This is a genomic window from Marinobacter denitrificans (assembly GCF_008795955.1).
Lineage (GTDB): Bacteria > Pseudomonadota > Gammaproteobacteria > Pseudomonadales > Oleiphilaceae > Marinobacter > Marinobacter denitrificans.
On the sequence record NZ_VMHN01000009.1, the window covers coordinates 1 to 57,671 of the forward strand.

At 58.3% G+C, this 57,671-nt stretch carries 51 protein-coding genes and 1 pseudogene (1 of these 52 running past the window's edge); 20 read left to right on the forward strand and 32 right to left on the reverse strand.

Annotated features, from left to right (window positions below; genetic code table 11):
* Positions 1-141: 141 nt before the first annotated feature.
* From FO268_RS18575 to FO268_RS23355, 3 genes are all read right to left on the reverse strand, one after another.
* Positions 142-369: a hypothetical protein gene (locus FO268_RS18575; protein ID WP_150994715.1), complete on the reverse strand. Its 228-nt coding sequence runs from the start codon at positions 367-369 to the stop codon at positions 142-144.
* Positions 370-484: 115 nt separating this feature from the next.
* Positions 485-856: a hypothetical protein gene (locus FO268_RS18580; RefSeq protein WP_150994716.1), complete on the reverse strand. Its 372-nt coding sequence runs from the start codon at positions 854-856 to the stop codon at positions 485-487.
* A gap of 411 nt (positions 857-1,267) precedes the next feature.
* The gene (locus FO268_RS23355) at positions 1,268-1,684 is read right to left on the reverse strand and encodes a GNAT family N-acetyltransferase (RefSeq protein WP_150994717.1); all 417 of its coding nucleotides are present in this window, start codon (positions 1,682-1,684) and stop codon (positions 1,268-1,270) included.
* Positions 1,685-2,374: 690 nt separating this feature from the next.
* Between FO268_RS23355 and FO268_RS18590 the strand changes: the two genes are divergently transcribed.
* A complete protein-coding gene (locus FO268_RS18590) occupies positions 2,375-3,436 on the forward strand; it encodes an integron integrase (protein WP_150994718.1) in 1,062 nt (353 codons plus the stop codon).
* A gap of 21 nt (positions 3,437-3,457) precedes the next feature.
* On the forward strand, positions 3,458-4,222 hold the full coding sequence (gene cobS / locus FO268_RS18595; protein ID WP_150994719.1) for an adenosylcobinamide-GDP ribazoletransferase: 765 nt from the start codon (positions 3,458-3,460) through the stop codon (positions 4,220-4,222).
* Here the strand turns inward: cobS and FO268_RS23295 are convergent.
* A complete protein-coding gene (locus FO268_RS23295; protein WP_150994720.1) occupies positions 4,219-5,169 on the reverse strand; it encodes a diguanylate cyclase domain-containing protein in 951 nt (316 codons plus the stop codon). The two genes, cobS and FO268_RS23295, sit on opposite strands and share 4 nt — an antisense overlap.
* 55 nt (positions 5,170-5,224) lie before the next feature.
* Complete coding sequence (gene cbiB, locus FO268_RS18605; RefSeq protein ID WP_404802934.1) at positions 5,225-6,175, reverse strand: adenosylcobinamide-phosphate synthase CbiB; 951 nt, start codon at positions 6,173-6,175, stop codon at positions 5,225-5,227.
* Between the two features lie 146 nt (positions 6,176-6,321).
* On the opposite strand from cbiB, the gene cobT reads away from it, so the two are divergent.
* Positions 6,322-7,398: a nicotinate-nucleotide--dimethylbenzimidazole phosphoribosyltransferase gene (cobT, locus tag FO268_RS18610; protein ID WP_150994722.1), complete on the forward strand. Its 1,077-nt coding sequence runs from the start codon at positions 6,322-6,324 to the stop codon at positions 7,396-7,398.
* Positions 7,398-8,021, forward strand: a complete 624-nt coding sequence (locus FO268_RS18615) for a histidine phosphatase family protein (protein WP_150994723.1) — start codon at positions 7,398-7,400, stop codon at positions 8,019-8,021. Before cobT ends, FO268_RS18615 begins: the two co-directional genes overlap by 1 nt.
* Here FO268_RS18615 and cobU read toward each other — a convergent pair.
* The gene (cobU, locus tag FO268_RS18620; protein ID WP_150994886.1) at positions 8,010-8,525 is read right to left on the reverse strand and encodes a bifunctional adenosylcobinamide kinase/adenosylcobinamide-phosphate guanylyltransferase; all 516 of its coding nucleotides are present in this window, start codon (positions 8,523-8,525) and stop codon (positions 8,010-8,012) included. The genes FO268_RS18615 and cobU overlap by 12 nt on opposite strands.
* 129 nt (positions 8,526-8,654) lie before the next feature.
* On the opposite strand from cobU, the gene FO268_RS18625 reads away from it, so the two are divergent.
* Together FO268_RS18625 and FO268_RS18630 are read left to right on the forward strand one after the other, a co-directional pair.
* Positions 8,655-10,529 carry a putative nucleotidyltransferase substrate binding domain-containing protein gene (locus tag FO268_RS18625; protein ID WP_150994724.1) on the forward strand — a complete coding sequence of 625 codons (1,875 nt, stop codon included), beginning with the start codon at positions 8,655-8,657 and terminating at the stop codon, positions 10,527-10,529.
* Positions 10,522-11,259, forward strand: a complete 738-nt coding sequence (locus FO268_RS18630) for a 3'-5' exonuclease (protein ID WP_150994725.1) — start codon at positions 10,522-10,524, stop codon at positions 11,257-11,259. The genes FO268_RS18625 and FO268_RS18630 overlap by 8 nt, the downstream gene beginning before the upstream one ends.
* 9 nt (positions 11,260-11,268) lie before the next feature.
* Here the strand turns inward: FO268_RS18630 and msrB are convergent, their stop codons facing one another.
* The 3 genes from msrB to FO268_RS18645 form a co-directional block, all read right to left on the reverse strand.
* The gene (gene msrB / locus FO268_RS18635) at positions 11,269-12,477 is read right to left on the reverse strand and encodes a peptide-methionine (R)-S-oxide reductase MsrB (RefSeq protein ID WP_150994726.1); all 1,209 of its coding nucleotides are present in this window, start codon (positions 12,475-12,477) and stop codon (positions 11,269-11,271) included.
* 127 nt (positions 12,478-12,604) lie between these two features.
* Complete coding sequence (locus FO268_RS18640) at positions 12,605-14,077, reverse strand: sensor histidine kinase (RefSeq protein ID WP_150994727.1); 1,473 nt, start codon at positions 14,075-14,077, stop codon at positions 12,605-12,607.
* A gap of 3 nt (positions 14,078-14,080) precedes the next feature.
* Positions 14,081-14,785 (reverse strand): response regulator transcription factor, encoded by a 705-nt coding sequence (locus tag FO268_RS18645; protein ID WP_150994728.1) that lies wholly within the window; start codon positions 14,783-14,785, stop codon positions 14,081-14,083.
* Positions 14,786-15,027: 242 nt separating this feature from the next.
* Here FO268_RS18645 and FO268_RS18650 point away from each other — a divergent pair, with 242 nt between their 5' ends.
* The gene (locus tag FO268_RS18650; RefSeq protein ID WP_150994729.1) at positions 15,028-15,606 is read left to right on the forward strand and encodes a QsdR family transcriptional regulator; all 579 of its coding nucleotides are present in this window, start codon (positions 15,028-15,030) and stop codon (positions 15,604-15,606) included.
* A 138-nt stretch (positions 15,607-15,744) separates the two neighbouring features.
* Here the strand turns inward: FO268_RS18650 and FO268_RS18655 are convergent, their stop codons facing one another.
* The 6 genes from FO268_RS18655 to FO268_RS18680 all read right to left on the reverse strand — a co-directional run bounded on the left by FO268_RS18655 (position 15,745) and on the right by FO268_RS18680 (position 24,905).
* The gene (locus FO268_RS18655; protein WP_150994730.1) at positions 15,745-17,160 is read right to left on the reverse strand and encodes an aldehyde dehydrogenase family protein; all 1,416 of its coding nucleotides are present in this window, start codon (positions 17,158-17,160) and stop codon (positions 15,745-15,747) included.
* Between the two features lie 15 nt (positions 17,161-17,175).
* Positions 17,176-18,282, reverse strand: a complete 1,107-nt coding sequence (locus FO268_RS18660) for a zinc-binding dehydrogenase (protein WP_150994731.1) — start codon at positions 18,280-18,282, stop codon at positions 17,176-17,178.
* A 12-nt stretch (positions 18,283-18,294) separates the two neighbouring features.
* Positions 18,295-20,097, reverse strand: a complete 1,803-nt coding sequence (locus tag FO268_RS18665) for an acyl-CoA dehydrogenase (RefSeq protein WP_150994732.1) — start codon at positions 20,095-20,097, stop codon at positions 18,295-18,297.
* 173 nt (positions 20,098-20,270) lie between these two features.
* Entirely contained in the window at positions 20,271-21,455 is a 1,185-nt protein-coding gene (locus FO268_RS18670) for an acetyl-CoA C-acyltransferase (protein ID WP_150994733.1), read from the reverse strand.
* Between the two features lie 254 nt (positions 21,456-21,709).
* Complete coding sequence (locus FO268_RS18675) at positions 21,710-23,803, reverse strand: 3-hydroxyacyl-CoA dehydrogenase NAD-binding domain-containing protein (protein ID WP_150994735.1); 2,094 nt, start codon at positions 23,801-23,803, stop codon at positions 21,710-21,712.
* A gap of 277 nt (positions 23,804-24,080) precedes the next feature.
* Positions 24,081-24,905, reverse strand: coding sequence for an IclR family transcriptional regulator (locus FO268_RS18680; protein ID WP_150994737.1), 825 nt, complete (start codon positions 24,903-24,905; stop codon positions 24,081-24,083).
* 635 nt (positions 24,906-25,540) lie between these two features.
* Here FO268_RS18680 and FO268_RS23080 point away from each other — a divergent pair.
* A pseudogene (locus FO268_RS23080) lies at positions 25,541-25,972 on the forward strand (NAD(P)-dependent oxidoreductase); the annotation flags it as partial.
* Here the strand turns inward: FO268_RS23080 and FO268_RS18690 are convergent.
* A complete protein-coding gene (locus tag FO268_RS18690) occupies positions 25,973-27,484 on the reverse strand; it encodes a hypothetical protein (RefSeq protein ID WP_225316857.1) in 1,512 nt (503 codons plus the stop codon).
* A 198-nt stretch (positions 27,485-27,682) separates the two neighbouring features.
* On the opposite strand from FO268_RS18690, the gene FO268_RS18695 reads away from it, so the two are divergent.
* Together FO268_RS18695 and FO268_RS18700 are read left to right on the forward strand one after the other, a co-directional pair.
* The gene (locus FO268_RS18695) at positions 27,683-28,888 is read left to right on the forward strand and encodes a 3-oxoadipyl-CoA thiolase (RefSeq protein ID WP_150994741.1); all 1,206 of its coding nucleotides are present in this window, start codon (positions 27,683-27,685) and stop codon (positions 28,886-28,888) included.
* A gap of 35 nt (positions 28,889-28,923) precedes the next feature.
* The gene (locus FO268_RS18700; protein ID WP_150994743.1) at positions 28,924-30,093 is read left to right on the forward strand and encodes an acyl-CoA dehydrogenase; all 1,170 of its coding nucleotides are present in this window, start codon (positions 28,924-28,926) and stop codon (positions 30,091-30,093) included.
* Between the two features lie 57 nt (positions 30,094-30,150).
* Here the strand turns inward: FO268_RS18700 and FO268_RS18705 are convergent, their stop codons facing one another.
* A complete protein-coding gene (locus FO268_RS18705; RefSeq protein ID WP_150994744.1) occupies positions 30,151-31,473 on the reverse strand; it encodes a DcaP family trimeric outer membrane transporter in 1,323 nt (440 codons plus the stop codon).
* A 328-nt stretch (positions 31,474-31,801) separates the two neighbouring features.
* Here FO268_RS18705 and FO268_RS18710 point away from each other — a divergent pair, with 328 nt between their 5' ends.
* Genes FO268_RS18710 through FO268_RS18725 form a run of 4 tightly spaced genes read left to right on the forward strand, consistent with a single transcriptional unit; the run spans position 31,802 to position 35,426 of the window.
* Positions 31,802-32,998: an acyl-CoA dehydrogenase family protein gene (locus tag FO268_RS18710; RefSeq protein WP_150994746.1), complete on the forward strand. Its 1,197-nt coding sequence runs from the start codon at positions 31,802-31,804 to the stop codon at positions 32,996-32,998.
* Between the two features lie 10 nt (positions 32,999-33,008).
* Positions 33,009-34,151 carry an acyl-CoA dehydrogenase family protein gene (locus tag FO268_RS18715; protein WP_150994748.1) on the forward strand — a complete coding sequence of 381 codons (1,143 nt, stop codon included), beginning with the start codon at positions 33,009-33,011 and terminating at the stop codon, positions 34,149-34,151.
* Between the two features lie 18 nt (positions 34,152-34,169).
* Complete coding sequence (locus FO268_RS18720; protein ID WP_150994749.1) at positions 34,170-34,931, forward strand: class II aldolase/adducin family protein; 762 nt, start codon at positions 34,170-34,172, stop codon at positions 34,929-34,931.
* Positions 34,932-34,970: 39 nt separating this feature from the next.
* On the forward strand, positions 34,971-35,426 hold the full coding sequence (locus FO268_RS18725; protein WP_150994751.1) for a MaoC family dehydratase: 456 nt from the start codon (positions 34,971-34,973) through the stop codon (positions 35,424-35,426).
* A gap of 74 nt (positions 35,427-35,500) precedes the next feature.
* On the opposite strand, the gene FO268_RS18730 is transcribed toward FO268_RS18725, so the two are convergent.
* The 12 genes from FO268_RS18730 to FO268_RS18785 form a co-directional block, all read right to left on the reverse strand.
* Positions 35,501-36,649 carry an ABC transporter substrate-binding protein gene (locus tag FO268_RS18730; RefSeq protein ID WP_150994753.1) on the reverse strand — a complete coding sequence of 383 codons (1,149 nt, stop codon included), beginning with the start codon at positions 36,647-36,649 and terminating at the stop codon, positions 35,501-35,503.
* Between the two features lie 54 nt (positions 36,650-36,703).
* On the reverse strand, positions 36,704-37,411 hold the full coding sequence (locus FO268_RS18735) for an ABC transporter ATP-binding protein (RefSeq protein WP_150994755.1): 708 nt from the start codon (positions 37,409-37,411) through the stop codon (positions 36,704-36,706).
* The gene (locus FO268_RS18740) at positions 37,398-38,168 is read right to left on the reverse strand and encodes an ABC transporter ATP-binding protein (RefSeq protein WP_150994757.1); all 771 of its coding nucleotides are present in this window, start codon (positions 38,166-38,168) and stop codon (positions 37,398-37,400) included. Before FO268_RS18740 ends, FO268_RS18735 begins: the two co-directional genes overlap by 14 nt.
* On the reverse strand, positions 38,161-39,192 hold the full coding sequence (locus FO268_RS18745; protein ID WP_150994759.1) for a branched-chain amino acid ABC transporter permease: 1,032 nt from the start codon (positions 39,190-39,192) through the stop codon (positions 38,161-38,163). Before FO268_RS18745 ends, FO268_RS18740 begins: the two co-directional genes overlap by 8 nt.
* Positions 39,193-39,194: 2 nt before the next feature.
* Positions 39,195-40,058 (reverse strand): branched-chain amino acid ABC transporter permease, encoded by an 864-nt coding sequence (locus tag FO268_RS18750; RefSeq protein WP_150994761.1) that lies wholly within the window; start codon positions 40,056-40,058, stop codon positions 39,195-39,197.
* Positions 40,059-40,219: 161 nt separating this feature from the next.
* Positions 40,220-41,887: a long-chain fatty acid--CoA ligase gene (locus tag FO268_RS18755; RefSeq protein ID WP_150994763.1), complete on the reverse strand. Its 1,668-nt coding sequence runs from the start codon at positions 41,885-41,887 to the stop codon at positions 40,220-40,222.
* A gap of 22 nt (positions 41,888-41,909) precedes the next feature.
* Entirely contained in the window at positions 41,910-42,689 is a 780-nt protein-coding gene (gene surE, locus FO268_RS18760; RefSeq protein ID WP_150994765.1) for a 5'/3'-nucleotidase SurE, read from the reverse strand.
* Positions 42,686-43,750: a phosphotransferase gene (locus FO268_RS18765; protein WP_150994767.1), complete on the reverse strand. Its 1,065-nt coding sequence runs from the start codon at positions 43,748-43,750 to the stop codon at positions 42,686-42,688. Before FO268_RS18765 ends, surE begins: the two co-directional genes overlap by 4 nt.
* Positions 43,751-43,917: 167 nt before the next feature.
* On the reverse strand, positions 43,918-44,685 hold the full coding sequence (locus FO268_RS18770) for an SDR family NAD(P)-dependent oxidoreductase (RefSeq protein ID WP_150994769.1): 768 nt from the start codon (positions 44,683-44,685) through the stop codon (positions 43,918-43,920).
* A 162-nt stretch (positions 44,686-44,847) separates the two neighbouring features.
* Complete coding sequence (locus FO268_RS18775) at positions 44,848-46,050, reverse strand: acyl-CoA dehydrogenase family protein (protein ID WP_150994771.1); 1,203 nt, start codon at positions 46,048-46,050, stop codon at positions 44,848-44,850.
* A gap of 44 nt (positions 46,051-46,094) precedes the next feature.
* On the reverse strand, positions 46,095-46,535 hold the full coding sequence (locus FO268_RS18780; protein ID WP_150994773.1) for a PaaI family thioesterase: 441 nt from the start codon (positions 46,533-46,535) through the stop codon (positions 46,095-46,097).
* Complete coding sequence (locus tag FO268_RS18785; RefSeq protein WP_150994775.1) at positions 46,535-47,329, reverse strand: SDR family NAD(P)-dependent oxidoreductase; 795 nt, start codon at positions 47,327-47,329, stop codon at positions 46,535-46,537. The genes FO268_RS18780 and FO268_RS18785 overlap by 1 nt, the downstream gene beginning before the upstream one ends.
* A gap of 152 nt (positions 47,330-47,481) precedes the next feature.
* Between FO268_RS18785 and FO268_RS18790 the strand changes: the two genes are divergently transcribed.
* The 5 genes from FO268_RS18790 to FO268_RS18810 all read left to right on the forward strand — a co-directional run bounded on the left by FO268_RS18790 (position 47,482) and on the right by FO268_RS18810 (position 52,976).
* The gene (locus tag FO268_RS18790) at positions 47,482-49,065 is read left to right on the forward strand and encodes a class I adenylate-forming enzyme family protein (RefSeq protein ID WP_225316859.1); all 1,584 of its coding nucleotides are present in this window, start codon (positions 47,482-47,484) and stop codon (positions 49,063-49,065) included.
* 223 nt (positions 49,066-49,288) lie between these two features.
* Entirely contained in the window at positions 49,289-50,335 is a 1,047-nt protein-coding gene (gene dctP, locus FO268_RS18795; protein WP_150994779.1) for a TRAP transporter substrate-binding protein DctP, read from the forward strand.
* A 91-nt stretch (positions 50,336-50,426) separates the two neighbouring features.
* Positions 50,427-50,978 (forward strand): TRAP transporter small permease subunit, encoded by a 552-nt coding sequence (locus FO268_RS18800; protein ID WP_150994781.1) that lies wholly within the window; start codon positions 50,427-50,429, stop codon positions 50,976-50,978.
* Positions 50,975-52,285, forward strand: coding sequence for a TRAP transporter large permease (locus FO268_RS18805; protein WP_150994782.1), 1,311 nt, complete (start codon positions 50,975-50,977; stop codon positions 52,283-52,285). Before FO268_RS18800 ends, FO268_RS18805 begins: the two co-directional genes overlap by 4 nt.
* 115 nt (positions 52,286-52,400) lie before the next feature.
* Positions 52,401-52,976, forward strand: coding sequence for a hypothetical protein (locus FO268_RS18810; protein ID WP_150994783.1), 576 nt, complete (start codon positions 52,401-52,403; stop codon positions 52,974-52,976).
* Between the two features lie 69 nt (positions 52,977-53,045).
* Here the strand turns inward: FO268_RS18810 and FO268_RS18815 are convergent, their stop codons facing one another.
* The 3 genes from FO268_RS18815 to FO268_RS18825 form a co-directional block, all read right to left on the reverse strand.
* Complete coding sequence (locus tag FO268_RS18815) at positions 53,046-54,428, reverse strand: sodium-dependent transporter (RefSeq protein WP_150994785.1); 1,383 nt, start codon at positions 54,426-54,428, stop codon at positions 53,046-53,048.
* A 155-nt stretch (positions 54,429-54,583) separates the two neighbouring features.
* The gene (locus FO268_RS18820; RefSeq protein ID WP_150994786.1) at positions 54,584-56,161 is read right to left on the reverse strand and encodes a methyl-accepting chemotaxis protein; all 1,578 of its coding nucleotides are present in this window, start codon (positions 56,159-56,161) and stop codon (positions 54,584-54,586) included.
* Between the two features lie 149 nt (positions 56,162-56,310).
* A complete protein-coding gene (locus tag FO268_RS18825; protein ID WP_150994788.1) occupies positions 56,311-57,183 on the reverse strand; it encodes a DMT family transporter in 873 nt (290 codons plus the stop codon).
* A gap of 163 nt (positions 57,184-57,346) precedes the next feature.
* On the opposite strand from FO268_RS18825, the gene FO268_RS18830 reads away from it, so the two are divergent.
* Positions 57,347-57,671, forward strand: the 5' end (the start) of a protein-coding gene (locus FO268_RS18830; RefSeq protein ID WP_150994790.1) for an MATE family efflux transporter. 1,067 nt of this gene lie beyond the right edge of the window; only the first 325 of its 1,392 coding nucleotides appear in the window; it begins with the start codon at positions 57,347-57,349; the stop codon falls past the right edge of the window.

The following is a 57,671-nucleotide window of genomic DNA, read 5'->3' on the forward strand; positions in this document are numbered from 1 at the left end:
GTGAGTGCCTGACAGCCCCACGAGACTAGCGAAGCAGGCGTTCTCGCTCATGGGTTTAAGTTGGCCGCTGGCGCGGCCAAAAAAATGACTATTGCCTATTGATCCCGAGAAGGCTCATATGGGTTATGTGCACACTCAGAGTCAATGCCATTTCACCACCCAGCCTGACTCCCTGAAATATTCTTGCAGCGCTCCTTCGTCTTCTACCCAATCATCAAAGGCTTCAGCATGTGGGTCTGTAAAGTCGCGAGAAGTAAGAACCAAGTAGCCACCAGTATTTACAGAGTCATCCTCAACCCTTATCTGCCAGCCAATATTCTCTCCGGCGAGGACTACGCCGATTTTTCCCACTCGGATATCAGGGACCATAACTCACATAACGCCGTTGTTCAGCGGCAGCCTTGGCAGAGCGAAGCGGTGACAAGGCTGTCCGGTGGAGGGCCGCCAGGGCCGGAACGAACTGGAACACTTGGTTAGGCATTTTTCAGTTCCTCGCACCGCACGGAACTGCTGGTAATTTGTCTGCCAGAGCTCGCTGCCATGCCGTTGCAACTTCCTGGGAACTGAATGTCCCCTTTAAGTTTCCACCAGAAATTGGCGCCCACATTGTCGCCTTCAAAAACTCGCGACCACCGACAACAATGCGGCTCATTCTACCGCTGTTTTCTGCCGTGAACGTCTCAAATCTCGAGGCACCAATTTCTGTCAACTTGACGAAAACAGGCCAGCCAAAATCTGTCTGTTCCCCTAATGCTGATTTCTCCACATAGGGCGAACACAGGTGAAACTCCAGCTCAGTCTCTGCTAATGCAATGGTAGGAGTAGACAGCAAAAGAGCAGCGATCCATTTCATCATGACGTTTGCCTAACGCCGATGATAAGCGGCGCCCGACTAGGGCGTCCGGTGGAGGCTGCCATAGAGCCTTGCCCCGTAAACGATGTGCACGTAGAAGAGAAGCGGCACAAAAATGAGAAATGCCAAACCAACTATCCCCTGGTGCTCAAGGGAGTCTCGATAGGTCGGTTTGATGACTCCAAGGGAAGCCACGTAGAAAACAAGTCTCGACACTGTGATGAAGGGCCAAGCCACAATCAGAAAAAGTATCCACAACACTGAAGCTACAACGAAAGCTTGAGCAAGCGACTCCATCGTGCTGACGAACCCCGAACCAGTGTCTTGCATAGGCTCCCCCGAATTTAACGCGGAGCACAGCGGCGCCCTGTCAAGGGCGTCCGGCGGCCGCAGGCCGCGTACTGGTGCGAATTGTTAATTGCCAATGGTTACTCCCGGCTCCAAGACCCAGCAACGGTCATTGTGCGTGTACCCAATTGGACCATAGTACGAATTGGCTGCGGGTGCTGAGATGAGTATCAGCTTGCACCGGGGGCCGAGTTGTTCCTGAGTGATGGACTGCATCCGTTTACCGAGGCCGGACTTTTGGTAATTCTTATGAACAGCCAAATCCGATAGATAACACGCATAGTGAAAGTCAGTGACGCTACGGGCGATGCCGACAAGCGCAGACCCGTCCCAAGCGCTTACGATTAGGTTGGAGTTGGCAACCATCCCTTCCATGCAAGCACGATCCTGAATCGGCCGACGTTCTCCAAGAGTGGAACTTTCCAGTAAGCCAATAAATTGGTCTGTACTGACAGGTTCGTTTACTTTGAAGTCGATACCCATACCACTCCTTGGCAAATTAACGCTGAGCTCAGCGGCGGCCTTGGAATGAAGGCGAAGCCGCAATGGAAAGGCCGTCCGGCGGCCATCGGCCGCGTACTGCAGCGACTGGTTAAATGCCGGTTACCCGGTTATTTATTTTGGCACCCAATGCAGAATGCCGACTCCCGATACCTTGTACCAACTTGACCTATGGCGCCAGGAACCAGAGCACCGAATGAGAGAACTGCCCCAGCGAATGCGCCGGATGGCCCCGCGACCTGAACACTAAATTAGCCGCCAAAACCGTTGCCAGACTGAGGGCTGCTTTTTGTCCGCCTGCCACCACTGAAACCGCGCCCCAACACCAAGCCAAAGAACACCGGAGTAAGGCCTTTAACATTTGTATATGAGTCACCACGACCACTTTCCCAGTGTCTCATATCTAAATTTGAACGTTCACCAAAACTAGGCAAAAAATCCCGGCAGGTCAATAAGTTCCGATTATTGCTCCGAACTTCTCTCCAAGTAAAAACGGTCTCGACGACAACTATCCCATTTTTGCAGAATTTTCCAACCAAATGATTTATCGTCAAAAATAGTAACCTGTCCACCTCCTACCCAGATCATGGTCGCTACGACCATTTTTCCAGTTGCCGAAGGGCAACTCACCAAATAAACTGTATGCATATACAGCATCAAGGTTTTGTACTCATGGACGATATACCAAGCCCACTTCCCTCCAACCCTACCCGTTTTATGGATCGTTTCCGTGCATTTATTCGCACCAGGCACCTGGCATACCGCACGGAGAAAACCTACTGCCTGTGGGTACGGGAATTTATCCGCTTTCATAATAAACGCCATCCGGAATCCATGGGGTCGGTGGAAGTGAATCAGTGGCTGAGTCATCTGGCGAACAATCGTAATGTTGCAGTGAACACGCAGAAAACTGCATTGAATGCGGTGGTGTTTATGTACCACCAGTTTCTGGGCAAGGAGTTAGGCGAGCTGCAATTCGCCCAGACATCCCGGGGTCGCAAACTGCCCACCGTTTTCACCCATGACGAAGCAATGTCGGTATTGGGCCACATGCGCGGTACGCATCGGTTGGTTGCCAGTCTTATGTATGGCTCCGGTTTACGAGTGATGGAGGCCGCCCGGCTTCGTGTTCAGGATGTGGAATTTTCCGAGCCCTGTCTGTTTGTGCGGGAAACCAAAGGCGATAAGTGGCGGCGTACGATTCTTCCTTCTTCGGTCTGCGACGCACTGAAAACCCAGATTGAGTTTGCGCTGGCTCTCCACCAGCAGGATCTGCAGGATGGCTTCGGAGAAGTCTATTTACCCAATGCGCTGTCAAAGAAGTTCCCTGGCGCCGCCCGCAGCCCCGGGTGGCAGTATGTATTTCCCGCCCAGCGCCTGGCCATCGATCCCCGTTCGGGTGTTCGTCGCCGGCATCATATTGGTGAACAGCAGGTCAGGCGCTCGGTTCAGGCTGCAATCAGTGAAGCGGGCATTCACAAGAAGGCCAGTTGCCACACCTTTCGTCACAGTTTTGCCACCAACTTGCTACGGCGTGGGACGGATATTCGCAGTATTCAGGAGTTAATGGGCCACAACGACATAAGCACCACGCAGATATACACCCATGTCATTGGCACCCATGAGCGCGGCATCAGGAGTCCACTGGACGACCATCCACCTGGCTCCCGCCTCTGGCGGCCACGAACACCTATAATGCTAGACTGGCCGGGCAACCAACGTGATCCTCAATAACAGGGCAAGCCATTGGACAATATGAAACCTATCATCCGCAGAGAGTGGCAGGCTCTCTGGCTGGCCATCGGGTTCCTCACCCGCATTCCCATGCTGGTACGGATAGACTACTCGCCGCGGCTGATGAACCAGTGCAGTGTTTATTTTCCGCTTGTGGGGCTGATACTCGGGACCATCTATGCGGCGTTGTATGTCACGCTCACGAATTTCTGGAGCCCTCTGGTGTGCCTTGTACTGGTCACCGGGTTCCATCTCTGGATTACCGGGGCGTTTCACGAAGATGGACTGGCAGACAGTCTGGATGCGCTGGGGGGTGGGTATTCCGTGGAAGCCAGGCTGCGGATCATGAAGGACAGCCGTATCGGCACCTACGGCACGGTGGCACTGTTGGTGGCGCTGGGGCTGAAGGTCGCTTTGCTGGCAGAAGCGCAACCGGTGTGGCTCGCGCTACTTCTGGCCCCCATGGTGGCCCGCCTTGCGCCACTGCTGATCATGGGCCACCTGCCCTATGTGACGGACCCGGATAAAAGCAAGAGCAAGCCGGTGGCAGATGATTTCTCGAATGCCCGGCTGGCCATCGCGGCAGTTTTCACCCTCGTGGCAACGCTGTTACTGACAGGTTTTCAGGGCGGGATCCTGCTGTGGAGTATAGTAGCTACACTGGGCACGGCTCTGGTGTGGGGGCTATATCTGCGCCAGCAACTGGGTGGCTACACCGGCGACACGCTGGGGGCCAGCGTGGTATTTGCCGAACTGATACTGTTGCTGGGCCTGGCTGGCAGCTAGTGCATGGGCTCAAAGAACTGGTAACTGTTTTTGCCGTTACCCTTGGTGGTGTACATGGCGGTGTCTGCGTTATGCATCAGGGTTTCGGCATCCGCTCCGTTTTCAGGGTACACGCTGATACCAATGCTCAGATTAACCTGGAGTTCGTAACCATCGATCATGCGTGGCAATGCAAATTGTGCCAGTAATTTGTCGGCGACACGGATGGCATCCTGTCGCTCTTCGATTTCGGTCAACAGGATAACGAACTCATCACCCCCATGGCGGCTTACGGTGTCGGTGCCACGCACACAAGCCTCAACCTCCGCGGCCACTTCCTGCAACAAATGATCGCCCACGCCATGGCCATAGGAATCGTTGATCTGTTTGAAATAATCCAGGTCCAGGAATAGCAGGGCAAGCTGTTTGCCATGACGTTTGGCCATACCGATGGCCTGGGTCAGCCGTTCCATCAGCAGCATCCGGTTGGGCAGACCGGTCAGGAAATCGTGCTGGGCCAGGTGGTGCATCTTTTCCAGCGCGGCACCGGATTGTCTGGCGTCGTGGAAGACAATCACCGCGCCGGCTATCTCCCCCAGACTGTTCCGGATGGGGGCTGCTGAATCCTCAATCGCCATATCGGAACCGTCACGCCGAACGAGTACGCTACCCAGAGCAAGTTCAACTGTTCGCCCTTCCCTGATAGCCCGCTGTGCCGGGCTCTTTGCACGCTCCCGGGTAATACCGTCGAATATGAAAAAGATCTGCTCCACCGGCCGCCCTAGCGCCTCTTCACGGCACCAGCCCGTCAGCTTTTCAGCCACCCTGTTGAGATAGATCAGGCGTCCCTTCGGATCAACCACCAATACGGCATCACCAATGGCATCAAGGGTAATCTTCGCCATGTCTTCGAATGAAAAGTCAGCGAAAACAGTGGCGCTGTTAGCGGGGGGCAACGTCTCGGGCATGTGTGGCTGTACGCCTCCTATGGATTCTGCGCTCTATCAGAATAGGCCAGCCGTCTCAGGCGGTCTGTACGGCAGCGCACACGAAGATACCCACAGCGGCCACCAGCCCCATTGCGCCCAGCCAGAGCCATACTCCTCGACGCACCAGGCCAATGGCTTCATCGACAGTCTCGGCACAGGCTGCCGGGCCGGACCCAAGCACCGGCCGCCGCCGGATACCGGAGGCATAGGGTGCCGGGCCACCCAACGACACTCCCAGGGCGCCGGCGCCAGCCGCCATCACGGGCCCGGCATTGGGGCTGTCCCAATGCGGCGCCTGAGTTCGCCAGCAACGCCAGGCCAGGCGTGTATTTCCCAGTAAGGCATAGGTAAGCGCCGTCAGCCGGGCCGGCAGCCAGTTCATGATGTCGTCCAGCCTTGCGGCAACCCGCCCGAAATACAGGTAGCGTTCGTTGCGATAGCCCCACATGGCATCAAGGGTATTCACCATCCGGTGCAGCAACACCCCGGGGACACCCGCCACAAGAAACCAGAACAGACTGGCAAACACAGCGTCAGCACCGTTCTCCAGCATTGATTCCGTTGCCGCCGTTGCCACGCCATGTTCATCCAGCTCTCCTGCCCTGCGGCTGACAATCTGGCCCACCTGCTCTCGCGCGCCTGCCAGGTCACCCCGGTGCAACGCATCCGAGACCGCACGCCCATGTTCTGTCAGCCCGCGAATTGACAGGGTGAGGTACAGCACAATGATCTCAAGCAGAAGAAAAACCCAGCCAGCCAACACCGATCGCAGCAGTTCTGCAGCCACCAGTACGGGTAGAACCAGGACCAAAAGCCCCAGCAGTCCGGATGCTATGGATCGCCCGCTGTGCGCCGGCGAGCGATTCAACCGCTTCTCCACGACGGCCGCCATACGCCCGAACCCCACAAGCGGGTGCCAACGACGCGGCTCGCCCAGCCAGCGGTCCATTAATACGGCAGCGAGACATACGAACACGGAGCAAATGAAAACGTTCAAATCAGAAGTATCTCTTGGACCAGGCGGAATCAGAGTGGCGAAAAGGTCTGGCAGTCTAACCGAGTGGTCGTCATTCTTGACACTGTTTCGGACCGGGTAGACCATTCCATGTTTTCACCGGCCAGGAATCCACCATGCCATCTTTGCCCCCAAGCTGGAACCAATCACTTCCCACACCCGATTCACAAGCTGCCTCGCGGGCCACAGAACGCCAGCAGGTACTGACCAAGCCACCGGGTTCCTTGGGTCAGCTGGAACAAATCGCCATTCGACTGGCCGGCTTGCAAGGGACGGAACATCCGACAATAGATCCGGTGCGGATTACCGTCTTCGCAGGTGACCACGGCGTATGTGAAGAGGGCATATCCGCGTTTCCACAGGAAGTCACGGCGCAGATGATCGCCAATTTCGCCAGCGGCGGCGCGGCCATCAGTGTGATGGCCAGATATCTGGAGGCGTCACTGGAAGTGGTCAACCTGGGCACGGTCGGCGAGGTGCCGGTTCTCCCGGGTGTGCGGAATGAACCGATTGCACCGGCTACCGCCAACCTGGCAGTGACGGAGGCAATGACGGAAGCCCAGGCCTGTGCCGCACTGACCAGTGGCGATGCGGCGGCGGAGCGGGCGGCGACCTCGGGATGTCGGCTGTTCATCGGCGGCGACATGGGTATCGGCAACACCACCAGCGCCGCTGCCCTGGCCTGCGCCCTGCTCAACCTCCCCCCGGAACAGCTGGTTGGCCCCGGCACCGGCCTCGACGCCGCCGGTGTTTCCCATAAAAGCGCGGTGGTGAGCCGCGCGCTGAAACGTCACGGCAGTAACACCGACCCTTTTGCAACGCTGACCTCCCTTGGCGGGTTTGAGATTGCTGCGCTGACCGGGGCAATACTGGGCTGCGCTTCCCGCGGCATTCCTGTGCTGGTGGACGGGTTTATTGTTTCGGTCGCCGCCCTGGTGGCCGTTCGCCAGCAGCCGGAAGTCTGGCACTGGCTTGTATTCGCCCATCAGTCCGCTGAACCGGGGCACCAGTCCGTACTGCAGGCGCTCGACGCCAGACCCTTGCTGGACCTAGGTATGCGGCTGGGTGAAGGCAGCGGCGCCGCGGTAGCGGTCCCCCTGCTTCGGGCGGCCTGCGAACTCCACAACCGGATGGCCAGCTTCGCGGATGCGGGTGTGACCGACAGGGATGAGGCCGAGCGCCGGGAACCATAATGGTGGACCACAACATCACTACCGTCTTCGATCTGCTACGCCACGGAGAACCCACGGGCGGGCCCATGTTCCGGGGCAGCCTGGACGACCCGCTGAGCGATACCGGCTGGCAGCAGCTCAATGCTGCGATAATAGAAGGTGACCACTGGGACCTTATCGTCACCTCGCCACTTATGCGCTGCCAGGCCTTTGCCCGGCAACTGGCCGAGCAGCGGCAATTGCCGGTCCATGAAGAACCACAGTTACGGGAAATTGGTTTTGGCGACTGGGAAGGCAGAACCTCTGCTGACATCATGGCTCACACTCCGGACGCACTTAACCGTTTCTGGAATGACCCGTTGAACAATCCGCCCCCCGGAGGCGAGGCCATCACCGAATTCAGCCGACGGGTCACCGCGGCCTGGCAACACTGGCAAAGGGAAGCCGCTGGCAAACGGGTACTGGTGGTGTGTCACGGAGGAGTGATACGCATGATTCTGGCAGAGGTGATGGGCATCCCCCTGGAACGCTCCTTCTCCGCCATCGCTGTGCCTTACGCCTGCCGCAGCCGCATCCGGATAGACGAATCCGGGCACGGGGTGCTCAGCTGCCTGCAGAGTCACGGCAGTCACTCAGCCTTTTAACGTCTGCGGCAGCCCGGCCACGCTCATCAGCACCCGGTCGCAGCTTGCGGCAAGGTCCTGGTTGAGCCAGCCCAGTTCGTCACAGAAGCGGCGGGTGAGCGGGTCCATCCCGATGGTGCCCAGGCCCACTTCATTGCTGACAACCACCACCTGGCCAGGATAATCCCTCAAAGCCTGCAGGAAGGCAGCCCGTTCGCGGGTGAATGCGTCATCACCGGCAAACAGCAGGTTGCTGACCCACAGGCTCATGCAGTCGATCAGCATTAAGGGCGGTTGCGGCCTGCTGCAATGCTCATCCAGCACAGCAGCGAGTTTTACCGGTGCTTCCACCAGGCCCCATTCCGATGGCCGGCTTCGCTGGTGGCGCGCCACCCGCAGGGCCATTTCGTCATCGCCAACCGTTGCGGTGGCCAGGTACACCACCGGCTCCCCTGAATCGCGGGCGACCCGTTCAGCCAGTGCGGTTTTACCGGAGCGGATACCCCCCAGAACAAGCGTACAAATACCAGCCACAAACAATCCTTCTTCCCGTACAGCTAACGTCTTACCTCTCATCATGGCCGTAAAACAGCGCCACTGCTATATTGCGTGTTGAATTCTCCCCGCCGGAGCGGCGCGAAAAGGAAGCGAGTAATGCAGGCAGAGCTCATCGAAATACGCAACCATCTGGCCCAGCACGCGCCGTTTGATGATATGCCCGAGGAGACTCTCGACAAAATCGTCTCAGGAATCGAGATTGCGTATTTCCGCGCAGGTTCCGACATCCTCAAGTTCGGCGAGCGCAACGGCTACCTGCATTACATACGCAGTGGCGCTGTCGAGATGTACCGCCGCACCGGCGAACTCTACAACCGCCTGGGTGAAGGCGAGATTTTCGGCCAGTATGGCCTGCTGATGAGCAAAACGGTGCGCTTCCCGGTGAAGGCTATTGAAGACTCCCTGATCTACCTGATCCCGGACGAGATTTTCCAATATTTGTGGAAAACCGACGACAACTTCACCGATTTCGTGGAAGTTGAAGACCGCTCCCGCCTGCGCTCTGCGCTGTCCCGTCGACGTAGATCCAGTCAGCCCATGACCGCCCGGGTAACCCGACTGATTTCCCGGGAGCCGGTGACTGCCCCGATCAGCGTTCGCTTGCAGGAAGCGGCCCGAATCATGACCGAGGAGGGGGTTTCAGCGTTGCTTCTCATGGACGAGAGCGGTGACGGGTCCAAGCTTTCCGGCATCATAACGGACCGCGACCTCCGTACCCGTGCACTCAGTGAGGCCCTGCCGTCGGAAACACCGATCAGTGACATCATGACCGACAGCCTGATCACCACCAACTCCAATGCCTTCATTTTCGAAGCCATGCTGACCATGCTCCACAACAATGTGCACCATCTGCCGGTGATGGAGGGCGACACCATCCGCGGAGTCATCGCGCTGTCCGATATCGTCAAGCACGAGTCCCAGAGCAGCCTCTACCTGGTCAGTAACATCTATCAGCAACAGGATGTAGAAGGCCTGAAACGCCTTAGTAAAGAAGTGCCCAGCACCTTTGTCCGTATGGTCCATGAAGATGCCAACTCCCATATGATCGGCAGTGCCATGGCCGGTATTGGCCGCAGTTTCAGTCAGCGACTGTTGGAGCTGGGCGAGGAGAAACTGGGACCGCCACCGGTGCCCTACTGCTTCATGGCTCTGGGGTCCATGGCCCGGGACGAACAACTGGTGGTGACCGACCAGGATAACGCCATGGTTCTGGACGACAGCTTCGACCCCACGCAACACGATGAATACTTTCTGGCCCTGGCGAAGTTTGTCAGTGACGGCCTGGCGGAATGTGGTTACAGCTACTGCACCGGGGATATCATGGCCACCAATCAGAAATGGCGCCAGCCCCTGCGGGTGTGGAAAGAGTATTTTGCGGACTGGACCGAGAATCCCAAGGCCGAAGCATTGCTCAACAGCAATATTTTCTTCGATCTGGACGGCATCCACGGCCAGATCGAGTTCACTGAAGAGCTCAAAACCTTCATCGCCCAGAAGGCCAGCAACAGCCAGCGGTTTCTGGCGATGCTTGCGCGTAATGCCCTTAACCGCACGCCACCACTGGGTTTTTTCCGTACCTTTGTAATGGAGGAGAGTGGCAAGCAGGCCAAGACGTTCAATCTGAAGCGTCGGGGTACGGCGCCTGTCTCCGACCTGATCCGGGTGCATTCCCTGGCTTGTGGCTCCAAGGCGCAGAATACCTTCAACCGACTCAAGGCCATCGCGGGAACCAAGCTGATTCCCGAAGACGGGGTGGACAACCTGCGGGACGCCTTCGAATTCATCGCTATTGTGCGGATTCGCCACCAGGCCCTCGCCATCGAAGCCGGGCGCGAGCCGGACAACAACGTTCGGCCGGAGGATTTGTCACCCTTCGAGCGCAGTCACCTCAAAGACGCCTTCCAGGTGGTCAGTCAGGCCCAGAAGTTCCTCAAATTCCGATATAACGCCCAGGTGGCCCGGAATGTCTGAGGAACACGACTCAAAGGCTACCGACACTCCTGTTGAGGAACTGCCATGGCCTGAGCGATTTCGTGAGCTTGCCAGACAGGCCACGGATAAGCGGCTGAAGGCGTTCTACGAAGCGGGTTGTGTTGCTCCGGACACACCCCTGAAAGAGGTCCCATTCGTGGGTCTGGACTTTGAAACCACCGGGCTGGATCCCAACAAGCATTCGATTGTCAGCATCGGTGTGGTGCCATTCACCATTGACCGGGTGCACCTTGGGGGCTCCCGCCACTGGCTGGTGAAACCGCAACTGCCGCTGCACCAGACATCCATTACGATACACGGCATCACCCATACCGATATCAACAAGGCTCCGGACCTGTCCGAGGTACTTGATGAGGTTCTTGAAAGCCTGGCCGGACGCATTCCGGTGGTCCACTACCGCAGTATTGAGAGGCCGTTTCTGAATGTCGCCCTGAAGTGGCGGATTGGGCAGGAAATACGTTTTCCGGTGGTTGATACCATGGCCATCGAGTCCTATCTGCATCCACGCAGGCAACCCAACTGGTGGCAGAGACTAAAGGGGCAACAGCCCATCTCCATTCGCCTGCCGGATAGCCGGCTCAGGTATGGCCTGCCGCACTACCCTCCCCACAATGCCCTGGTAGACGCCCTGGCCAGCGCAGAATTACTGATGGCCCAGGTTCAGCATCACTTTTCGCCAGAGACCCCCATCGGGGATCTCTGGTTGTAACCGGAAGCTTTACTGGTTCGAGGCGGTACGGCTGTTTTCTTCCACTTCACTGATCAATGCGCCGTAGCCCCGGGCTTTCATTTCCTCCAGCGGAATGAACTCCAGCGCCGCGGAATTCATGCAGTAGCGCAGGCCGGTCGGGGCCGGACCGTCGTTGAACACATGCCCGAGGTGAGAGTCCGCGTATTTGCTGCGGATCTCGGTTCGTTTCATGAAGAAAGAGTTGTCTTCTTTCTCGACCACCATGTCCGGGCTGATCGGTTTGGTGAAGCTGGGCCAGCCGGTATTGGATTTATACTTGTCTCTGGATGAGAACAGCGGCTCACCGGAGACAACATCCACATAAAGGCCTGGCCGTTTCTCATCGTAGTACTCGTTCTTGAAGGCGGGCTCTGTGCCGTCTTCCTGGGTAACGTAGTACTGCTCCTCTGTCAGCCTTGCCTTCAGCGTTTTGTCATCCGGTTTTTCAAACGTCTCCGGATTGAAGCCCTCAACCTGGTTCTGGCTCATGCCGGATTCGCTGCCATCGGCCTCGCCGGATTGATTACGTCCTTCCGGACGATACTGGGCATAATCCACTTTTTCATCCTCGCCCCAGACCTTTTCGATAAACTGGTAGCGCCCGGAGTTGAAGGTGTAGATCTTATACCGCACCGGATTCTTGCTGTAGTAATCCTGGTGGTATTCCTCGGCGTCGTAAAACGCTTCGAAGGGGACGATTTCAATCTTCACCGGATGGTCATAGCGGCCCGACTCTTCCAGTGCCTTCACCGAAGCTTCGGCCGCGCGTTTCTGCTCTTCGTTGTGATAGAAGATGGCCGGCCGATACTGTTTGCCCCGGTCAACGTACTGGCCGTTAACATCGGTGGGATTCGCGGTACGCCACAGGGCCTGTAGCAGCCCTTCGTAGGTGATCACATCAGGATCGTAGTAGACCTGTACCGCCTCGGTATGCCCGGTACGTCCTCCGGCAACCTGTTGATAGGAAGGATCTTCTTCATCACCCCCGCTGTAACCGGAGACCGCCTCTACCACCCCCGGCACTTTTTCTTCATAAGCTTCTTCCACGCACCAGAAACACCCGCCAGCGAAGGTAGCAACCGCCAGATCGGGGTTGTCGGGAGCGTATTTTGAATCGGTCTCCCCGGAGGCACCAACCTGGAACCCGGCCAGTGCGATGGTAACCGCCATCGAGATCAGTAACAGATACCGTTTCATAACCTTAACCTCTTGCCCTTTGGATACTGTGACCAGTTTGCGCTGGATTCGTCACAGCACCTTCTCCAGTTTATTACGTTTGTATAACGCCGGAGAGATCATTATGGATGCGATCGGTACAGGTTAATCACCTGACCGGAAGCCTTATACAGAAGCATGCGCCCCCGGCGGCTCCGTTCTCAACACGGATATCGCCGCCCTGCATTGTCATGATCCGGCGGGCAATGGCTAACCCGAGACCGGCGTGGCCGCCCGACCCGTCTGAGGATTCGCCACGGTAGAACGGATCAAAAATATGGGGCAGGTCCCGCTCCGGAATTCCCGGGCCGCTATCCCGCACGCAGACTTCCGGCAGCCCAGCCCCTTGCCGGAGAACCACCTCGATGCGTCCCCCGGCGGGGCTATAGGCAATGGCGTTGCCAATCAGGTTATCCAGTACCCGCTCGGTCATGGCCAGGTCGGCATAGGCCAACGGCTGTTCGGGATTGCCGCCCACTGCAAGTTCAAGCTGCCGGTTGCGGGCCTCCGGCCCATGCTTCTGGACCACATCGTGCACCAGTTCCGCCAGCGGAAATGGCTCGGGCACGGGTTGTTTTTCCCGGGCTTCCAGGGCTGCAAGTTCAAACAGCTCGTCTACCAGGCGGCTCAGGCGTCGGCCCTCCTTGAGGGCGATGTCGAGAAACCGGTCCTGCTCCTCCGGGCTGAGCCGATCCCGCCGCAGTTTCAGGCTTTCAATGTAGCCCTGCATAGAAGCGAGGGGGGTGCGCAGGTCATGGGATACCTGGGCCACCAGTTGGCGACGCTGGGCATCCTTTTCTGTCAGTTGTTCAATCTGGGAAGCAATCCGGGCGGCCATGTCATCAAAGGTGGCGCCGAGGTAGTCGATTTCGTCCCGCACCACCGGGCGCCTGTCTCGCCAGGTGGTCGCAGGTTGATGACGCATGTCGCTATGCTCGAAGTTCTCCACCAGTCGGGTTAGCCAAGTCAGCCTGCGGGTCAGCAGCCGAAACACCGCCAGCCCGGCGAGCATCACCACCGCAAGGCTGACCAGCAGGGCCCAGGCACTCAGTTCCAGCAACTGGCCACTGCGGGCCATGGTTTCCGCGGCATCGTACTCCTCGCCCCGCAGTACCACGTACAGATAACCTTCCGGATTGTCTGCTGATGGCACCGGGGTCACGGAAAATACTTTTTGTCGGTCGTGGCTCCGAGGGTCGTCGCCCAGGACAGGGTAACGGTTCATGTCGTCCATCAGCCGCCGGATGGGCTCCAGCGAGACCTGCTTGCGCTTGATTCTTGCCGGATCCGCCGAGTAGGAGAGGATAGTGCCATCAAGGTCAAGCAGGTAGATTTCGATGCTGGGGTTGATCGTCATATACAGTGCGAAGAGCTCTTTCAGCGCGCTGCGATCCAGTTCACCCTCACTCACCAGGTTCCTGTCGGCCACCAGGTTCCTCGCCAGGTCCCGGTGTAACTCCTGGTTCACTGACGCGTTGTACTCCCTCAGGGAGTAAAGGCTGATAAAGGTGTACAGCAGGCCCACCGCCAATAACAGCAGGAACAGCCCCAGGGCCAGCCGGGTGTAGAGGGTCTTCACCATGAATCAGTCCCGGAAACGATAACCTACCCCCCACACGGTCTCGATGAACTCCGGCCGGGCCGGGTCTTTTTCAATCTTGCCGCGCAACCGGTTGATGTGGGTGTTGACTGTGTGTTCGTAGCCTTCGTGATTGTAGCCCCAGACCTTGTCCAGCAGCTGGACGCGGCTGAACACCCGGCCCGGATGGCTGGCAAAGTGCCAGAGCAGGTCGAACTCCCGGGCCGTCAGTTCCACTTCCTGATCCCGCACAAACGCCCGGCGCCGCGACGGGTCGATTCGCAACCCATCGGTCTGCAACTCACCACCACTCTCCTCGGAGGTAGGCGGCGTGGCGGCCATGGCATCCACTCGCCGGAACAGGGCTTTTACCCGTGCCGACAGCTCTGCAACGCTGAAGGGCTTGGTGAGGTAATCGTCGGCACCCATTTCCAGCCCCAGAACCCGGTCCAGTTCGGTGCTTTTTGCCGTCAACATCAGCACCGGCACATAGCCCGCCCCGGAGCGGATCTCGCGGCATACCGAGAGCCCATCCATACCGGGCAACATCAGGTCGAGAATTACCAGGTCAATGTCTCCCTGCCGGAATCGCTCAAGCCCGGTGTCGCCCCGCTCACACACAATGGCATTCATGCCCAGATCGGACACATGCATACGCACCAATTCGCCGATGCCGGGGTTGTCCTCAACAACGAGTACGTTTCGTGTCATAGGTTTCCGGCCCCGGGCAATTCGCAGGAATCACATTCTGTTGGTATCAGTGTAGAGCGGAAAGTTCACAAATGTATCACGCCGGCATTGGAGCTTTTGGCCCACGGGTCATCTCAGCATAACGTGTAATTTCCCAGGACAGATATTCCGGGGTAGGCTGGGGCAGCCCGGAGCTTCTGGTCTTCATAGCGGGTTTGCTGTTTTGTCGTTAGAATAAAATCGAACTCCGATACGAGGTTGCAGTGACAGAAAGAACAACGAGGGCAACACCTGCCGACGCGTTCCGGCGAGCACGCAGCATGTGGCTGAAAGGCGAGCGCATTCACCTGGCCTCGCTGTCGGCCGAGCTGAATATCGGAAGGGCTACGCTGTTCCGCTGGGTTGGCAACAAGGATTTATTGCTGGGGGAAGTGCTCTGGTCACTCTACGAGCCGCTGCGGCTCGAAGCGCTCAGCGCAACGCCGGGGCAAGGCGTGGATTTCGTGGTGGGTGTCTACCGGTACATTAACTCCACCCTCTTGCACTCCGAACCTCTGCGGCGCTTTATCCATGAAGATCCGGAATACGCGCTTAAGATACTGACCTCGTCCCAGTCCACGATTCACAGCCGCGCTGTCGAGGCCAATACCCGCACCCTTCGTGACCAGATAGCCTGCGGGCATATCAATCCGCCCCTGAACGTCGACAGCCTGTCCTATTTCATGGTGCGGCTGGCCGAATCCTGCCTGTACAGCGACATCATCAACGGCCGCCAGCCCCGCGATGAGGAGCTGGAGGACGCCTGCATTGCGGTGCGTATTCTGCTTGGGGGGAAAGCCTGAGGCTTTGGAGCCTGGCCCCGAGGCGGGGGTGCCTTTTCTTCTGGGAAAAATAACTCGCTTCGCTCAGACATCTTTTTCCCGGCAGAAAAGGCACCCCCACCCCGTGGCCGAACCTGACTTCAGTGGTTCCGCCGGCCTTTACAACTGCAGCGACCGTACCTCCAGGAACTCTTCCAGGCCCCATTTACCAAACTCACGCCCTATTCCGGAATGCCCAAACCCGCCAAAGGGTGCCAAGGGATTGAAATCGCCACCATTCACGAATACCTGACCGGTACGCAGTTTGCCGGCAACTTTCCTGGCGTGCGCATCGTCACCCGACCAGACGGCGCCTGACAGACCATAGGCCGTGCCGTTGGCAATTTCGATGGCCTCGGCTTCATCCTCGTAAGGGATCACGCACAAGACCGGGCCGAAGATTTCCTCTTGGGCGATGCGGCTGTCGGGTTTGACGTTGCCGAATACCGTGGCCCTGACGAAGTACCCCTTCTCGCAGCCTTCCGGCGCTTCAGGGCCGCCGGCAACCAGGGTTGCGCCTTCCGTGATGCCGAGTTTGATGTAGTCGACCACTTTGTCACGCTGTTGTGCGGAGGCCAGCGGGCCCAATCGTGTGGTTTCTTCCAGCGGGTTGCCCGGGGTCATTTTCGCCACTGCTGCAGCGGCCAGTTCGCAGGCTTCGTCGTGCTTGTCTGCGGGCACCAGCATGCGGGTCAGAGCTGTGCACGTCTGGCCGGAGTTCAGCAGGCAATTATTAACCGTTCCCTTCACCGCTTTGGCCAGGTCGGCATCCGCCAGGATGACCGATGCGGACTTGCCACCCATTTCCAGGGCAAAACGCTTGAAGTCATCCGCAGCGGCGTGGGCAATCAGGCTGCCCGTACGGGTGGAGCCGGTGAAGGACACCATGTTGACGGCGGGATGTTTGATCAGGGTGTCGCCCACGGTTTGGCCTTCGCCACAGACCAGGTTAAAGACGCCCTTGGGCAGATCTGTCTGGTCCAGGATCTCCGCCAGTATGTAGGCGCTCTGGGGGGCGATTTCGGATGGTTTGAGCACTACTGTGCAACCGGCGGCAATGGCCGGAACCACCTTGAGGATCACCTGGTGCAACGGGTAATTCCAGGGGGTGATGCAACCCACCACTCCGACCGGTGTGTATTGCACCTCGGAATTGCCCACCTGCTCGCTGAACGGGAAGTCCGCCAAAAGCTTCAGATAGCTTTTGGTGATGGTGGCAGGAAGCCCCGCCTGAATCCCGGTGGCCAGTTTGATCGGCATGCCCACTTCCCGGCACACGGTTTCGGCAATTTCCGGTGCCCGCTCTTTCAGGCCGGCGTGGAGTTGTTCCAGCACATGAAGTCGCTTTTCCAGGGTGCTCTCAGACCAGCTCTCGAAAGCTGCATGGGCAGCAGTAATAGCCTGCTCCATTTCCTCACGGCCGGAGGCGGGGACCCTGGCAATCACGTCCCCTGTGGCGGCCTCATGGACATCAATGTTGTCGCCACCCCAGTCCTGCCACTGGCCGTTAATATAGTTCCTGCTGAGATCTTTCATGGTTCTGCTCCTGAATCAGTCGAACACAATCACGCCACGGGCGTTCTTGCCAGCCAACATATCATCGAATGCCTGCGGTGCGTCATCAATGTGGTAGGTGCGGGTAACAAGTTCATCAAGCTTGAGCTTGCCCACCTTGTACAGCCCCAGGATACGGGGAAAGTCGTATTGGGGTCGGGCTGAACCCAGCCAGCTGCCCTTGAGGGTTTTCTCATCCGCGGGCAGGGTCAGGGTGGTGATTGAAGTCTTGTCTTTCGGGTCCGAAACGCCCACAACCACTGCGGTGCCCCCGGGGCCGAGGCACTTATAGGCCTGCTCGACCACCGCGCCGACGCCGACGCATTCGAAGGCGTAATCGACGCCGCCGGTGAGCTTTTTCACCGCCCTGGCGCCGTCATCCACCTCGTTGATATTAACGGTGTGGGTGGCCCCGAACTCCCGGGCCATTTCCAGTTTTTTCTCATTGTTGTCCACGGCAACGATCATTTCAGCGCCGGCGGCGAGACAACCCTGGATGGCATTCAGGCCCACGCCGCCAATCCCGAACACAGCCGTGCGAGAACCGGGCTCGACCTTAGCGGTGTTAAACACGGCCCCAACGCCGGTCATCACAGCGCAGCCTACCAGGGCTGCGTTCTGCATGGGGACGGACTCATCCACTTTGACGCAGTTGTCCACGTGCATAGTGGCGTATTCCGCCATCACGCCGCAGGCGCCAAACACATTGAGGTCCTCGCCACCCGCGCCTTTGGTCCGAACGGTGCCATCAGGCAAAGTGAACATGGCTTTGCGGGCGTTCTCACAGAGTACGGGGCGGCCGCGGACGCATTGCCGGCATTTGCCGCACATGGAGATGAAAGAGCTGACTACGTGGTCGCCTTCCTTGAAGGCAGTGACACCCTCGCCCACTTCAATGACAACGCCGGCGGCTTCGTGGCCCAGAACCAGCGGCGCGGGGTAGGGGATTTTACCGGTGGTGGCGGACTGGTCGCTATGGCAGACACCGCAGGCGCCGATCCTGATGGTGATTTCATCCCTTTTGGGACCTTCCACGGTGATGGTTTCGACCTGAACGGGCTGGCCCCATTCGCGGCAGACGACAGCTTTGGCTTTCCTATCCATTCTTTTTAGCTCCTAAAATTCAGAATCCTTCATACCCAACACCGTGGTATCCACAGCACCCACCAACTCAGCCAGGCTGACCACTTTCGGCAACTCGTACCTGGCAAAATACTCACAGGCTTTCACCTTGCCCTCGTAAAATTCCGCGGACTGCTCTCCCTGGCCCTCCAGCCCGGCAATAGCCCTGATGGCCTGTCGCAGCCAGAGCCAGCCGACAACGGTGTGGCCAAACGCTTCCAGATAAAGCGAAGCGTTGGCGAGCGCTTTTTCAACGTTGCCGTTGGCCTTCTCAGCGTTGGTCGCATCCGTGGCTTCGGCCATGGCCTTCACTGCACGGTCCAGTTGGTCGGCGCAGGTTGCCAGTCGTTCATTCCCGCGGGCTTCGGCGATGGTGGCATTAATCCGGTCCATCAGCTCCCGGTAGAACTTGCCCCCGGCCATTGAAACCTTGCGGCCCAGCAGGTCGATGCCCTGGATGCCGTGGGTGCCTTCGTGGATGGGGTTGAGGCGGTTGTCGCGGTAGAACTGCTCCACCGGATATTCCCGGGTGTAGCCATAGCCGCCGTGCACCTGGATGGCCAGGCTGTTGGCTTCCAGACAGAACTGGGAGGGCCAGGACTTGATGATGGGCGTCAGCAGATCCAGCAGGCCGGCGGCCAGCTTGCGCTGGTTTTCGGTGGCAGCGTGTTTCTTCTCGTCCACCAGCATGGCGCCCTGCAGGCACAGGGCCAGGCCGCCTTCCACGTAGGCTTTCTGGTTCAGCAGCATACGGCGGATATCGGCGTGGCGTACCAGCGGGAGTTGTGGCGTATTGGGGTCTTTCTCCCCCACCGGGCGCCCCTGTTTGCGATCACGGGCATAGTCCAGCGCGTGCAGATAGCCGGTATAACCCAGCATAACCGAGCCCAGGCCGACGCCAATGCGGGCTTCGTTCATCATGTGGAACATCGCCGCCAGGCCATTGTTGGGTTCACCCACCAGGTAACCCACGGCACCGTCCTTCTCACCAAAGTTGAGCATGGTGGAGGTGGTGCCGCGGTAGCCCATCTTGTGGATCAGGCCGGCGAGCGCCACATCGTTGCGTTCGCCAAGAACGCCGTCTTCATTAACCAGGATTTTGGGGACGATAAACAGGGAAATGCCTTTCACCCCGGGAGGGGCATCCGGCAAGCGGGCGAGCACCATGTGGATGATGTTGTCGCTCAGCTCGTGGTCGCCGGCGGATATGAAAATCTTGTTGCCGAAGAGGCGGTAGCTGCCGTCATCCTGCGGCTCTGCGCGGGTGCGCAGGTCTCCCAGGGACGAACCGGCATGGGGCTCGGTCAGGCACATGGTGCCGAAGAACCGGCCAGCCATCATTGGCTCGGCGTATTTTTTCTGCTGATGCTCGCTGCCCTGGGCCATGATCAGATTCGCCGCCGCAATGGTCAGCCCGGCGTAGCCCTGGGTGCCAACATTCGCGCCCTTGAGCATACCCACACACATCTGGGCCACGGCGGCGGGCAGCTGCATGCCGCCACGTTCAAAGTCCTGGCCGGCGGCCATCAGGCCAGTGTCCCGCAAGACATCCAGGGCTTTCTTAACTTCCGGGCGCATTACCACTTGGCCGTTCTCGAACCTTGGTTCCTCTTCGTCAACCAGGCGGGCGTGGGGTGCGAATTCTTCAGCGGCTACTTTCAGCGACAGGTCCAGCGCTGCCTGCAGGGTTTCGCGGTTGTGCTCGGAGTAGCGTTCATAGCCCAGGGTCTGTTCGACTTCGTGGAGTTCGAACAACTGGAATGTCAGGTCCTGGGTGTTGATGATTTTTTGGTGCATAGCCTTGTTACCCTTGGCATGAATGAACACGGTAGCCTGCTGGGTGGGAGTCTGGCCCTGGGGTGGGAGTGCCTTTTCTTTTGGGAAAAGAACTCGCTGCGCTCAGACACCTTTGTCCCGTCAGAAAAGGCACTCCCACCCCATGACCGGCCTGACTGCACGGTTATACCGGCTTAAACCACTTCAAACAGACCGGCAGCGCCCTGGCCTCCGCCGATGCACATCGTCACGACAACGTATTTGGCGCCGCGGCGTTTGCCTTCGATCAGGGCATGGCCTGTAAGGCGGGAACCGGTGACGCCGTATGGATGGCCAATGGAGATGGAGCCCCCATTCACGTTCAGTTTCTCCATGGGAATTCCCAGACGATCACGGCAGTAGACTACCTGGGATGCAAAGGCCTCGTTCAGTTCCCACAGGTCGATGTCGTCCATGGTCAGGCCGTTACGCTCCAGCAGGCGCGGGATGGCGAAAACCGGGCCAATACCCATTTCGTCCGGCTCGCAACCAGCCACCGCGAAACCACGGAAGATGCCCATGGGTTCGATGTTGTGCTTCTCGGCGTAGGTGGAGTTCATCACGGTACATACGGACGCGCCATCAGACAGCTGGGACGCGTTACCGGCAGTGACGAACTGATTGTCCCCACGCACCGGATTCAGGCCCTGGAGGCCTTCCAGCGTGGTGTTGGGGCGATTGCACTCGTCCCGCGTCAGGGTGACGTCCTTATAGCTGATGTCTCCAGTTTCCTTGTCCTTCACCATCATGTTGGCGTCGAAAGGGACAATCTCATCGTCGAACTTACCGGCTTCCTGAGCCGCCGCGGTGCGCTGTTGCGAAATCAGCGCGTACTCGTCCTGGACTTCACGGCTGATGCCATAACGCTGGGCCACAATGTCGGCGGTCTCGATCATCGCCAGATACAGCTCGGGCTTGTTCTTCATCAACCAGTCGTTGGTGGCGTGGAAGCTGTTGAGCTTCTCGTTCTGCACCATGGAAATGGATTCGACACCACCAGCCACCATGGCTGGCACCTTCTCCGACACCACCCGCTGGGCAGCAATGGCGATGGACTGAAGGCCAGAGCTGCAGAACCGGTTGATGGACAGGCCAGCGGTTGTCACCGGCAGACCGGCCCGAATCGCCGCCAGGCGAGCGATGTTCTTGCCCTGAGCGCCTTCGTGGAAGGTGGCGCCGAGGATGACGTCTTCCACAATGGATGGATCAATACCCGCACGCTGCACCGCATGCTGGATCACATGGCCGGCAAGATCCACGGAGTGGGTGTTGTTCAAGGCGCCACGGTAGGATTTACCCAGGCCGGTGCGGGCGGTAGAGACAATCACGGCGTCAGACATAACAATATCCTTCTTAAACGGGTAGGTCGGATTAGCGAAGCGTAATCCGACACTGGGTTGAGCGTTTTCGGCGGTGTTGTCGGATTACGGCTTCGCCTAATCCGATCTACGGGGTATAGCTCAGTGGCAACGTCGGGCCCGGGGTGGGGTGCCTTTTATGCCGGGAAAAAGATGTCTGAGCGAAGCGAGTTATTTTTCCCAGAAGAAAAGGCACCCCACCTCGGGACCAGCCACCACACCAGCAGGCCAGGCTTTTAAAGGTCCGAAAACTTGCGCCCCTCACTGACCAGCTTTTGCAACAGGGCTGCGGGCTTCCATTGTTCGCCCCCCAAGTCATCATGGAACTGCTCAATAGTTCCAAGGATGGTGTCCAGGCCAATCTGGTCCGCCCAGAACATCGGGCCACCCCGATAGGCGGGGAAGCCGTAACCGTAAATCCAGGTGATATCGATATCCAGGGGACGATCCGCAATGCCCTCTTCCAGAATCTTCGCGCCCTCATTGATCATCACATACATACACCGCTCCAGGATCTCCTGGTCAGTGATCTCACGCGGCGTAATGCCCTGCTCCTGGCGGAACTCGGCAATAATCCGGTCCACCTCCGGGTCAGGGACCGGCTTGCGGTTACCTTCCTCGTACTTGTACACCCCCGCCTGGGTTTTCTGCCCGAGACGCCCCTGTTCAGCCAGCTTGTCCATCCAGCTTGCCGGTACATCCTCGCCGGCCTTACGGCGCTCCTGACGGATGCTGTAGCCAATATCAATACCGGCCAGGTCCGACATGGCAAACTGCCCCATGGGGAAGCCCAGATCGGTCAACACCTTGTCCACCTGCTGGGGGCTCGCACCCTCATTGACCAGTGCCATGGCCTCGGCGCCACGCTTGTGCAGCATGCGGTTGCCCACAAAGCCATAGCAGTTGCCCACCATGACACCCACCTTGCGAATCTGCTTCGCCAGCGCCATGGCAGTAGCCTTGACCTCGTCCGAGGTTTTCTCGCCGCGCACAATTTCCAGCAGCTTCATCACATTCGCGGGGCTGAAGAAGTGCAGCCCGATCACATCCTGCGGGCGCGTGGTGGCGGCCGCAATCTCATCAATGCTCAGGGTGGACGTATTGGAGGCCAGGATTGCCCCCGGTTTGCAGGCGTCGTCCAGCTGACCGAAGATCTTCTTCTTCAGGTCCATGCTCTCGAAAACCGCCTCGATCACCAGATCCGCATCGCTGAAATCGTCATAGGTCAGGGTGCCGCTGATCAGGCTCATGCGCTCCTCGACCTGGGCTTGAGTGATGCGGCCTTTCTTAGCGGTGTTCTCGTAGTTCTTGCGAATCAAGGCCAGGCCCTTGTCCAGCGCCTCCTGTTTCACTTCAGCGATAGTCACTGGAATACCTGCGTTGGCGAAGTTCATCGCAATACCGCCACCCATGGTGCCTGCACCGATAACACCCACCTTGCGGATCTCACGAACCGGCGTGTCTTTGGGCAGGCCTTTGACCTTGGACACTTCACGCTCGGCGAAGAACGAGTGAATCAGGCCGCTACGCTGGGGCGAGTCCATGCATTCGGTGAACAGCTCGCGTTCACGTTTCATACCTTCGAAAAATGGCAGATTGAAAGCGGCTTCTACCGCGTCCACACATTTGAACGGAGAGAACAGGCCACGGGCCTTCTTCTGCAGGCTGTCACGGAACTGCTGGAACACGTCACTGCCTTTATCGGCGTCGATCCTGTCGGTCAGGTCCCGCACCCGGCGGACCGGTTTGCCTTCATCAGCCACCTTCTGTGCGTAAGCCAGACCGACCGCCCGGATATCATCGCCGTCCTCAACCGCATCCAGGATGCCCGCTTCGAGGGCGTCATTAGCCGCCACGAAGTCTCCGGAAGTGATCATCTCGAGGGCTTTCCTTGCACCGGTCAGACGCGGCAAACGCTGGGTTCCACCGGCACCGGGCAACAGCCCCAGCTTCACCTCCGGCAGGCCAACCCTGGCGCTGCTCAGCGCCACCCGATAATGGCAACCAAGAGCGGTTTCCAGGCCACCCCCCAGGGCGGTGCCGTGGATACCAGCCACAACCGGCTTCTCGGAGTTTTCGAATTGCTCTACTACAAACGCCAGCCCCGGCTCCTGCATCGGTTTGCCGAATTCACGAATATCGGCGCCGGCAATAAAGGTGCGGCCTTCGCACACCAGCAACAGCACTTTGGCGTCGGTGTCTTTCTGGCCCTGCTCCAGTGCAGCCACCAGGCCGGAACGAACCCCGTGGCTGAGGGCGTTGACCGGCGGGTAATTCACGGTGATCACACCAATGGAGCCTTCCCGGTTATAAGTTACGACCTCAGACATAATTTCTCCTAGCTCGATATGGAATATAGTTTTAACAAGCGAAACATAGTAACGATTTAATAGAAGTTTCTGGCAGGTTTCAACCTCCATTTAAATCGCAGATACAAAAAAGCCCTGGGACGAATCACAGGGCTCTAGAAAGAAGTTCGGGGGGAGTTGGCGGGCAGGGCGTTCCGAAACCGTGCGGAGCCATGGATGGCGGAGCCGAGCGTACAGGGACGTATTTACAGCGTGTTTCGGAACGTCCTGCCCGCCAGCTCCTTGCTCCGATGTCGAATCAGACGCCGAGCGATTCGATATCGCTGGCCAGCATTGCCAACTGGTGGGCAATGGACTGACGCAGCTTTTCGCCGGGCACCAGATAGGACGGTGCTGCACAGGTCAGCGCCATGATGGTGCCGTCCTGCAGGTGAATGGGCACGCCGGCGGAATTGATGTTGCGGTCCCACTCGCCAAGGGAAAGACAGAATCCGTGCTTCTTGAAATCCTCCATGGAGCGCTCAAGGCCTTCTTTCTTTTCTGGCCAGGCGTCGCCGTATTTGGCTTCCATGGCGTCGTCGATCACCTTGCGGCCTTTTTCGGATATGGCGCAGTAATAGGCGCGGCCCGCCGAGGTGGTGGCCATGGGAAGTTTCAGGCCGATGTCCATACGCAGCAGGGACGCTTCCGGTGGTAGCCGGTTCTCCACATAAATCATGTGCAGGCGGTCACGGCAGGTCAGGCCCACCGACATGTTGGTTTGGCGGGCGAACTCGTCCATATACGGCTTGGCCAACTGACGCACCTTCAGGTTGGAGACATAGGCGTAACCCAAGGCCAGCACGCCAGAGCTGAGCTGGTACTTCTCCAGTTGCGGGTTGTAGCTGAGGTAGCCGAGCTTGGTCAGGGTGTAGGTCATGCGCGAAACCGTGGGTTTCGGCAGCCCCGTCAGGCGCGAGATGTCCTGATTACCCAGAATCACCGAGCCCTGGCTGAAGGCACGAAGCACGTCGAGACCGCGGGAAAGCGCCTCTACAAACTTGCGGTCTTTTTCCGGCTTTACCGGTTCACCATCGCCGGACGCCGCCATCAGTTCCGGTGAGGTGATTTGTGCTTTGGTCATAATCGGGCATCCTCCAACAGCATTGCCTGATACGGTAAGCCCACAGTGCCTGGAGCAGTGCTGGGAACTTGGTCAGATAGTAGAAAAGTTGCGCTATTTTAATGGCTGCAGGTATCAAGTACCACAAAGTGTACTGAAAAGAATCAAAAGTCGTGCCAAACATGAAACACTCTTCCTTTATGTTTCACTTCTTGCCCGCTTTTGCGACACTCAGACCCGGGTTTACGAATCTTTTTCGGTATATTATTCTGCAAAGCGGAACATTATAAAGAAATCTTATCCATCTGACGATCCCGGGAGAGCACATGAAGGTTCTGTTTGTAGCCGGAGACCCCAAACCAGAGCGCTGGACCGTACCCATCAAGGAACTGCTTCCGGAGGCCGAGGTTCACGTGTGGGACGCCAACGGGCCTGCGGTTGACGCCGATTACGCCATTGTCTGGCAGCCGCCAGCGGAGCTGTTCAAGCGGGAGACCAGGCTGAAGGCGGTGTTCAATCTCGGTGCCGGCATCGACGGATTGCTGGCAGTGCCCAACCTGCCCCCTCATCTGCCAGTGGTGCGTCTTGAAGACGCCGGCATGTCGGTACAGATGGCGGAATACGTGTTGCACCAGCTACTGGAAGCCAGCCGTGGCATGGAAACCTACCGCGAGCAACAGCGGCAAGGCGTGTGGAAAATTCACCGGCCCATCAAGCGCAGTGAATGGCCGGTGGGGGTCATGGGGCTGGGTCATATCGGCAAACGGGTGGCACGAACGCTCGCCGACCTGGATTACCAGGTTAATGGCTGGGCGCGTAGCGACCATAGCCTGGACAAGGTGACCACCTACGCCGGCACGTCCGGGCTTCCCGGCTTTCTGAGCTCAACCCGCGTGCTGGTGAACACCCTGCCCCTGACAGAGGAAACCCGAGACATCCTCGACCACAAGCTCTTCAGTCAGCTACTGCCCGGTGCCGTGGTGATTAACGTCGGCCGGGGTGAGCACCTGGTGGAAGACGACCTGCTCAGGGCCCTAGACGACGGCCATGTCGCACGGGCCGCCCTGGATGTATTCCGCCAGGAGCCGTTACCCGCCGGGCATCCGTTCTGGCAACGGCCCGAGGTGACCATCACGCCGCACATCTCCGCCCGCACCCTGCGGGATGCCACTCTGGAGCAGATCACCGGGAAGATCCGCGCCTACCACAGCGGTCAGTCCATTACCGGGATCGTCGACACCAGCCGCGGCTACTGACCGCGGCGACATCCCGAACAGACCCCAGAGCATCACCAGCAACAAGGGTATGGCCAGCAGCACGAACAGCCCATTCCAGCCAAACGCCACCACCCAGCGCGAGACCTGACCAAACCGCGACAGCAACATCACCGCCGGGCCGAATGGCGACAGCATCATCGCCAGGGAAAATCCGATCACCAGGGCCACGGCAATGGGCAGTGGGTCCACCCCCTCTGCCACCAGTTGCGGCATAAGCCCCGCCTGTACGCTCAACACGGTAATCGGAATGATGCCGATGGCCGAAAGCATGGGCAGCATCAACAGGCCGCCAGCCGCCAGCAGGAACACACCCAGCTCTCCCGCCGCCAGCCCCGCCAGCGCGTCCGCCGGAATGACCGCCACCAACGCGACACCGAGGCCCGCCGAGCCAGCGAAAATGGACATCTCGTTGCTCATGCCCAACATGTTGTCCACTGACTCCCGGGCGACACCCTGCAGCGAGCGGTCACGCCACCACATATAAAGGAAGGTTACCACCGGCACCGTAAGCATCGCCGCCACCGAGACTCTTAGACCAGACACCTGCACCAGCACCGCCATGGCAACGAAAATCACGGTAACCAACAGAGCCAGCTGACCGCTGCCTGCGGGCCAGTGTTCCAGTGCTTGACGCTCGCTGCTGACAAGGCGAAAGCGTTTGTGCTCAAGAAACCAGCCAACCAGTATCAGCAGCACAGCACTGCCAATACCGTAAGGCAACATCCCCGACCAGCTCAGGGTCGGCACTTCCCGGGTGATAATGGCCACCGCGACACTGGTCGGCGCAACCAGCGGTACCAGTGCAAACCCCCGCAGCGTACTGATCAACACACTCCGCAACCAGCGCAGGCGCGAGGCTCCGGTAATACCTCGCTCCCGCAGGGTCTCCGCCAGGGTGCCACAGAGCAGATTCATTACCCCGAAACTCAGCACCGAGGCAATGCCACAGCTGACCACGGCGTATTTCGGGTACAGCAACGCCGGGCGCCCACCGAGCAGTACATCGTGGATGCGTTGCAGTACTTCAAGCCGGCGCACCAGGCACTGCATCATGCCCAGGCTGCCCAGAAACGTGGCATAGAAGGCGGCATTGGAAGCGGCGCGCAGTAATTCTTCACCCCCCAGCTCACCCGCCAGCGCGAGGGAAGACACCACAATAGTGGAGATCAGAAAGAGGTAACGGGAGTAGACCTGCAGCCGCCCCAGCCCGGTGAGGAAATACAGCAGGAACAGCACACCGGACACCGCACTGAGCCACGGATTGCCCAGACACAGCGCCACAAGCTCCAGCAACACGGCAACAGGAACCAGAAAACGGCTCATATAAGATTCATTACCCTTGATGATGTATCGGTTGCATTTCTCACAGCCCCGGATTAGGCTTCACCTATCAATATACAAAACTGAATTCCGCTATACGAAACTATATCAACATTAATGACAAGACAAGCCCCGAAGCTTTCTTCCCTATAAGGGGAGGATCACAATAGGGACTTGCCAGTTGATGAAACGGGAGATGCCATGAGCGCATTTATCTACGACGGGCTGAGAACCCCCTTCGGTCGACACGCGGGAGCGCTGGCGACAGTGCGCCCGGATGATCTGCTGGCCAGCGTGATCAAAACCCTGATCGAGCGCAACGCATTTGCCCCGGAACTCTACGAAGACGTGATTGCCGGCTGCACTAACCAGGCCGGCGAAGACGCCCGCAACCTGGCCCGTCACGCCGGTTTGATAGCCGGTTTGCCGGTTGAAGCCGGTGGCCTGACGGTCAACCGGCTTTGTGGCTCCGGCCTGGCCGCCATCATCGACGCATCACGGGCAGTGCGCTGTGGCGAAGGTGAGCTGTTTGTGGCTGGCGGTGCTGAAAGCATGAGCCGGGCCCCGTTCGTCATGGCCAAAAGCGAAAGCCCTTTCAGCCGTGATTTCCGCGCCTTCGACAGCACCATCGGTGCGCGCTTTCCGAATCCCCGCATTGAAGCCGCCTTTGGCGCAGACACCATGCCGGAAACCGCCGACAACATCGCCCGGGAACTGAACCTGAGCCGCGCCACCGTGGACGCCTTCGCCGCCCAGAGCCAGGCCCGTTATGCCGCCGCCCTGAAGGATGGCTTCTATAATGAAGAGATATTGGCCATCGACGTGCCCCAGGGCCGCAAGAAACCACCGGTCAGCGTGAGCCACGACGAGCACCCGCGCCCCCAGTCCACCGTCGAAGCACTGGCTGGCCTGCGCCCGCTGTTCGAGGGTGGCGTGGTCACCGCCGGTAACGCATCCGGCATCAATGACGGCGCCGCAGCGCTGATCGTGGGCTCCCGTGAAGCGGGCGAGCGCGCAGGCATCCGTCCCCGCGCCCGCATCGTATCCGCAGCCATTGCCGGGGTGCCGCCCCGGGTGATGGGTTATGGCCCGGTGCCCGCCAGCGAAAAAGCCCTCGCCCGCGCGGGGCTGGCTATAAACGATATGGACGTCATCGAGATCAACGAGGCGTTTGCCGCCCAGGTGCTTGGCTGCACCACCAAACTGGGCATAGACCCTACCGATTCGCGGCTGAACCCCAACGGCGGGGCCATTGCTGTCGGCCACCCTCTGGGGGCATCCGGCGCACGGATTGCACTGACCGCGACGCGCCAGCTTGAGCGCAGCGGCGGTCGTTATGCATTGATCAGCATGTGCATTGGCGTTGGCCAGGGCATTGCCGCAGTTATTGAACGAGTAACAGATTGAACGAGCAACCGACTAATTTTCTGAGGAGAGACAACATGGCTTCTGCACCCTGGGATGACCTGCTGCAGTTTGACAAGCAACTGGATGAAACCGAGCGTCAGGTTCGGGACAGCATCCGTTCCTTTTGTGACCAGCGCCTGATGCCCGGCATTACCGACGCGAACCGCAATGAGAAGTTTGATCGCTCCATCTTTACAGACATGGGCGAGCTGGGCATGCTCGGCGCCACCCTGCCGGAAGAATACGGTGGCCCGGGCCTCAACCACGTGTGCTATGGCCTGATCGCCCGCGAAGTGGAACGGGTGGACTCGGCTTACCGCTCAGCACTGAGCGTGCAGTCGTCACTGGTTATTCACCCGATTCACGCCTTCGGCCAGGAAGCCCTGAAAAAACGCATCCTGCCGCAACTGGCATCCGGTGAGAAGGTGGGCTGCTTTGGCCTGACCGAGCCCAACCACGGGTCTGACCCGGGCAATATGGAAACCCGCGCCAAGAAAGTCGACGGCGGCTACCTGGTCAGCGGCTCCAAGACCTGGATCACCAACTCCCCCATTGCCGACGTTTGCGTGGTGTGGGCCAAGCTGGATGGCAAGATCACCGGCTTCGTGATTGAACGCGAGGGCGCCAAGGGCCTGGATACGCCGAAAATTGAAGGCAAGTTTTCACTGCGGGCTTCCGAGACCGGTTCCATCTTTATGGATGAGGTCTTTGTCCCGGACGAGAACAAGCTCGACGTGGAAGGCTTGAAGGGTCCGTTCAGCTGCCTGAACAAGGCCCGTTTCGGCATAAGCTGGGGTTCTCTGGGCGCCGCTGAGTTCTGCTGGCACGCAGCACTTAATTACACCCTTGAGCGCAAGCAGTTCGGCAAGCCGCTGGCGGCCAACCAGCTGATCCAGAAAAAGCTGGCGGATATGCAGACCGAAATCACCCTGGGCCTTCAGGGCGCCCTGCAACTGGGCCGCATGATGGACACCGGCAATTACTCGACAGACGCCATCTCCATGCTCAAGCGCAACAACTGTGGCAAGGCCCTGGACATCGCCCGGGTTGCCCGTGACATGCATGGTGGAAACGGCATTTCCGACGAATACCACGTGATTCGGCACGTGATGAACCTGGAAGCGGTGAACACCTACGAAGGTACTCACGATGTCCACGCCCTGATTCTGGGCCGTGGTCAGACCGGGATTCAGGCCTTCAGCTGATTCCCCGGCCTGCCTTGAAAAAGCAGAGCTCCGGCTCTGCTTTTTCTTTGCCTGAAATCAGAAGCTCAGCTTCGCGGACGCCATCACCTGCTCATACTGCTCGCTGCTGCCGGAGGCAATCTCTCCAAAATCCCAGTAAGCGTACTCCAGCCCGAGCATCAGGTTGCTGTGGGCAGACCACACAATATTGGCGTGAACCGACGTTGATGAGTCGAAATAGCTCAGGGTGCCTGCCGGTGGTGCCGCAAGATCATCAACTATTTCGGTGTGGGAGACTGTCAGGCTGCTGCGCCACTCCGGCGCCCAGAAGTGACGATAGGCGGCCGTGGCGCCATAGCTCTTGAGTGGTTCCACATCCCCCTGGGCAAGCGCGGCCAGATCTACATCCGGGTAGGTCAACAACCCCATGTACCGGCCCAGCGCGCCATAGCTGTATTGCAGCCGCAGGTCATCACGGCCGATGGTAGGAATACGGGCACTCAAAGACACCGCACCGTCAATCCGGGTTTCATCCGCGGCATCATCTTCAAAATTCCGCAACAGGCCGGCGACCGAGTAAAACCCATAGTTGCCGCGAATCTGATACCGCATGGCAAGGTCCGGGTAGGACTGGTCGTCATACGAGTTACCGTAATAGCCGTCTTCCGGGTTCTCCAGGGACACCATCAGCTTTCCACCCGGCGCTGCCGCGTTGTAACGAATCATCGGTTGGGTGGCGTAAATGAAAGCGGCCTGCTTACCCTGATCGAGAATCTCGGGCATGGCGGCGAGGTCTGTGAATGTGGTGTAGGTCTGGCCGAAGTCCCAGCCATTCCAGGAACCATAGGCCTGGCGCAAGCGCGGGGAATAACTGTTGGACACGATTTCGTTACCGGTTTCATTCAAACCGTCGTTGAGGTCCTGGTTGAAGTCCATCTCCACGTAGGTGGTCAATGTATGCCCCACGACATCCTCGGTTTTGGTTCCGATACTGAGGCGTGACTCCCGGGCTGAAAATCCGGTCTTCCAGTCACTTTCATCCGATACGGCCGCACTGGCAAAGGTCCTTGGCAAGCCGACGCTGTAGCTGTTCAGACTCCCGTTGCCATGGGAGCCAAAAATCGCATCGGCCTTGATAAAACCGCCGAATGAAATCGTGGTACGCCCGATCTTGATCCCGTCGCCGTCGCGCAACAGATAGGGGTTGTCCTCGGTCAGTTCCGGTGCGGTAGACACAGCACCTTCCAGTTTGCTTTCCAGCAGTTGTACCCGCTCGCGAAGCTCATCCAGCTCGGAGCTCTGCCCCAGGGCGGCTCCGGAAGCAAGTGTCAGCAGTGGCAATCCGGCAATGACCGTGGCACGGGTAAGGGGGCGTGTTTGAAAGCGTTTTGTTGTTGTCATCTCAAACCTCTTAACGGAGTTGATTCCATGTCGTTGTTATTGAACGTTCCGGTGCCGGCACTGAAAACGCCAAATCAATCCTTTTGTTTCGCTCTGCGGTAATACGCTACGAATTGGTTTCGCATAGCAGTACCAACTTCCGTGTTTAGAATGTAGACAATCATTTTTTTATTCACAAGTCGATGAAACCAAATTTTAATGAAAGCCGTAATTACTCTGTGTTTTCTTGTTCCATTGCATTGACACAAAGACAACGGATGAATAATCATTGAGTAATTCTGCTATGCGGTATATATTTTCGCTGTAATGCATTGACGAGGTTTATCCCATGAACATGAACTACACGGCCGAGGAACTTGCCTTTCGTGACGAGGTAAGAGCGTTCCTGGATGAGAAGCTGCCGGCGGACATCGCCGCCAAAGTAAAAGGATTCCGCCGCCTGTCGAAAGAGGACCACCAGCGGTGGCAGAAAATCCTCTGCGAGCAAGGCTGGTACGCAACCCACTGGCCGGAAGAGTACGGCGGTGTGAAGTGGACGCCGGTGCAGAAGCACATCTGGGATGAAGAATCCTGCCGTTATGGTGTTCCCCGCTCCATCCCGTTCGGGGTGAACATGGTAGCGCCGGTGATCATCAAATTCGGTAACGAAGACCAGAAGCAGAAGTACCTGCCGCGCATCCTCAGCGGTGAGGACTGGTGGTGCCAGGGCTATTCCGAGCCCGGCGCCGGCTCCGATCTGGCTTCCCTCAAGACCCGCGCCGTGCGGGACGGCGACCATTACATCGTCAATGGCCAGAAGACATGGACCACCCTGGGCCAGTACGCCAACATGATCTTCTGCCTGGTCCGCACCAATACCGAGGTCAAGAACCAGGAGGGTATCTCCTTCCTGCTGATCGATATGGACACGCCGGGAATTACCGTGCGGCCGATCATCACCCTGGACGGAGAACACGAAGTCAACGAAGTGTTCTTCGAGGACGTCAAAGTACCGGTAGAAAACCTCGTCGGCGAAGAAGACAAGGGCTGGACCTACGCCAAGTTCCTGCTCACCTACGAGCGCACCGGCCTGGCCGGTATCGGCATGTCCAAGGCGGCGCTTTCGCATCTCAAGCAACTCGCCAGCCGCCGGCTGAAAAATGGCAAACCGCTGCTTGAGGATCCGTCCTTCAGCCAGCGTATCGCCAGGGTGGAGATCGACCTCACTGCCGCTGCCATCAGTAACCTGCGCATCATTGCCTCCGTCGAAGGGGGCGGGGTACCGGGCGCGGAAAGCTCAATGCTGAAAGTGAAGGGCACGGAGATCCGGCAGTCGATCAATGATCTGGCCCGCCGCGCCATCGGTCCCTACGCCCTTCCATTTGTGGAAGAAGAGATGGACCTGGACTACGACGGCGAATTCCTGTCCGACAAGGACGCAGCGCCCCTGTCCGCCCAGTACTTCAACAACCGCAAACTGTCGATTTTCGGCGGATCCAACGAGATCCAGAAAAACATCGTGTCGAAAATGATTCTCGGGCTTTAAGGAGGCGACCATGGATTTCCAACTCAACGAAGAGCAGCAGATGCTGCAGGACACCGTGGCCCGCCTGGTGCGCGGTGAATACAGTTTCGAAAAACGGCTGGCGTTCAGCGAAACCGACCTGGGCTTCAGCGCCGATTTCTGGCATCAGCTCAGCGAACTGGGCCTGACGGCTGTGCCGTTTTCCGAGGAGCTTGGCGGCTTCGGCGGCGGAGGCGTGGAAGTACAGTCAGTGATGGCTGAGCTGGGCCGCGGCCTGTGCCTGGAGCCGTACCTTCAGTCCATCGTTCTCGGTGGCGGCCTGATCGCCCACGCAGGCAACGACAGCCAGAAAGAAAACTGGCTGGCCGGTATCGCCAGCGGCGAACTGAAAGCCGCGGTGGGCCTGCAGGAGCCCCAGAGCTTCTACGACCTGAACAACGTAGAAACCCGCGCCGAAAAAAGCGGAGAGGGCTATATACTTAACGGTCGCAAGGCGGTAGTAATCGGTGGCCACTGCGCCAACGTGATTGTGGTCTCCGCCCGTACTTCGGGCGATACCCGCAATGCCGAGGGTATCAGCCTGTTTGCCCTGAGCCCGGATACCAACGGTGTTGAACGTCGTACCTACCCCACCATCGACGGCGCGAAGGGTTGCGATATCACCCTAAACAATGTCCAGGTGGGGGCAGACAGCTTGCTGGGTGAAGAAGGCAAGGCTGGCGAGGTGATCGAGTACCAGGCCGGCCGTGCCATTGCTGGCCTGTGTGCCGAGGCTGTGGGCGTAATGGAGGTGGCCAACGAGCTGACGCTGGAATACCTCAAACAGCGCAAGCAGTTTGGCGTACCCATCGGCAAATTCCAGGTTCTGCAGCACCGCATGGTGGACATGATGTCGGAGCTGGAGCAGGCTCGCTCCATGGCGATACTCGCTGCCAGCGTTGCTGACAGTGAACAGAACGATGAACGGCGTCGTGTGCTGGCCGCCGCCAAGAACGTGATTGGCCGTGCCGGTCAGTTTATTTCCGAGGCAGGCATCCAGTCCCACGGCGGTATCGGCATGACCTGGGAATACAACTTTGCCCATTACGCCAAGCGACTGATCGCCATCAATCACCAGCTGGGCGATGACGACTTCCATCTGGAGCGTTACGCTGCCCTGTTGCAGGCAAGCTGACAGACCAGGGAGATCACCATGACAACCGCAAGCGACCAGTCCGGACAACAGGACCTGAAGAAGGCCGAGTGGAAAGTACGCACCGAACTGGCTGCCGCCTATCGGCTGGTGGCGCTGTTTGGCTGGGACGACCTGGTCTTCACTCATCTGTCCGCACGTGTGCCTGGCCCGGAGCACCATTTCCTCATCAACCCTTATGGGCTGCTGTTCCATGAAATTACCGCGTCGTCGCTGGTGAAAGTGGACCGGGACGGGCAGGTGTTGGAATCCGGCGGCCTCGCTCGTGTGAATCCGGCTGGTTTTACCATTCACAGCGCGGTGCACATGGACCGGGAAGATGCCGGCGCAGTGATGCACCTGCATGCGCCCGATGGCGTAGCGGTGTCTGCCCACCGCGATGGCCTGCTGCCCCTGAGCCAGACAGCAATGCTGTGCCTGAACCACCTGAGCTACCACGATTACGAAGGCGTAGCCCTGGATCTGGACGAGCGGGAGCGGCTGATCAGTGATCTGGGGGACAAGTCAATGATGCTGCTGAGGAACCACGGTGTGCTGACAGCCGGGAAAGACGTGCCGGAGACGTTCACCTATCTGTATTTCCTGATGAAGGCCTGTGAGATTCAGGTAAAGGCCCAGAGCTGTGGGCCGACCTATATGCCTTCGGAACAGGCCATCAGGACCACGGCCGATCAGTCTCAGGCGCTGGGTGGGGCAGCGGCCCTGACCTGGCCGGCCCTGGTACGGCTTCTGGACAGCAAGAACCCCGGATACGCCGTGTGATTTTGTTTCTGCTTTAACCATCGATTCAAGGATGCAGGCATGCTTTCCGTTGAGCTGAAGGATCTGGAAAAACACACAGGGACTTTGATCGGCCACAGCCCCTGGAAAACCGTGACCCAGGAGATGATTCAGGCGTTTGCGGATGCCACCGGCGATCATCAGTGGATTCACCTGGATGTCGAACGGGCAAGGCGTGAATCGCCCTGGAAGAGTACTGTGGCCCACGGTTTTCTGACGGCCTCCCTGATCCCCCTGTTGAATCAGCAGGTGATTGATGTGCAGGGCAAAAGCGCCAGCATCAACTACGGGATAGACAAACTACGCTTCCCCGCCGCAGTGAAGTCCGGGGCGGCTATCCGGAGCAAGATGGAACTGCTGGATGTGACCAGGGTGGACGATCAGCGCACCATGGCGTGCTACCGCACCACGGTGGAAATCCAGGGCGAGGACAAGCCGGCCTGTGTGGCAGAGAATCTTGTCATGTACGTAGCGTAGCCTTACTGCCGTCATAACGTAGAAAAGGGGCCCATACCCATAGGCCCCTTTTTTTGTTCAGGCAACGGTGATGCTCAGTCAATTTCCTCCTGAACAATCTCACCGTCCTTGACCACTGCCAGGGTGGTTTCGGTAACAAAGCCACCGTTCTCGGTCACTTCATTGACTTCGTACGGGTTCTTGCTGGCCTCCATGTTTTTCAGGGCATCGCCCACGGCTGCACGGATGGTTTTCGGGTCTGTGGAGTCGGTGGCGTCCATGGCTTCCACCAGCGCATGCAGCGCCAGGTAGTTGTAGGCCGCTTCAGAGCCAGGGGTTTTGTCGTATTCCGCCTTATAGCGCTTAATGAAGTCCTGGGCTGCAGGGGTTTCATAGACACTCAATGGAACCACGCCGATGGCCCCTTCCACCATGTCGAGACCACCGGCTACATCAGCAACTTCATCTATCTTGGCCTGATCCATCACGATGAACCCACCCTGGAAGCCCATCTGCCGCGCCTGCTGTACAACCAGCCCGGTGGGTTCGGAGGCGCCGCCGACAAACATGACATCCGGACTCTCCGAGATAATGCGGCTGACGCCGGTAAAGAAATCTGCGGATTTGTTGTAATCCATCGGGTTGTCGGCCACTACCTCACCACCCTTGTCCTGCCACTCCTCCTTCATCATGGTGGCCCAGATCTTGGCGTACTCGTGGGTAGCACCAGCCATGCCGAGCTTCTTGCCCTGATGCTCAAGCGCGTAGTCCGTGAAGGCTTTTACATACCCATCGAAGGTAGGCGGAATACGCAGGGTCAGGGTGTTTCCCTTTTCGGTGATGCTCGGTACGCTGGAATAGGCCATCACCAGGAAATCATCTTTCTCATTGAAATCCTGCAGGGCAAAAATGCCGCCGGAATGCGGCACGAACACGGCCGACACCTCAGACTCCTGTTTCAGGCGCTTGGCGTTTGTGGCCGCCTGGGATGGCGAGTAGCGATCATCCAGCGACACGAGGTTGACGGTGGTTTTCTCGCCGTTCAGGTCAAACCCGCCAGCGGCGTTGATCTCGTCCACCGCCATCCGCAGCCCTGACAGCGTGTTCTCACCGTAAAGTGCGGCCCCGCCACTCAGCGGGCCGGTAAATCCGATGTTCACTTCACCGGCCAGTGCGCCGGCGGACAGGCTCATGCCAAGGGTCACTGTTGCGACAGCCTGGCCCAGTTTTCTGGCTATTGTCATTGTTCTCTCCTGGTTGTGTTGTGCGTGTCACTCCGTTTTTATCTTCCAGGCCGGTCAGGCCCCGATGTACGCCTTGCGAACCTGTTCATTGCCAAGCATTGCTTCCCGGTCTCCTTCCATCACGAGATGGCCGTTTTCCATAACGTAGGCCCGGTGGGCAATTTTCAGGGCAGCAAAGGCATTCTGCTCAGCCAGCAGCACGGTTGTCCCCAGACTGTTGATCTGGCTGATGGTTTCGAACACCTGCCGGACCACCAGCGGGGCCAGCCCGAGGGATGGCTCATCAAGCATCAGCAGCCGTGGCCGGCTCATGAGGGCACGGCCGATGGCCACCATCTGTTGCTGGCCTCCAGACAGCGAACCCGCCGCTTCACTGGCCTTGTCCGCCAGTATCGGAAACAGCTCCAGCACCTCATTAAGGCGCTTCTTGTTACCCTGGCGATCCCGGCGGTGCACGTAAGCACCCATCATCAGGTTCTGCATCACGCTCATCTGGGGAAACAGTTTGCGCCCTTCAGCGCATTGCACCACGCCGCTGGCGACAATAGCGCTGGCTTTCATGCCGTTGAGCTGTTTGTCCTCAAACCGGATGGCACCAGAGGCCGGTTTAACCAGCCCACTGATGGCGTTAAAAAGACTGGTTTTACCGGCGCCGTTGGCTCCCAGCAGCACTACCAGTTCGCCGGTTTCCACGGTCATGGAGATATCGGTGAGGGCCTTGAAGCTGCCGTAGCAGACATCCACATGTTCAAGCTGCAGCATCTTCGTCACCTCCCAGATAGGCTTCGATCACCGCCGGGTTGTTACGCACTTCTTCGGGGGTGCCCTCGGCAATCTTTTCGCCATGGTCCAGCACCATGATCTTGTCTGCCAGGCTCATGATCATGTCCATCTTGTGCTCGATCAGGCACACGGTGAGGCCTCTTTCATCCACCATTTTCCGCATCAGAGCGGCAAAACCGACAGTCTCTTCCGGGTTGATCCCGGCTGCCGGCTCGTCCAGCAGTACGATCTTGGGATCCGTCGCCAGCGCCAGCGCAAAAGCCACCCGTTTGCGTTCTTCCTGGGTAATATCCGCGATGAACTGGCCGGCCACATGGGTCAACCCAACAAACTCCAGCACTTCCATGGCTTTCTCACGCGCGGCCTTTTCCTCCCGCTGCAGGCGTTTGCTGTTGATCAGCACGTCCCATAGTCCGGACCGGGTGCGCAGGCGATGCCCCACGATCAGGTTGTCCAGCACCGTGGCCTGTTCGAACAGGTTGGTGGTCTGGAAGGTCCGGCCGACGCCCAACCGCGCTACCTGATCGCTGGGAAGCCTGGTTACGTCCGTGCCATCCAGCAGGATACGGCCCGAGGTAGGCTGGTGGAGGCCCGAGATCAGATTAAAGAAAGTGCTCTTGCCGGCACCGTTGGGGCCGATAATGGCGTTGATCTTTCCGGTTTCGAATTCCACCGATACGTCGTTCACCGCCGCCAGGCCGCCAAACATTCTGGTCAGATGTTCTACCTTAAGCATTGCTTTCTGCCTCCCTGGACTGTGCGGTGTTTACCTTGCTTGTCTGGCGCTTCTTCGCAGGGCCCAGTGCCTGGGACTTGCGGTGCATCCAGGTCAGGAACGAGCCGGTAATGCCACGGGGGAAGAAGATCACCAGCAGTACCAGCAGCGGGCCGAAAATGATCATCCGGTACTCTTCCAGGAACTGCAGCGACTGGGTAATCCACACAAGACCGATTGTGCCCAGCAGCGGTCCCATAATGGTGCCGATACCGCCCACCAGCAGGTAGGTGATCATGTCGAACGTATGCTGGACGTTGGCCTCTTCCGGGCCGATGAAACGCACCATGCCGGCATACAGCGCGCCCGCCAGGCCGGCGTAGGTGGTGGATAGCACAAACGCCAGGACTTTATTGCGCATGAGGTTGATACCCAGGGACTGGGCCAGCTCGTCGCCGTTGCGGATGGCAATAAAAGTGCGACCCAGCAGGGACTTCGATAAACGCCCCATGAACCAGATCGCAAACACCAGAAATGCCAGTACCAGATAGTAGAAGGGCGTGGTGTCGGTGAAATCAACCAGCCCAAAGCCGTAGGGGGCATCGATATCCCGGACACCAATAGCACCATGAGTCAGCTCTTCCCACTTGTCGATCAGCAGGTAGATGATGAAGCCCACGCACAGGGTGAAAATTGCGAAGTAATGCTCTTTAAGGCGCAGCGAGACAATGCCCACCAGGAACCCCAGCACCGCCGTCATGACCAGGGCACCGGCGAAAGCCGGCCAGAAACTCCAGCCATAATCGGCCGTAAGCAGGCCGAGGGTATAGGCACCGATGGCAAAAAAGCCGCCGTGGGCCAGGTTCAGCTGGCCGCAGAAGCCAGTGATGATGTTCAGGCCATAGACCGCTATCGCCCAGACAAAGGCGGTGGCCATGACGTAAACCTGGTATTCGTTCGCCGCAACCAGCGGGAACAGCACGGCAAAGGCCAGCATCAGGTACTTGGCTGCAGGCGTCATGAGCAGAGAAGCAAGTTTGAACATGATCAGTGCGCCCCCTTCGCGAACAGGCCCTGTGGACGGACGGACAGAATCAGCACCAGCAGGCCAAAGGCAATGATGTCCTTGTAGGACGTGGAGATATAAAAGCCACCCAACGCTTCGGCAAAACCGATGATCATGCCCCCGACGATGGCGCCGGGAACGCTGCCCATGCCACCCAGAATGATGATGACAAAGGCCTTCATGATCACCAGATGGCCCATGGCGGGGTACACCAGATTGATCGGTGCGTAGAGGGTCGCGGCAAACGCGGCCAGTATCCCGGAGATGGCAAAGGTCATCATCGCCACACGGTTGGCATCAATGCCGACCAGGAAGGCGCCGTCGCGGCTCTGGGCCATGGCGATGATGGTCGCACCGGTCATGGTCTTGCGCAGGAACAGTTGCAGTGCCACCACCAGCACGAAGGCACCGGCAATGATCAGCAGCCGCTGCTCTGGAATGATCAGCCCGTCAAAGTTCAGGATGCCGCTGTAGGGGGAGGACATGCGGCGGAAATCCGAGCCCCAGAACATCTGCACCACCGCTTCCAGAAACAGCAGAATGCCGATGGCGGCGATCTTGTCGTGGATTGGCGGGGAGTGCCTTAAAGGATGGAATACCAGGCGTTCACACAATATCGCAAGTATGGCAACAACAGCCGCCGACCCTGCCATGGCGACCCAGTAATGAGCTCCCAGGTCCACCATGAAGAAGTAGGACATAAATGCCCCGACCATATACAGCGCGCCATGTGCGAAGTTCGGTATATGGAGTATTCCGTAGACCAGTGTCAGCCCCAGGGCTACGAGACCGTAGATACTCCCCAGGGTTAACCCGTTGATGATCTGTTGCAAGAAAAGGCTCAAGTGTGCTCCTCCGCTGTTTTGTTGTTGTTGCAATTCATGCGGTTTTGCGCAGAACCATCCGGCCCTGCGTCAGCATACTGAAACAATTACACCGAACGTCTCATATGTCAATATTTAGAATGTAGTTTCGCAATGCGGAATACGTGCATCGAAATCGAGCCTCAAGCTTTACCTTTCCACTCCTCTTCCTGAAGCGCCCGCCACATCAGTTTTCCGGTAGGCGATTTCGGCAATTCCTCCACAAATTCAATGATTTCAGGCACCTTATAAGCCGCCATCTGCTCCTTGCACCAACTGACGATGTCCGCTTCCGAGGTGGTGCCATCGGCTTCCGGCGTCAGTACGATGCACGCCTTCACGGTCTCTCCTCGCTTGGGGTGCGGCGAAGAAATAATGCACACCTCGTGGATACCCGGGTGCCGGTACATCAGCCCTTCCACTTCCGAGGGCCAGACCTTGTAACCTGAGGCGTTGATCATCCGCTTGACCCTATCCACCATGAAGAAGTAACCCTCTTCGTCGTAATAGGCGAGATCCCCGGTGCGGAAAAATTGTTTCCCGTCGATCTCCACAAACGCAGCTTCCGTTTCCGCAGGGCGCTTCCAGTAGCCCTGGGTTACCTGTGGGCCATTGGAGACAATTTCCCCCACTTCCCCCGGACCTTTCTCTTCCAGGGTTTCCACGTCGATGATGCGGCTGTCGACATCGAAAACGGGGATACCCAGGCATTGGGGCTTGGGGTGATCCGACGGGTTGATATGAGTGGCCGCCATGGTCTCCGAGAGCCCGTAACCCTCGATGTAATCCAGCCCCGTCATGGTCTTGAGCTTGGCTGCCACCGATTCCGGCATGGCTGCGCCGCCACCACCGATGGTATTGAGGCTGGTCAGGTCGTACTGTCCAATGTCGGGATTGGACAGGAAATCCACCGCCATGGTGACGATATTGGTCCAGCCAGTGACCTGGTAACGCTCGATGAGCCGGGCGGCGGTGGTGCGATCCCAGCGGGTCATGATGACGGAGGTAGAGCCACTGTAGATCGGGCTGTTCATGGAACCGGTCATGCCGGTGACGTGGAAAAACGGCAAGGTGGCCAGTTGCACTGTATTGGCGGTGCTCAGGTTCCAGAACGCCCGGTGCACGGCCGTAGCCATCACGCTGCGATGGGTATGCATGCAGCCCTTGGGTGCGCCAGTGGTACCGGAGCTGTAGGGAATCACCGCGAGATCGTCCGGCCCGGCGGTGTGGGCAGACGGCGTGAGACCTGTTGCCAGTGCCTGCTCCCAGCTCACCACACCGGCCACCTCCTGCGACCAGGCCGGCGCAGCGACTTCCGCCGGCAGATCCAGATCGGTGGCGGGGGCAATGTATGTGCTATAGGAGGCCACCACGATATGGTTCAGATCGGTGGTTTCCAGCAGAGGGGCAATAAAGCCGGCCAGCTCCTGACCCGCCAGGCAGACACTCGCACCGGTATCGGCCACGTAATGCTCCAGCTCCGCCGCCCGGTTCATCGGGTTGATCGGAATCACTACCGCATCTGCTCGCAAAATGGCGTAATAGGCAACCACATACTGGGGCGAGTTCTGCATGTACAGCAACACCCGGTCGCCTTTTCCAACGCCCTGCGCCTGCAGGTACCCGGCCATCGTTTCCACTTCCTGGAACAGACGGCTGTAGGTCATCGGCGCATCGTAGAAAATGATCGCGGTGCGATCCGGATAACGCCACGCAGAAATTTCCAGATTGGTATATACGCTGGTCTGGGGCAGCGCCATGCTCTTGGGCAGTTCTTTCGGCCAAACGGCGTAATGGCGTGTAAATGTCATTGTTATAATCCCCTTATCCGGTTCAGTGAGCCGCCGTGGCGGCCAGATCAAATATGTGGGTGGCGCCGGGCAGAAGCTCCTGGTGGCGCAACGGCGTGATGGCGACAGCCTGGTCCCGCAATACGCTGACGTCTTCATCGGGTGCCACAATGTGGCGGGAGCTGCGATCAAACCCCAGCCACCAGTACGGCAAGCTGCGGGCATCCTGACCCGCAAGCAGGCGGGCTCGTTGGATCGATCCGTTGGATTGCTTGCACAAACGTGCCTGACTGATCACCGCCGCCTCGCAGGCCGGGAAATTCACGTTCCAGGCATGGCACTGCCCCGGCTGCCACAATTGGCGCACCACAGACTCTCCAAACATGGACACTGGCGACCAGTCCACCCCTTCCCGGCTCAGAAAAGCCTGACTCAGCGCGATGGCGGGTATGCCCATATGCTCGGCACTGAGCACTGCGCCCACGGTGCCGGAGTACTGCACCGAGTCACTGATGTTCGCACCGCAGTTCACCCCCGACAGCACCAGATCCGGCGGCGTTTCCCCGAACCACTGGGCCAGCGAATACAGCACGCAGTCCGCCGGCGTGCCGGACACCGCATAGCGCTTGTCACCCTGCTCATACACCCGCAACGGATCGTGAATGGAAATGCTCTGGCCGGCACCACTGCGATCATGCTCCGGCGCCACCACCCAGACTTCCTCGGCCAGATTACGGGCAATCTGTTCCAGCACTTTCAGGCCCGGCGCGTTAATGCCGTCGTCGTTGGTGATCAGAATGCGTTTGACGATGGGCTCATTCATGATCGCTCCCCTTCATTGGCAATCCGCCAGCCAGCCTCCGCCAGCAGACTGGCCCGCTTGCCAACCTGTAACGCATCGGCGTTGGCGGCATTGCCCTGCAACGCGCGGGCGTAGACACCCTGCACAATGGATGCAAGACGGAAAAGCGAAAACGACAGGAATACATGCCAGTCGGCAATGCCGTCACGGCCGCTCTGCTGACAGTAGCGCGCGATGGTTTGCTGCTCGTCGGGAATACCCAGGGCTTCCAGATCCTCGCCCTGCAGCCCGCGCATGCCTTCCATGTCCGAAGGCAGGTGATACGGCAAGCAGTAATAGGCCAGGTCCGCCAGCGGATGCCCGAGCGTAGAGAGTTCCCAGTCCAGAATGGCGATGACCTCAGGTTTGTCCGGAGCCAGCATCAGATTGCCAAAACGGTAGTCGCCGTGGGCGATGGCACACTCGTCGGTGGAAGGCAGGTTTTCCGGCAACCACTCCATGAGCTTGTCCATCGCCGGCATATCATCGGTCTTGGCCGCCAGGTACTGTTTGGTCCACCGGGACACCTGCCGTGCCACATAGCCCTCCGGGCGACCGTAATCCCCAAGACCGACCTGATTCACATCCACCGAATGCAACGCCGCCAGGGTATCGATGGCGGACCGATGAGCCGGCAATCGTTCCGAACGATCCAGTGCCCGTAGCGCCGGATGGCTGACGATACGGCCCTCCAGATAATCCATGACGTAGAACGGCGTACCAATAATGCTGCTGTCTTCACAAAGGGCCCGGGTTTTCGGGACCGGCACAGTGGTGTGTTCTGACAGTGCACGCATCACCTTGTATTCCCGCTCAACCATATGAGCCGAAGGCAAAGTCTTGCCGGGTGGCTTTTTGCGCAGCACGTACTGGCCCTTGTCGGTGCCCAGCAGAAAGGTTGGATTGGACTGCCCGCCCTGAAACTGCTGCACCTCCATGCGGCTCCCTATCCCTGGAATCTCTTTTTGAAGCCAAGCCAGAAGCCTGGATTCCTCAAACTTATGTGCTGGCAGAACCTCTACCAATTCCGGGCTCATACTCATTATTCATTTCAACCTTCGTTATCTTTAAGCGTCACGGCCTGCAAACAGTTCCGCGGACGGTGGGTGGGGTGCCTTTATGCAGGGAAAAAGGTGTCTGAGCGCAGCGAGTTCTTTTTCCCGGAAGAAAGGCACCCCATCCGCCGGCCTCCCCACTCTTGAAGGCGTCCTCAGCAAATGGTCTCACCACCGTCGGCTACGATGATTTGGCCCGTGATATACGCACTTGCCTTTGTTGACAGGAAAACGGCCAGGCCGGCGATGTCTACCGGATCACCTATTCTGCGCAAAGGAGTTTTGTCCTCCGCACGTTTGACGCGCACCGGGTCTTCCCACAGGGCCTTTGCGAAGTCGGTTTTAATGAGCCCAGGAGCGATGCTGTTGACGCGAATGCCTTTCGGGCCCCACTCAACCGCGAGGTTGCGGGCCAATGCTGCTTCCGCTGCCTTTGAAACGCCGTAGGTACCGATGGTGGTGTTACCGCGGATACCGGCAATACTGGACAACAGCACAACCGCGCCTTCGCCTTTTTCAGCCATCTGCGGCAGTACCATGTTGGTCAGCCAGAACGTACCTTTGACGTTGGTGTCCATGATCTTGTCCCAGGCCTCGTCGGTCATCTCGGCCGTGGTGCCGTAGACCGGGTTGGTGGCGGCATTGCACACCAATACGTCGATGGGGCCCCAGGCTTCATTGGTTTTATCCACCAGGTTCTGCAGGTCTTCTTTCCTGCCGACATGGCAGGGGATGGCGATGGCCTCGTAGCCCTGTTGTTTCAGTTCGTTGGCCACCTGCTCACAGGCGTCGGCCTTGCGGCTGGAAATCACGACTTTTGCACCCAGCCTGGCCATTTCCTCTGCGATGGCGCGGCCGATACCTTTGGTAGAGCCGGTGATCAAGGCGACTTTGCCGGTCATGTCAAAAAGTGGGTTAGACATATTTGATCCTCATGCACTGAAGCGTGGGAGTGGCTGAGGGGGTGTCCTTCCGGGACCGTAAAAAACATGGATGTTTTTTACGAGCCTACATGGACGTATTCACGGCGTGTCCCGGAAGGACATCCCCTCGGCCGCTCTCCCCCCGATTCAGAGGTTATGGGTTTAGCGATATTGGCGAAGCTCAATCTTGGCAACAGAATCCAGATGCACCTCATCAGGCCCATCCGCCAGGCGCAGGGTCCGCACCTTGGCCCAGGCTTCGGCCAGGAAAGTATCCTGGGATACACCGGCACCACCGTGAACCTGAATGGCACGGTCAATGACGTTCAGCGCCATGCTCGGCGCAATCACCTTGATCATCGCAATTTCCTGACGGGCCACCTTGTTGCCGACGGTGTCCATCATGTGCGCCGCCTTCAGGGTCATCAGCCGTGCTTGCTCAATCTCGATGCGACTGCGGGCAATATCCTTGCGGATGGAATCAAAGCTGGACAGTGGCTTGCCAAAGGCTTCACGGGAATTGGCGCGTTTACACATCAGTTCCAGTGCCCGCTCGGCAACGCCGATGGTGCGCATGCAATGGTGAATCCGACCCGGCCCGAGGCGGCCTTGGGCGATCTCGAACCCACGGCCCTCACCCAGCAACAGGTTCTCCACCGGCACCCGCACGTTCTCGTAATGGATTTCAGCGTGACCGTGAGGTGCATGGTCATAGCCGAACACCGTCAGCGGACGAATCATCTTCACGCCCGGGGTATCCAGCGGCACCAGAATCATTGACTGCTGCTGATGCTTCTCCGCCTCCGGGTTAGTCTTGCCCATCACGATGGCAATTTTCGACGTCGTGGTCATGGCTCCGGACGACCACCACTTTTTGCCATTGATCACGTACTCATCACCATCACGGCGAATTTCACAGGCAATGTTAGTGGCATCAGAAGACGCCACGTCCGGTTCCGTCATCGAAAAACAGGAACGGATCTCCCCATCAAGCAGGGGCTTCAGCCATTTATCCTGCTGCTCTTTATTACCGTAACGGGCAATGGTTTCCATGTTGCCGGTGTCCGGCGCGGAACAGTTGAACACCTCCGGCGCCATGGCGGAGCGACCCATGACCTCACACAGGTGGGCGTACTCGTAGTTGGTGAGCCCGGCCCCGAATTCGCTTTCCGGCAGGAACAGGTTCCACAGGCCGGCTGCCTTGGCTTTGACCTTCAGCTCCTCAATGATGGGTACCGGAGCCCAGCGGTTCTCCGCCTGCTCGACCTGTTCATGGTGTTTGTGCTCATTGGGATAAATGTAAGCATCCATGAACTCGTTCAACTGCGCCTGCAGTTCTTTCGCTTTGTCAGAGAGTTCAAACATGTCCGCTTCCTCTTGGTGTTGGCATTGAGTCGGTAACCGGTCCGTCAGATCGGAACGCCCTCAGGCTTGTCACTGCCGGATCGAATCCGGAACGTACCCTCGGCGATAGCGAGCAGGTTGCCCTTATCGTCATGGACCTCGCCGGTGCTGTTGAATATTCGGGTGCCACCGGCGCGCTTACGGCCTGTGACCCTTATGGTGCCGCCAGAACACTGGCCGGTGAAGGTGGTAGTGAGTGTCAGGGTAATGGCTTTGCGCATCCGCCCGGGATAAGGGCAATAAGTGCCCGCCTGAGCCAGCACAATGTCCAGCAGCGAGGTAAGCACACCTCCGTGAATCACTCCGCCCAGGTTGAGGTGGTGTGACTGCAGCTCCAGTTCGAGCACTGCTTCATTTTCTTCCCAGGAGACCTGACGATACCCCAGCAGGCTGTGGAAGCCCGGCAAGTCAGTTCCATCAGCAAACAGTGGTTCTTGCTCACTCATTACACTTTCATCCCCGGCAGATTCAAAGAAGCGGTGTTCCCCCCGTCCACAGCCAGGGCCTGACCGGTGATGTAACTGGCGTCGTCGCTGGCCAGAAACAGAATTGCCGCGGCAATTTCGTCCGGCGCGCCGTAGCGGCGCAACTCACACCGTGAGCCCAGCTTGTGGGCCTTTTCGTGGGTGCGGGCGTAGTCAAACACAGCCTGGGTCATGCCGGTTTCCACCAGCCCCGGGCATACCGCGTTCACCCGCACATTGTCCTTACCAAGATCGCAGGCGGCGGTCATGGTGAGGTTGATCACCCCCGCCTTGGACGCACTGTAGGCATTGCCTCCAGCGCCTGAGCGGATGCCCGCAACGGAGGCGGTATTAACGATAGAGCCGAGCTGGCGAGCCTGCATATGGGGAGCCACGTGTTTGATGAACAGCATGGTGCCAATCAGGTTTACCGACAGCACCTTCTCCCATTCTTCCCGGTCATTGCGCGTGATATCAGGGTGTCCATTGCCGGTACTGGCGATGCCAGCGATGTTGCAGAGCACGTCAATCTTGCCGAACGTTTCGGCTGCTTCGTCCACCAGTGCCTTGACCTGGGACTCATCAGCCACGTCGCCAATCCGTCGCAGCGCCTGCGCACCCTCTGGCAACAGGCTTTCGGTATCCAGCAGACCAGCCTCAGAGCGGTCCACCATCATCACCCGCGCACCCTGGCGCGCCAGACGTACCGCGGTGGCTCTGCCAATGCCGCTGCCGGCTCCGGTGACAATGGCTGCCCGGTTATCGAAACGTCCCATGCCGATGCTCCTTGTTGTCGTTTATTCGCGTCGTCATAAAATTCTCTACGAGGTAATTTGTCACGCCTTCCGGTTTTGAGTCAATATAAACGAAAGTAAATTTCACTAAGTAAAACACGATAACACCGAGAGGCCAAAAAATGGAAAGCTTGATGCAAATGCCAGTACACGCTCCGGTGGACCCCGAAGAAACCATGGAAGCCATCGGTGAGCGCATCCAGGATCTCGCTGCGAAACGCCCTCGCCAGACAGCACTGATTGACGACCAGGGCAGTGTCACCTGGCGCGAACTGGTGCACCTTGCCAACCGCATTGCGAACCGGTTGCGGGCAGATGGTCTGGAAGAGGGCGACACCGTTGCATTGTTGTCGGAGAACCGCATCGAAGCGGTGGCTGTGTATTTGGGCACCCTGGTGGCTGGCGGCTGCATGGCGCCGTTATCCGGCATGGCCAGCAGTGACAGCCTTGCACTGATGATCAACGACTGCGCCGCCCGTTACCTGTTTGTCTCCCAACAGAATGTGCAGCTGCTGGATGCCATGGAAGGCAAACTGGACTGTCTCGCCACGGCGGGATGCGTTGGCCTGGGCACAGATGGCGACGGCAGGATGACCAACCTGGCCCAATGGCTCGGCAATATAGATGCAGAGGCCAGGCCAACAAGGGTGAGCCTGGATCACCCGTTCAACATTATCTACAGCTCAGGCACCACCGGAACACCCAAAGGCATTCTCCACGATTACCGCTTCCGCCAGCGCCAGATGATGCGCATGAGCCGCTTCGGCCTCGACGGCAATGCGGTGAACCTGGTCTCCACGCCGCTGTATTCCAACACCACCCTGGTGTCGGTGTTGCCGACGCTGTTCTATGGCGGCACCCTGATCCTGATGGCCCGCTTCGACGCCCGACGCTTTCTTGAGCTGGCTGAATACCACCGAGTTACCCACGCCATGCTGGTGCCGGTGCAGTACCAGCGCATTCTGGCCGATCCGGAATTCGACCGTTTTGACCTGTCCTCTTTCCAGCTCAAGCTGTGCACCAGCGCACCGTTACGCGCCGATGTTATCCGCGAAGCCATGGCCCGCTGGCCCGGCAACATCCGGGAGGTCTACGGCCTCACCGAAGGTGGCATATCCACGTGCCTGGACTGTGCCTCCCACCCCGACAAATGGGATTCGGTGGGGGTGCCGACTGAGGGTGCCGAGGTGCGGGTGATTGATGAACAGGGCAACGAGCTGCCAAGGGGCGAAACCGGAGAAATCGTCGGCCGCGCGATTTCCATGATGCGCGGTTACGTCAACCGTGACGACCAGACCCGGGAGATGCTCTGGACCAGCCCGGAAGGCCTGGTGTTCTACCGCAGCGGCGATATGGGGCGGGTGGACAAAGATGGTTTCGTCTACATACTCGACCGCCGCAAGGACATGATTATTTCCGGTGGTTTCAATATCTACGCGGTGGATCTGGAGAAGGTACTGCTGTCACACCCGGCGGTGGCCGATGCCGCTGTTATCGGCATTCCCAGCGAACTATGGGGGGAAACGCCGCTGGGGCTGGTGGTGCTTGAACCCGGAGCCGAGAGCCGTGAACAAAGCGAGACAGAGCTGCTGGCCTGGGCCAACAGCAAGCTGGGCAAAACCCAGCGCCTGGCCGCCGTTGAGGTTCGGGGGGAACTACCCCGCTCCGCCATTGGCAAAGTTTTGAAGCGGGAGCTTCGGGCACCCTACTGGCTGTGAAGGATAGGATGACGAAATGGACATGTGTCGCTTCACGTTAGGCGATCCTCACTATACTCATATCTATGATATGGAGATCGGTAACAGAATATCCGCTTCTATCCTATTGCAAAACGCAAAGCGTGTGATAGATTCGAATACAAGGATTCATTCTGCAACCGGATGTTCTGCAGAGCGAAACTAGGCACGGGACGATTAACACAATAACGATCGAGGTCCAACAATGAAGATGCTAACCACCGCCCAAAAGACCCTTACTGTTTATGCCTCAGCCCTGACCCTGGGCCTGAGTGCAGCCCTCATGAGCGTGCCAGCGGCCGCTCAGGAAACCATCACTTGGAAGGTTCAGTCCCACTGGCCAGGCGCCAGTTCCTCTTACAAGGATAGCCTGGGCCGACTGAAGGATGTTCTGGAAGAGCGTACCGATGGCCGCCTGAAACTGGAGCTGTACGAATCTGGCGCCCTGTTCAAGCCCACAGAAACCTTCAACGCCGTGAGCCGTGGCATTCTGGAAATGGGCACCATCTCTCCGGCTTACGCTCAGAGCAAGATCAGCCTGGCCGGAGTGGCATCCGGCTTGCCGCTGGCGTTCCAGACTCCTGCCGAAGCCGCTTATTTTCATATGGCCATGGGTTTTGAGGAGATGTTGAGGGAAGAAGCCGCTGAACATAACGTCTACTGGGCCACTGACAAGGTCTACCAGACCGAGATGGTGGTCAAAGAGCCAATCAAAAGCGTCGAGGATCTGAAGAAACTCAAGATCCGCTCATCCGGCGCATTGGAGAAATTCCTGGATGAAGCCGGTGCAGCCACATCCTATATTACCGGTGCCGAGCTCTACTCAGCGCTGGATTCAGGCATCGTTGACGGCGCCCACTGGGGTGCTGCTCAGGGGGCTTACAGCATGTCTCTGTACGAAGTGGCGAAGTATCACGTCAAACCCGCCCTGAACGTAGCAGGTACCGACGTCATCATCGTCAGCCAGAAAGCTCTCGATGCGCTGCCTGATGGCATGCAGGCCACCGTCAAGGACGCTCTGAAAGAGCAATTCTGGGTGCGTACCAACGAGTACGAACACAAGGAAAAAGTAACGCTGCAGAAGGCCGTAGCCGAGGAAGGCGTTGAGATCAACACACTTCCGCAAGATGTTCAGGACCATATGCTTGAAGCGGCCCAGAAGTTCTGGGACGAGGAAGCCAAGACCAGCGACAACGCCGCGAAGGCCGTTGAGATGGTCAAGGAATACCTGAAGCAACTCGGCCGACTGTAACCGGGCAAGAACAGGACCGGGCGCTACTACGCCCGGTTTTTATTTGCGCTCGAATTCCTATCAATCAATCTCTTAAAGGCGGAGGGACAAAATGCGCGCTCTAACCGCATTCATGACCGGAGTGACTCGGCTCAATAATCTGCTCGGCCGGTGGTTCTCCTATCTGGTCATGGTCATGTTCCTGTTATTGCTCACAGGGGTGGCTTTTCGATATCTGCTCCAAATGCCGCTGTCCTGGACCGGCGAGTTGACCCAGTTGCTTTTCGGGATCTACGGTCTCATGGCCGGTGGCTATCTGCTGTCGCATAACGGCCACGTCAATGTGGATCTGGTCTACTCCAAGTTCAGCCGCCGTACTCGGGCCTTTCTTGACCTGTTTACCTCAATCCTGTTTTTCATATTCACGCTGGCGCTGTTTTACTTTGGCCTCGACATGGCCTGGGAATCCTTTAGTGGCCGGGAAACATCGAACTCGGCCTGGAACCCTCCAATCTGGCCGGTCAAAGCCTTTATCCCCGCCGCCACCCTGTTACTGATCCTGCAGGGTATTGTGAAACTGCTGCAGGACATTGCCATTGCTTTCAACCTCAGTTACTACCAGCCCGAACCTGAATCGAAAGAAGTGCAGGAGGACCACGCATGAGCATTGAAGTGATGACCCTGCTGTTCTTCGGCTCGCTGCTGTTCTTCCTGGTACTGGGCCTGCCACTGGCGTTCGTCCTTGGCGGCGTTTCAGTGGTGTTTCTCTACTTTACCTGGGGCTTCGACTCCTTCTACCTGGTGGCTTCGCAGATCTGGAGCACCATGGGAAGCTTTACCCTGGTCGCCATTCCTCTGTTTGTGTTCATGGCGATGATCCTGGAGCGAACCGGAGTCGCCCGGGACCTCTACCGAATGATGCACCTGTGGTTCGGCGGTGTCCGCGGAGGTCTGGCGATTGGCACACTGATGATCTGTGCGATTTTCGCAGCGATGGTCGGTATCAGCGGGGCAGCCGTCGTCGCCATGGGCACCATCGCCCTGCCGGCCATGCTGGAGCGTGGCTACGACAAGAAAATGGTGCTTGGTGTCATCAACACCGGCGGGGGCTGGGGCGTACTCATCCCGCCGTCCATCCTGATGATTCTCTATGCCCTCATTACAGGTGTGTCGGTGGGCAAGATGTTTGCGGCCGGCATATTGCCGGGCATCATGCTGATGGTTCTTACTTCGGCGTACGTGCTGATCCGCTGCTACCTGCAGCCGCACCTGGCACCGGACCTGCCGAAAGAAGAACGGGGCACCTGGCCTGAAAAATTTGCGGCTCTGCGCTCCGTACTGCTGCCCATGCTGGTGGTGTTCATGGTACTGGGGTCGATCATCGGGGGCATCACCACGCCCACGGAAGCGGCAGCGATGGGCGTGCTTGGCGCGTTGATCTCGGCCGCCGTCTATCGTGCCCTGAACATCGAACTCATCAAAGATGCCTCGATACGGACGTTCAAGCTCACCGGCATGATCATGTGGATTCTGTTTGCAGCACACGCTTTCAGTGCCGCCTACCAGAGCATGGGTGCCCAGCCTATGATAGAAGGTATGATCCAGTCCATTCCCGGTGGCCCCTGGGCTGTCATCATCTTTATGATGCTGATTGTCTTCCTGTTGGGCATGGTGCTGGACCCGGTTGGTATCATGCTGATCACCCTGCCGGTGTTTACCCCTATCGTTGCCTCCATGGGCTTTGATCCGATCTGGTTCGGTATCCTGTTTGTGATCAATATGGAAATCGGTTATATGACGCCACCGTTCGGGTTCAACCTTTTCTACCTGAAAGGCGTGGTGCCACCCGGCATAACCATGAGCGACATTTACCGGTCGGTTATTCCCTTCGTGATCATCCAGATCGTCGGTATTGGCTGTCTTATGGTGTTTCCGGAAATCGCTACCTACCTGCCGGATCTGTTCTTCTGAGCCGATCCACAAGATAGCGCCACGCCAGCCTGTTGCGGGCTGGGTGGCGGAGAACTACCTTTAGGGGACTCCCGCCACTGGAACCGGGAGTTCCTGACCATAAGGAGATGCCCTCATGAGCCGATTACACCCCGTCTTACTGACGATTGTTTGCCTGTTTGCCTTATCCCCTCTCGGTGCCCATGCCGAAACGCTGACGGACCAGACAGTCCGCGCGTTCATCAGCAGCCTGGAAGAGCTTCAGACCATGGAAGATGAATTTTCTGAACTCACAGAAGACCTTTCTGACGAAGAAGACACTGCAGAAATGCCGGATATGTCCCGTATATTTTCATCTTCCATTGAACAGATGAAAGGCCATGACATGTATAACCAACTGGAAGATGTGGTACAGCAGCACGGTTTTTCCAATGCCGAACAGTGGGGAAGAACCGGTGACAGAATCTTCCATGCCTGGAGCGCCCTTGAAATGGGCGAGCAATCCGGCCAGGTGAACCAGGAAATGGCCAAAGCGATGGAGGAAATCGACAACAACCCCAATATGAGCGAGGCCCAGAAAAAGCAGATGCGGGAAATGATGGGCGGAGCCATGTCGGCGTATAAGGAGGCTGCCAATGCGCCGGAAGCGGACAAGCGGGCGGTGCGGCCGCACATTGAGGCTTTGCGCGGGGCTACCGAGGCAGACGAATAGAAACAAAAAAACCCGGCCGTCTTTTGGCCGGGTTTTTCTGGGGCCCTGATTTGCTCTACGCCCACATGCTTATGACAGCAGGTTGTAGACAAACACAATGGCAACCGCAACAGGCGTTACGAAGCGCACCAGGTTATACCAGAGAGTGAAGCTTCCTCCCTGCAGCGCCAGATTGCTCTGCAGAGACTCTTTTGCCACCACCCAACCAACGAACAGGGCGGTCAGCAGGCCGGACAACGGCAGCATGACATTGGCTGTGAAGAAATCGAGCAGGTCGAAGATGGTATTGCCTTCGAAGCGCTCGAACATACCCAGAGGCGCAAAGCCGGACCATTCGTTCAGGGACAGGATGGACGCAATACCCAGCAACCAGCAGGCCAGCCCGACCACAACGGTACTGCCGATACGGCCAAAGATCAGTTTGTCTTCCAGCCATTCCACCACTGGCTCGAGCAGGGATATGGCTGATGTCCAGGCGGCAAACAGCAATAACACAAAGAACAGGGCGCCGAACACGCTGCCCATTGGCATCTGGCCAAAGGCCAGGGGCAGGGTCTGGAAAATCAGGCCGGGGCCGGCACCGGCCTCCAGGCCGTTGGCAAACACCACCGGGAAGATCGCCAGGCCTGCCATCAGCGCCACCACCGTGTCCATAATCGACACGGTCACCGCCGTACGCCCGATTGAGACGTCATCCCCCAGGTAGGACCCATACGCCATCATGATGGCCATACCCAGACTCAAGGTAAAGAACGCGTGGCCCAGGGCAACCAGCACTCCGTCCACGGTCAGGGCACTGAAATCGGGCGTAAACAGGAAGGCAACCGCTTCCCCGAAGTGACCGGTGGTGGTGGCATAGCCAACGGCAACCAGCAACAGCACGAACAATGCCGGCATCAGAATGGTCACTGCGCGCTCCAGGCCCGATTTGAGGCCACGAGCCACGACAAAAATGACCAATGCCATAAATATGCTGTGCCAGATCAACAGCGTGACCGGGCGGGCCAGCAGGCCACCAAACAGCTCGCCAATCGCGTCAGCACTCTGCCCGGTAAAGTCGCCCATGGCCGCGTGGCCAACGTAGGAGGCGGCCCAGCCACCGATTACCGAGTAGAACGACAGGATAATGAAGGCCGCCAGTACCCCCACAATGGCCGAGATTCGCCATGCCGGTGACGCCAGGTTCCGCTCGGCCACCAGACGAAAACTGGTGATGGGGTTATGACGGCCGTTACGGCCAATGAACACTTCCGCCATCATGATAGGAATACCCACGATGGCGATGCACAACAGGTAGACCAGCACGAAAGCGCCGCCGCCGTTCTCGCCGGTCACATAGGGGAACTTCCAGATATTGCCTAGCCCGACGGCCGAACCGGTCGCAGCCAGGATAAAAGCCATCCGGGAAGACCACAGGCCGCGATGGATCGGGGTCGATCTTGAATCAGTCATTGTTTCATCCTGTGCTTTTCGCTGATGAATCGATATTAAGAGGTATACCGAAGGCTCGCTTCGGCTATTGGGGCGGGATTTTGCCAGCAGTGGGCACAGGATGCCAGTCGACAACAGCACCGGAGCGCAACCGCAGCCGGTGCTGTTGTCAGGAACTAGCCATTTTTGCTGACGAAGCGGGAAACCAGATCCTTCAAGCCACTGGACATGCCGCTGAGGTGGTTGCTGCTTTCCTTGGCGGATTCCGCTTTCTGGGTGCTGTGGTCGGCCAGCTCGGCGATGTTGACTATCTGGTGATTGATCTCCTCCGAGACCTGGCTCTGCTCCTCGAAAGCGGCCGACATGCTGATAAAACTGTCTGAGATCTCCTGAATGGAAGACACGATTTCCTGCAGGGACGTTTCCGCTTCCCGCACTTTGTTCAGGCCCTTGCCGGCATCCTGTTCACCTTCCCGGGTAGCCTGCACCGCTTCCTGTACCTGGTTACGGAAGTCGTCGATGACATTCTGGATGCGCACGGTGGAATCCCGGGTGCGGCGTGCCAGGGACCTGACCTCATCCGCCACCACTGCAAAGCCACGCCCCTGCTCGCCGGCCCGGGCGGCTTCAATAGCCGCATTCAATGCTAGCAGGTTGGTCTGTTCGGCAATGTCCGAGATCAGGCTGGCCGCTTCGCCGATACTCTCGGTGGACGCACCAAGCTTTTCTATCGCCGAACCAATGCCGTTCACCCGGGTTACCAGCTGCTCGATGGCGGTGAGTGCCTCGCCACTGCGTTTACTGCCGGTAGCCGCCATACGGTTGGTATCGTCCGCCACCCGGGCATTTTCGCTGACAGTACCCGCCACCTCCTGAATCGAAGCGGTCATTTCATTCACAGCGGAGGCAGTCTGGTCGGTTTCTGCCCGCTGCCTGGCAATTGCCTCTGCCCCTTCATTGATGTATCGATGGCTTACCCGGGTCTGCTCATAAAGCAGCTCCGCCTGGTCATCGATACGTGCGAGGGCGGTACGAATCCGCGCCTTCTCGCTCATGATCAGCATGGCCAGCTGCGAAAACAGGCCGCTCTCATCGCTGTAGGTTCTTGCAACAACCGCATCGCTGAAGGCATCAGGGCGTAGATCGAGGATCCGCTGTAACCGGCTGGTAACCGACTTCAGGGTCAACCCGGCAGCCAGCACATGCGCCACCACAATTACCAGCACCGCCAGCCCTGTGTTCCCCAGGGTGGTCACCGCGCCCAGGCTCATACCGAGCGAAAGCACAAAAGGCCAACCCGATTTCAACGCGGAAACCAGTCGGCTTCGCAGGTCAACCACGCTGCCTCCGCGGGAAATTCTCGAATACAGATTCTCGGCTCTCGCTATCTGGTCACGGCCAGGTGCGACCCGCACGGATTCGTAACCGACCATTTTCCCGTCTTCGAGAATCGGGGTTACGTAGGCGCTGACCCAGTAATGATCTCCGGTTTTGGTGCGATTCTTCACCACACCCATCCAGGGTTTGCCTGCTTTGAGGTACTCCCACATGCCCTGGAACACCGGCGCAGGCATGTCCGGATGACGAATCAGATTATGGGGCTGGCCCAGCAACTCCTCCCTGGAATAGCCGCTGATCTGTACGAATTCATCATTACAGTAGGTGATGATGCCCCTGGTATCAGTGGTGCTGATCAACCGGCCAGCCTCGGACATTCTGACTTCACGCTGGGTTACCGGGAGGTTGTTGCGCATAAACACACCTTCTGACTCAGGAGCAACTACGGAGAATAAATGAAGCGCAATAGTAGCCCCTGATGAACATCGTTGACATTCATCAAAGGTTACCCTGCGTGTAGGAGTGTAACGGCAGGACCTCGGAAGACCTTAGTCCGTGGCGGTACTTATGCCGAAACTGCCAGCCGGGCCCGCGGGTGATAGCGGGCGTTCACCCAAAGGGAGAACGCTATGACGCTACCCCCAAGGGCGAGACGCAACAGATCTGCATCCCGGTTCCAGATCAGCAGGTTGACCAGCAGGCCCGCCGGCACCAATGCATTGTTCATGATCGCCAGTGTACCGGCATCCACAACACAAGCGCCGCGGTTCCAGAGGAAAAGCCCCGCACCGGATGCCGCCAGCCCCAGCCAGGCAAGAACGCCCCACTGCAGGGAGGTGGTTGGCAGGCGGCTGGCGTCGCCGAATATCAGGAAAGAGGGCAAGGCAATGATCAGCGCGCCGAAGAAGAAATAGCCGAAGGTACGGTACGCCGGTACAGAGGTCGGGAACCGCATCATGGTGTGCTTGTACCCCACCTGGCCAGCCGCAAAGGTGAAGTTGGCCACCTGTAGCAGCAGGAACCCGGTGATAAAGCCCTGGCTGAGGCCGTCATAGCGGATAATGCCCGCGCCAAGGGTGGCAATAGCCGCAGCCACCAGCGCCACGGGAGAAAACCGGCGATAGAGCGCATCGTCAATCAGGGTGACATACAAAGGCGTGAAGATAGTGAACAGCAGAACTTCCGGTACGGTCAGGTAACTGAACGAGCGGTACAGGCATAAATAGGTGATGCCGAACTGCAGCATACCGGTCACCAGCACACCCAGTTTCAATCCGCCAGGCACTCCGCGCCAGCGGGTAAACGGCAGAAACACCAGGGCCCCGAGAACAACGCGGGTCAGTACGGCGAAGTCACTGTCCACTTGCCCGGCCAGGAATTCGCCGATCAGGCTGAATGAAAATGCCCACAGAATTGTTACAAAGACCAGAAGACCCATGCTACCCGCACCCATAATCCGTGAAGGCGGCACTTTACCCGTTAGGAGGCAGCCTTGTACACAGGCGCCACGGAAACACCCTATGCCATCCAGGGCGGGGAATAGGGTACCATCCCGCCTTTCATACTCTTTCCGTTTCACCTGAACCCAGGCACGCGATTCCATGGATGAAGTCCATCAGCCGTTACCCGAAGCCCGCCAGCCACTGGTCAGCCGCACACTGACCGAGTGGCGCACGCTGGCGATTCTCGGCGGTCCGATTCTGATTGCCCAGGTGGCCCAGATGGCAAACGGTGTTATCGATACCGTCATGGCCGGCCACGCCAGCGCCGAAGATCTGGCCGCCGTGGGCATAGGCAGTAGCCTGTGGATGCCGGTTTTTCTGTTCTTTATGGGATTGCTGGGCGCTCTGCAGCCGATTATTTCCGGCTATAACGGCGCCCGCACCACTGAAAAAATCATGCCCGCCACCTGGCAGGGGCTGTATA

Excerpts from the sequence above, each read along its gene's own strand:
- FO268_RS18575 (WP_150994715.1), bottom strand. The coding sequence starts at position 369 with ATGGTCCCTGATATCCGAGTGGGAAAAATCGGCGTAGTCCTCGCCGGA.
- FO268_RS18580 (WP_150994716.1), bottom strand. The coding sequence starts at position 856 with ATGATGAAATGGATCGCTGCTCTTTTGCTGTCTACTCCTACCATTGCA.
- FO268_RS23355 (WP_150994717.1), bottom strand. The coding sequence starts at position 1,684 with ATGGGTATCGACTTCAAAGTAAACGAACCTGTCAGTACAGACCAATTT.
- FO268_RS18590 (WP_150994718.1), top strand. The coding sequence starts at position 2,375 with ATGGACGATATACCAAGCCCACTTCCCTCCAACCCTACCCGTTTTATG.
- cobS (WP_150994719.1), top strand. The coding sequence starts at position 3,458 with ATGAAACCTATCATCCGCAGAGAGTGGCAGGCTCTCTGGCTGGCCATC.
- FO268_RS23295 (WP_150994720.1), bottom strand. The coding sequence starts at position 5,169 with ATGCCCGAGACGTTGCCCCCCGCTAACAGCGCCACTGTTTTCGCTGAC.
- cobT (WP_150994722.1), top strand. The coding sequence starts at position 6,322 with ATGCCATCTTTGCCCCCAAGCTGGAACCAATCACTTCCCACACCCGAT.
- FO268_RS18615 (WP_150994723.1), top strand. The coding sequence starts at position 7,398 with ATGGTGGACCACAACATCACTACCGTCTTCGATCTGCTACGCCACGGA.
- FO268_RS18625 (WP_150994724.1), top strand. The coding sequence starts at position 8,655 with ATGCAGGCAGAGCTCATCGAAATACGCAACCATCTGGCCCAGCACGCG.
- FO268_RS18630 (WP_150994725.1), top strand. The coding sequence starts at position 10,522 with ATGTCTGAGGAACACGACTCAAAGGCTACCGACACTCCTGTTGAGGAA.
- msrB (WP_150994726.1), bottom strand. The coding sequence starts at position 12,477 with ATGAAACGGTATCTGTTACTGATCTCGATGGCGGTTACCATCGCACTG.
- FO268_RS18640 (WP_150994727.1), bottom strand. The coding sequence starts at position 14,077 with ATGGTGAAGACCCTCTACACCCGGCTGGCCCTGGGGCTGTTCCTGCTG.
- FO268_RS18645 (WP_150994728.1), bottom strand. The coding sequence starts at position 14,785 with ATGACACGAAACGTACTCGTTGTTGAGGACAACCCCGGCATCGGCGAA.
- FO268_RS18655 (WP_150994730.1), bottom strand. The coding sequence starts at position 17,160 with ATGAAAGATCTCAGCAGGAACTATATTAACGGCCAGTGGCAGGACTGG.
- FO268_RS18660 (WP_150994731.1), bottom strand. The coding sequence starts at position 18,282 with ATGGATAGGAAAGCCAAAGCTGTCGTCTGCCGCGAATGGGGCCAGCCC.
- FO268_RS18665 (WP_150994732.1), bottom strand. The coding sequence starts at position 20,097 with ATGCACCAAAAAATCATCAACACCCAGGACCTGACATTCCAGTTGTTC.
- FO268_RS18670 (WP_150994733.1), bottom strand. The coding sequence starts at position 21,455 with ATGTCTGACGCCGTGATTGTCTCTACCGCCCGCACCGGCCTGGGTAAA.
- FO268_RS18675 (WP_150994735.1), bottom strand. The coding sequence starts at position 23,803 with ATGTCTGAGGTCGTAACTTATAACCGGGAAGGCTCCATTGGTGTGATC.
- FO268_RS18680 (WP_150994737.1), bottom strand. The coding sequence starts at position 24,905 with ATGACCAAAGCACAAATCACCTCACCGGAACTGATGGCGGCGTCCGGC.
- FO268_RS18690 (WP_225316857.1), bottom strand. The coding sequence starts at position 27,484 with ATGAGCCGTTTTCTGGTTCCTGTTGCCGTGTTGCTGGAGCTTGTGGCG.
- FO268_RS18695 (WP_150994741.1), top strand. The coding sequence starts at position 27,683 with ATGAGCGCATTTATCTACGACGGGCTGAGAACCCCCTTCGGTCGACAC.
- FO268_RS18700 (WP_150994743.1), top strand. The coding sequence starts at position 28,924 with ATGGCTTCTGCACCCTGGGATGACCTGCTGCAGTTTGACAAGCAACTG.
- FO268_RS18705 (WP_150994744.1), bottom strand. The coding sequence starts at position 31,473 with ATGACAACAACAAAACGCTTTCAAACACGCCCCCTTACCCGTGCCACG.
- FO268_RS18710 (WP_150994746.1), top strand. The coding sequence starts at position 31,802 with ATGAACATGAACTACACGGCCGAGGAACTTGCCTTTCGTGACGAGGTA.
- FO268_RS18715 (WP_150994748.1), top strand. The coding sequence starts at position 33,009 with ATGGATTTCCAACTCAACGAAGAGCAGCAGATGCTGCAGGACACCGTG.
- FO268_RS18720 (WP_150994749.1), top strand. The coding sequence starts at position 34,170 with ATGACAACCGCAAGCGACCAGTCCGGACAACAGGACCTGAAGAAGGCC.
- FO268_RS18725 (WP_150994751.1), top strand. The coding sequence starts at position 34,971 with ATGCTTTCCGTTGAGCTGAAGGATCTGGAAAAACACACAGGGACTTTG.
- FO268_RS18730 (WP_150994753.1), bottom strand. The coding sequence starts at position 36,649 with ATGACAATAGCCAGAAAACTGGGCCAGGCTGTCGCAACAGTGACCCTT.
- FO268_RS18735 (WP_150994755.1), bottom strand. The coding sequence starts at position 37,411 with ATGCTGCAGCTTGAACATGTGGATGTCTGCTACGGCAGCTTCAAGGCC.
- FO268_RS18740 (WP_150994757.1), bottom strand. The coding sequence starts at position 38,168 with ATGCTTAAGGTAGAACATCTGACCAGAATGTTTGGCGGCCTGGCGGCG.
- FO268_RS18745 (WP_150994759.1), bottom strand. The coding sequence starts at position 39,192 with ATGTTCAAACTTGCTTCTCTGCTCATGACGCCTGCAGCCAAGTACCTG.
- FO268_RS18755 (WP_150994763.1), bottom strand. The coding sequence starts at position 41,887 with ATGACATTTACACGCCATTACGCCGTTTGGCCGAAAGAACTGCCCAAG.
- surE (WP_150994765.1), bottom strand. The coding sequence starts at position 42,689 with ATGAATGAGCCCATCGTCAAACGCATTCTGATCACCAACGACGACGGC.
- FO268_RS18765 (WP_150994767.1), bottom strand. The coding sequence starts at position 43,750 with ATGAGTATGAGCCCGGAATTGGTAGAGGTTCTGCCAGCACATAAGTTT.
- FO268_RS18770 (WP_150994769.1), bottom strand. The coding sequence starts at position 44,685 with ATGTCTAACCCACTTTTTGACATGACCGGCAAAGTCGCCTTGATCACC.
- FO268_RS18775 (WP_150994771.1), bottom strand. The coding sequence starts at position 46,050 with ATGTTTGAACTCTCTGACAAAGCGAAAGAACTGCAGGCGCAGTTGAAC.
- FO268_RS18780 (WP_150994773.1), bottom strand. The coding sequence starts at position 46,535 with ATGAGTGAGCAAGAACCACTGTTTGCTGATGGAACTGACTTGCCGGGC.
- FO268_RS18785 (WP_150994775.1), bottom strand. The coding sequence starts at position 47,329 with ATGGGACGTTTCGATAACCGGGCAGCCATTGTCACCGGAGCCGGCAGC.
- FO268_RS18790 (WP_225316859.1), top strand. The coding sequence starts at position 47,482 with ATGCAAATGCCAGTACACGCTCCGGTGGACCCCGAAGAAACCATGGAA.
- dctP (WP_150994779.1), top strand. The coding sequence starts at position 49,289 with ATGAAGATGCTAACCACCGCCCAAAAGACCCTTACTGTTTATGCCTCA.
- FO268_RS18800 (WP_150994781.1), top strand. The coding sequence starts at position 50,427 with ATGCGCGCTCTAACCGCATTCATGACCGGAGTGACTCGGCTCAATAAT.
- FO268_RS18805 (WP_150994782.1), top strand. The coding sequence starts at position 50,975 with ATGAGCATTGAAGTGATGACCCTGCTGTTCTTCGGCTCGCTGCTGTTC.
- FO268_RS18810 (WP_150994783.1), top strand. The coding sequence starts at position 52,401 with ATGAGCCGATTACACCCCGTCTTACTGACGATTGTTTGCCTGTTTGCC.
- FO268_RS18815 (WP_150994785.1), bottom strand. The coding sequence starts at position 54,428 with ATGACTGATTCAAGATCGACCCCGATCCATCGCGGCCTGTGGTCTTCC.
- FO268_RS18820 (WP_150994786.1), bottom strand. The coding sequence starts at position 56,161 with ATGCGCAACAACCTCCCGGTAACCCAGCGTGAAGTCAGAATGTCCGAG.
- FO268_RS18825 (WP_150994788.1), bottom strand. The coding sequence starts at position 57,183 with ATGGGTCTTCTGGTCTTTGTAACAATTCTGTGGGCATTTTCATTCAGC.